Raw genomic sequence first — 57,344 nt, 5'->3', positions numbered from 1 at the left:
CGGAGACCGATTCCGTCGCAAGAACCTGTCTACCGATGGCTCCACGTCCTTATCAAAAGCTGTCCGCTATGGACGGTACGCCCGTGTCATCCCGAACCGCCCCCGGATCCTTGCTGAGATCACCTCAGTGCCTGCGGTCAGGGACAACGGCTCCCACGACGTGGAAATCTGGATCGGCGAGTCATCGGCCAGATATCGGTAGTCCGTCCGCATCACCGGCGCATCCGGTTCGATCTCGAGCCTGGCGGCGATCCGTTCCTCCGCCACGTCGTGCCGGGACTCGTGCTCCCAGGTGGGCCGCTGTCCGGCGGCGGTAGCGTCCCGCACGAACGGTGACGTCGAACCGGCGGCTGAACGTAGATCGCGACCGGCGGCGTTGCGGGTGATGCGTCGGCTCTGTCGTACGTAGTTGCCGGATCCGCGCCGACCCTCGACAAGGCCCTCGCTTTTCAAAATGGACAGTGCCCATTTCACAACGGTGGTGGAGACGCCGTAGCGCTCTCGGAGCTTCGCCTCGGTCGGGAGTTTGTCGCCAGGCGCCAGGTCGCCGGCTCTGATCTGGTCGCGTAGCTCCGCAACGATGCGCAGGTACGCAGGATTTTCGGGCATGGTGAACCTGCCCCTCTCTCCGGTCTGCACCTGCCAGTCGACCACAGAAGATTGATGCTTGCGTTCCTGCGCCGCCGATATGAAGGCGGCGGCCAAAGCCTGCCGAGGCTTCGACCGGGACTAAACTCCAGTTTCGATCTTGAGTAGGCCGGCATACGGCTGCGCCGGCCGTTCGAAGCAGGCCCCTGAGACCCGTGACTCGACGGTCCGGACATGTCGGAAGCCCTGTCGTACGTAGTAGGCGTGTAGGCGGGGGTTGGTGGTCCAGGCGTCGAGCCTGAGCCAGGTCAATCCCGCGTCGTACGCACGCCCACCAGCCCAGTCGAGCATCTCGCCACCGAGTCCGCTGCCGGCGTTCTTTAACGGGATCATCATCTTGGCGGCATACAGGGCGTCGGCGGGATCGTCCTCCGGGTACCAGAGCGCATCAGGGTCGCGGTCGGGCTTCCAGAGTGAGTCCACGTCGACGTAGGCGGTCAGCGTGATGGTCGCCAACGGCGTTGAACCGTCCCACACCATCCAGGTCTGCCCAGCCGAGACCGTGGCGGCGACGGCAGAGCGAGGCAGCGGAATCGACCACTGGTCCTCGCCACGCCCAGCGAGCCAGTCGACCCGTTCTCGCCGCCAAGCCATGATGATGTCGACATCGACCATCCGCGCCGGCGTGATGATCAACGGTCGCCACCCGCCCTGAACCTCGCGATCACGTCGGCATCTCCGAGCGTGTACACAATGCGGTTCCGGTCGGCGGCGAACGTCGATACCGACACCCGCACCGCGCGCTCGGTCGTGAAGCCGGTCCGTACGTACGTGAGCACCGGCGTTCCCGTCGGCAGGGCGAGCAGCGAAGCCTCGGCCGGACGAGGCATGGCCGCGACGATCTCGTCCTCGTACGCCGTCTGGACGTACCCACGCTCGGCGAGCAGCCTGGTCGTGCCTTGCGGGACGTCATGCGGGGAGAGCAATTCCGGAATCTCCTGGCAGAGATCCATCGGATAGTAGGTGTCCTGGACGGACGAGATATTGCCGTTTACGGACCGGACGCAGCGTCGGACTGCGGCGTGCGATCCGTTCTCGACGCCGAGGCGCCGGGCATGGTCCGGCGGCAACGCCTCGATCCGCAGCTCGAACGTCTGCGTCGGCTCGTAGCCCTGCGCCCGGACCTCGCTGAACCAGGCGTCCGACTCGCTGTACGGGCCGGGCATCTCCGCACGGCTCGCATGGAAGTCCAGCGTCACCCGCTCGCGGACGACCATGCCGCCGGCTCGACCGGGCACACTCGCCACCAGACCCTCGTTGACGAGCAGTCCGGTGGCCAGGCGGATGGTGTTCCGACTGACGGCGTACTGGTCCTGAAGCTGGGTTTCGGACGGCAGGCGATCGCCGGGACGCAGCTCGCCAGAGAGGACCTTCGCGCGTAGCTCGTCGGCGATCTTCCGGTACAGCGGCTGCACGGCTCCACCCTCCCAAATTTGGTACCAACCAATCTAGCGATTGGCCTTGACGTCCATCGACACCCCTGCAATGGTTGGTACCAATCCAACCTTACCTAGCGTTCGAATTTGATCACCTGGGGTTGACATGACGCAGGCTGGCGAGATGGCGCGGGAGATGGAACGCATCAACCGAGCGCTTGAGGTGGCCCGGGTCCACATCGCTGGCCTCGACCAGGCCGACGGAGCCCGACTGCTTTCCGGGCGCGTCGCCCACTCACCTCTGCGCACCCTGCTGGAGCAGGCAGAACAGGCCTCCCAGCGGGTGACGACGTACCTACGGGATCAATCCCGCTCCTGAACTGGACGCGGCGGACGCGAACTATCCAGCCTCCGGCCGCGCCTGCCGCGTCCGCCTCCGGTCGGGACCGGTGTACTTCCCCCCGTACACCGGTCCCGGCCACCCACCAGCCGGGTGCGGCGGTCGGTGCTGCCCGAGGCCCGGCCGCCGCACCCCCACCAGCACTGGAGGTCCTGGGGATGAAGCTGTGGACACGGTGGCGTACCCGCCGCCGGGATCGGGTCGCCGCCGAAGCCGAACGCGCCGCCCGCGAACACGACGCCGCCGAGGCCGAGGCCGCGCGGCAGCGGGTGCTGGACCTGGCCCGCCGCCAGCGGTACGACCGCGACAACGACTCCGGCCATCGCACCTGGAGCTGGAACGGCCCGACCCTGATCCTCGACCTGCCATTGCTGACGTACGGGCAACGGCGGCTCTACCGGGTCGGACCATGTTGACCCGGCTCCGTCGCTGGTGCAGCCGCCGCACCGCAGCAGCGCAGCCACCCGCACGACGCTGGAACAGTCGACGCTGGGACCGCTACGGGCAGTGGCGATGAGCGACGACGACCGGCCCCCGATCGTCACACCGGCGGTCGAAATGCCGGACGTCCCCGAGGGGGCCCTGCTCCGACTCGGCCCCGGCGACTGGTCACACGGGGCGACGCTGCCCGTCGGGACGTACCTGAATCTCAGCCTGACCCGGATCCACCGCAACGTGACCCGCCAGGACGAGCAGGGTCTCTGGGTCTGGGTCGTCGGCCACGAGCACCCGGCCTGCACCTGGCCACACGTCGAAGCACACCCGCCCTGCCTGCAACTGATGGTCCGCTTCGACGTGCTGACCGAGGCGGCGAACCAGTGAGAACTCCTGCGAGTGCCCCACCTGCCGGGTGGCCCGATCGCAGGAAGCGCCCCCAGGGTGCCGGCGGCAACCGGTGACCCGACAGGACGCGACCGGCCCCGCCAGCCCGCACACCGTGGCTGGCGGGGCCGGTGGTCGAGGCGCGGGCCACCCGAACCTACCCGACGTTCCTCGTGCGGTGCTGGAAGGCCACCCGCAGCACGACCAGGGTGTACGCGCAGAGCATCGCGAGCCCGGCCCACCAGGGCAGCGGGAAGTATCCGGCCGACGGTGCGTAATGGGCGGTGACCTGCGGGAACTCCTCCACTGTCTGCTGGACGGCAAAGCCGGCGGCCGGGGTGAGTCGCAGCAGCCAGTCGGAGACCGCGTCGGGCAGGAGCGGGAACGCCGTGACGGCGTAGGGGAAGGCGACCAGCGACAGCCCGGCGAGGATCGCCGCCCAGCCCCGGCGCAGCCACACCCCGAGCCCGTACGCGAGCACGGCACAGAGCGCGAGTGCCGCCGCGACGCCGACGATCACCCGGGCGCCGGTCAGGATCGACACCGGTTGCACCGCGACGCCGTTGCCGCTCAGGATCACGGCGCCGACCGGGATGACAAGACCGACGGCGACCAGACCGGTAACCAAGGTGGCTGCCCCGACGACGGTCGCCCGGGCGGCGATCACCGGCCGGGCGAGCGGCTCGCGAGCTGTGCGGGCACCGTAGCGGGCCGCGACGACGAGCAGGACGATCAGCCCGATCACCAGGCCGAACAGGAGCTTCTCGACGCTCCGTGCGCCCTCCTCGCCGAGCGGCCCGATGTCGCCGGTGCCGCTGACCGTGATGACGCCGTTGCCCTCGACCGCTCCCGACCGGTTGTGGTGCTTCTCCCAGTCGGTCTGGTTCATCTCGCCGACCGGCTCGCTGTTCCACGCGCCGGTGGCACCGCCCTCGACGACGACGTTGTCGAAAACGCCGACGGCCTGGGTGAACCGGACCTCCTCGGTCGCGCCGCCGAGGCCGACCCTGCGGAGCGTGAGGTCGCCGGGGGAGGTCGCGAAGAGGCCGACCTGCACGATGTCCGGCAGCCCGTCGAGTTTCGCCGCCCCGACGGTGCGCCACCGCACGCCGTCGGTCGACTCCGCGCCGGTGATGGTGTCGCCCGACCGGGTCAGGCGCAGCCAGCGCGGGGACTCCGCCGAGACGCCGCCCGCGCTTCCGGCGACGTCGTGTGTGTAGTCGTGCTGGAAGCGCACGCCGTGGCTGCCGGTCATCATGAGCGCCGCGTATCGCGACCCCGGTCGTACGCCGTCCTTGACGATGATCCCGGCCTTCGCCCAGGGGACCAGCCCGGACACGATCTGGTCGTGGTTCGGCGGCGGGTAGGTGATCGTCCCGGTCATCGCGGTCAGCCGGACCGTGATGCTGCCCTCGCGGCCCAGGTCGCGATGCAGGAACCAGAATCTGTCGCCGACAACGGCACCGTCGCTGGCGACCGGAGTGACCGGGCACGGCCCCGGGCAGGACGACCGGTTGCCGGAGGCGTACAACAGGCCCAGCGCGATGATCGCGAGGACCACGGCGGCCAGGGCGGCCAGGCGGCCAGGGCTGCGGAACGCGGTCCATTCCCGCCGGAGGAGTTCGGTGCGCGACATGCCGTCGGTTCTACGGGTCGGCAGGTAACCCGGCCCGAACCGGCGTTGTCATGCTGTTGTTAGGTCCTCCGGGTCATGCTGGGGGCATGATCAGGCTGCCCAGCGGCACCGTGCGGGTGAGGTTCACGATCCTCTACGCCGTGGTGTTCCTCGTCTCCAATGCCGGGCTGCTCGGCCTGACCTTCCTGCTCACCAACGGCAGCGTCAGCAACGTGGTCCCCGCCGAAAATCCCCCCATCCAGGGCAGCCCTGGCGGGGCGCAACTGCGCATCCGGCAGTTGGAGGACCAGCTGGCCGCCGTACACACCCAGCAGGCTCGCCAACTGTTGGCCGGCTCGTTGGTGGCGCTGGTCGTGATGGCGGTCTTGTCGCTGCTGCTCGGCCGGGTGCTGGCCAGGCGCGTACTGCGCCCGCTGCGGCTCATCACCGACGCCACGCGGTCCATCTCCGCCGACAGCCTGGGGCGGCGGCTGGCGGTCGACGGCCCGGCCGACGAGGTGAAGGATCTCGCGGACACCATCGACGAGCTGCTCGAACGGCTCGAGGCGTCGTTCGTCGCGCAGCGCCGATTTGTCGCCAACGCCTCCCACGAGCTGCGTACGCCGTTGGCGACGGTGCGGGCGTCACTGGACGTCGCGGTCGCCAAGCCCCAGCCGAGCCCTTCGACGGTGGCGCTCGCGAACCGGGTACGGCCACAGCTGGACCGGGTCGACCACCTGCTCGACGGACTCCTGGTGCTGGCCCGGGCACAGCACGGCGCGCTGCCCGACGCCGCCCCGGTCGACGTCGGTGACCTCGTCGCCGTGGCCCTGGGCGCCCGGTCCGGCGAGGTGGAGACGAAGGGGCTCCACCTGACCGTCGAGGTGCCGCCGGGAGCGGTGACCCGGGGCAGTCCGGCGCTGCTGGCGCGGCTGGTGGCCAACGTCGTCGACAACGCCGTGACCCACAACCAGAGCGGCGGCTGGATCCGGATCGCCGGGGACGCGGACGAGCGGCGGATCGTGCTGGTCGTCGAGACCGCCGGACCCGTCCTCGACCAGCGGGAGGTCGACCGGCTCGGGCGGCCGTTCGAGCGGCTGGGCGCCGAGCGGACCGGGTCCTCGGGACTCGGGCTGTCCATCGTGGCCGCTGTCGCCGCTGCCCACGGCGGCCGGCTCGCCCTGCTCGCCCGCCCGACGGGTGGGCTACGCGTGTCGATCACGCTGCCGGCAGCGCGGGCGTCGGTGCCGGCATGAGGATCCTCGTCGTCGAAGACGACCACGCCCTCGCCGAGGTGGTCGCGGAGGGGCTACGCGACCAGGGAATGGCCGTCGACCTCGCCCACGACGGGCTGACCGCCGCCGCCAAGCTCGACCTCACCGCGCACGACGTGGTGGTCCTGGACCGGGACCTGCCCGGACTCCACGGCGACACACTGTGCCGGATGATCACCGAGCGGGCGGACCGGCCGATGGTGCTGATGCTGACCGCGGCCAGCACGCCCGGCGACCGGGTCAGCGGGCTGACCCTGGGCGCGGACGACTATCTCGGCAAGCCCTTCCACTTCCCCGAACTGATTCTGCGCATCCGGGCACTGGCCCGGCGCAAGCCGGACGCGCGACCCCGGACACTGCGCGCGGCCGGAATCGAGCTGGATCCGGTACGCCGCACCGCCGTCCGCGATGGGCGTCAGCTCAACCTCTCGGTCAAGGAGTTCGCCGTGCTGGAGGCGCTGCTGCGGGCGAGCCCGGGTTTCCTGAGCAGCGAAAGCCTGCTCGAACAGGTCTGGGACGAGAACGCTGACCCGTTCACCAACACCGTCACCGTGACGGTGGGCCGACTGCGCCGCAAACTCGGCGAGCCGCCGGTCATCGCGACGACGCCCGGAATCGGCTACCGGGTCGCCGGTCCACCCAGCGACGGCGACCCAGGCGATTGATTCGAGTGTGCAGGTCCTCGCGACTCCTCCGGCCGCCGTCGTACCGCCACCGACAGGGTTGTGGCCAGAAGGGTTACCGCCAGCACGCCGACCGACTGGGCAAGGCGACCGATGCGCTGGCTGGTACAGCGTTCGTACGTACGCGCCCAGTAGTCGTCGGCGTAATCCTGTGGTCGTCCGATGTCGAGGGCGAAACTGTTGCCGCAGGACCTGTCCTCATGGTCGCCGGGCGCGGGTACGCGGATCGGCAGCAACAGCATCATCGCGACCACGACGGTACCCAGCAGCACGATCGGGAACGGGCTCAGCAGGGCGGCGTACCACGGCTTGGTCGTGGCGACTGCGGTAGTCATCTCGCCGAGGGTAGAACAGTCGCCTCCGGTACGGCGGAGCCCGACACGCCCGTCAGGTAATGGCCGAGTGGCGCCAGTCCCGGAATCGGCTCACCCCGCAACTGGAGTCGGCGTCAGAATGCGCCCCAGATGCCGAGTTGGAATCTTGGCGCCTGGTCGTCGCGCGTACAACGCTCAAATTCCAAGATCTCGGATCTTGTCGGAGGAAACCGGCAGCGGACGACGGCAGCACGCACCGGGCGGCCCGCCGGGACCTGCATCGCGGCAGTGGGGCGAAGGCAGCCCGACGAGTGCCGACAGCCAACCTGGCAGCAAAGACCGACATAGCCGCGCCATCCGGGCGGCGCACCCGAGCCGAACGGCCGCTTTTCGCCCACCGTACAGGCGAAACGACGCTGGTCACGGAACAGCACTGTCGAGATAGAGGACATAACGCAGCCCCACCCGAACTCGTTCGACGTTCGCCATTCGCCGTTTACCGGGTCGCCACGATTGATCCACTCCCATACGCTGTCGACCTCCCAACCAATCAGGAGGTCTGGTGCGGCGAAGCATTGCGGGGGTTTCGGCTCTGGCGTTTTTGGCCAGCCTGGGGCTCAGTGCTCCAGCCAGGGCGGCGGACGAGCCCCGAACCATCAAGCGGGACGGTCACAGCCTGCTCCACCAGCGGGTACCGCAGGAAAAGGCAGCCAAGAAGAAGTCGGCAAAGGCTGCTGCCGGTCTCACCCGGTCCGACTTCGACGGTGACGGGTACGACGACCTCGCGGCCAGCTCGAACGCCTACCAGTACACCGGGCCCGAGCAGCTCGACGGCATGGTCGTCATCCAGTACTCGACCGCACCGCAGGTCGACTACGTGTACGGGGTCGATCCGCCCGACGGTGACGGCGGCAACTTCGGCGACGCGTTGGCCACCGGCGACTTCAACGGCGACGGCTACGACGACCTGGCGGTCGGCGCCCCGAACGAGTTGGACTGGCTGAACGGGACCCAGGCCGGCGCGGTCTGGGTCGTCCCCGGCAGCAGCAACGGCCTCGCGTTCGAGCTGTCCACCTACTTCGACCAGAGCTCGCCCGGCGTTCCGGGCGGATCGGAGAACCGCGACTGGTTCGGGTCCGCGCTCGCGACCGGCGACCTCAACGGCGACGGCAATGACGACCTGGCGATCGGCGCGTACGGAGAGGCGATCGGCAGCAAGACGTCGGCCGGCTCGGTCACCCTCCTCTACGGCAGCGCCAGCGGCCTCACCGACAGCGGTGCCCAGGACCTCTACCAGGACCAGGGCCACGTTCCCGGCGGCAGCGAGACCAACGACAGCTTCGGCTACAGCCTGGCGATCGGCGACGTGACCGGCGACGGGTACGCCGACCTGGCCGTCGGCGCACCGCGGGAGAACGAGAACACGGGCGACCCCGGCAGCGGCACGGTCAACCTGATGCGGGGCTCGGCGAGCGGGATCTCCACCACCGGCGCCACCTCGGCCGACGGTTGGGCGATCAAGTCGGCGACCGGCACCGCGGACACCACCGCCCGGACGTTGGGTACCGCTCTGGCGATCGGCGACGTGAACGGCGACGGGCTCGGCGACGTCATCACCGGTGCCCCCGGTTCGCAGACCCCGCACACCAACGGCGGGCTGATCGCGGCCTTCACCGGCCGCACCAACGGCATCGCCAGCAGCGCCGTAGTGGTGATCGGCCAGCGTACCGCCGGGGTGTCGGGAGAGCCCGAGACCGGGGACCGGTTCGGCGCCACCCTCTCGACCGGTGACGTGACCGGTGACGGCCTGGCCGACGTACTGGTCGGCGCTCCGGGTGAGGCGATCGGCTCGGCGACCGGCGCCGGCGTGATCACCCTGCTCAAGGGCACCAGCGGCGGACTCACCGGCGACGGCTCGCAGTCGTTCGACCAGAACCACGAGGTCGTCCCGGGTGGCTCGGAGGCAGGTGACCGGTTCGGTGGTTCCCTCGCACTGCTGAACTGGGACGGCCTCGGCGGGCTGGACGCGGTCGTCGCGGCGGCCGGCGAGGCGGTCGGCGGCGACCCCTCCGGCCGGGCGTCCGGCTCCATCTCCGTGTTCCAGGACTCCAGCAGCGGGCTCGTACCGCAGGCCATCTCGGTCAACGGCCAGGACCTGCAGGCCGACTTCGTCTGGCCGCTGGACTACGGCTTCGAGATCGCCGGCCCGCAGGGCGGCGTACCGAGGGGCTGACGCCGGGTGGTGGCGACCGGGTGCATCCACCGATCACCCGGTCGCCACCGTCGGTCCACTTCCCTAACATCTCGGGTCGTCCACAGCGAGCGGGGGTTCTGGTGCGTCGGACAATCGCAGGCATGTCCGTGCTGGCCGTGCTGGCCGGACTGACCATCAGTGCCCCCGCCCGCGCGGCGGACGAGGTGCTGACCATCACCCGCGAGGGTGTGACTCTCCAGTTCCACCGGGTGCCGAAGGCCAGCACTCCGGTGACCGGGACCGGTGTCACCCGGTCGGACTTCGACGGCGACGGCGTGGACGACATCGCGGCCAGTGGCGTTCCCGAATACCACCACGGACTTCCGCACTTCCCGACCGGGGTGACCGTGGTCCGCTACTCGTCCGCGCCGCAGGTCGACTACCTCGCGGACGTTCTGACCGGAATCGGTGGCAACTACTTCGGGATCGCGCTCGCTGCCGGGGACTTCGACGGCGACGGCTACGACGATCTGGCGATCGGAGACTCCGGCGAGCGGCACCCCGACAAGCAGACCCACGCCAGCGGCGGTGTCTGGGTCATCCCGGGGAGCAGCACCGGGCTGGTTCCCGACTCCGCCAGCCACTTCAGCCAAAGCTCGCCGGGCATCCCCGGCGAGCCCGAGGAGTACGACTACTTCGGTGCGGCCCTCGCGACCGGTGACCTCAACGGCGACAACCGCGACGACCTGGCGATCGGCTCGTACGGCGAGGGGATCGGAAGCGCGGCGGGGGCCGGTTCGGTGGCCGTCCTCCTCGGCAGCGCGACCGGCCTCACCACCACCGGCGTCCAGGACATCTACCAGGACCAGGCGGCGGTACCCGGGGCGAGCGAGCCCAGGGACAGTTTCGGCTACGCGCTCGCGATCGGCAGGGTCAACAACGACCGGTACGCCGACCTGGTGATCGCCGGTCCGCACGAGAACGAGAACACCCGCGCCGACGGCAGTGGCACCGTCGTTCTGATGTGGGGCTCGGCCGCCGGGGTGTCCACCACCGGTGTCACCTCGGTCGACGGCTGGGGCATCCACGGGGCGCTGGACCGCACCGACAACTACGCCTGGTCCCTCGGCAACGACCTCGCGGTCGGCGACGTGAACGGTGACGGGCTCGGCGAGGTGATCGCCGGCGCGCCCCGCGCCCAGACCCCGCACATCGCTGGCGGCCTCGTCGCGGTCTTCACCGGCCGCACCTCCGGCATCTCCAACGGCGCGGTACGGGTCATCAACCAGCGCACCAGCGGCGTACCGGGCGAGCCCGAGGAGTTCGACCGCTTCGGAGAGACGGTCGCGGCCGGTGACGTGACCGGCGACGGCCGGGCCGACGTACTGGTCGGCACTCCCGGCGAGGGCCTCGGCTCGGCCACCTCCGCCGGCGTCGTCACCCTGCTCAAGGGCTCCGCCTCCGGCCTCACCGGCACCGGCGCCCAATCCTTCGACCAGAACCACCCGGACATCCCCGGCGGAGCCGAGAAGAGCGACTTCTTCGGCTCCTCTGTCGCGTTGCTGAACCTCGACGGCCGCGGCGGCCTCGACGCCCTGGTGGCGGCACCGTCCGAGGAGGTGGGTGGTGACGTCGCGGACCAACCATCCGGAGCCCTGTACCCCTTCTACGGCTCCACCAACGGACTCGTACCGCAGCCGACCTCGACGAACGGCCTGGACCTGCGCACCGACCGCGTCTGGCCACTCCGCTACGGCCTCGAGATCGGCGGACCGCAGGGCGGCTTCGCGGGTTACTGAACAACCGGGTGTGGCAACTGCCGACCCACCCATCCGGCCTGTCGTTGACCGACACCAAACGGGGGTTCCCCGGCGAGGAAAGATCGCCCGCTTCTCGGCCCTCGCCGTGTCGGCCTGCCTGGGGCGTTGAAATCGCCGGTCGGCATCCCCCGTTTACCTGGTCGCCACCGTCGGTCCACTCCCCTAACATGTCGGAGCGTTTACAACGAGCGGGGGATCTCCGGTGCGTCGAAGGATTGCGGGCATGTCGGTGCTGGCCGTGCTGGTCGGGCTGACAACCAGTGCCCCGGCACGGGCGGTGGAGGGCGCGCGGGCGGCGGAGGAGATCCGCAGCGTCACCCGGGACGGTTTTGTCCTCCAGCTCTACCGGGTGCCGGTGACGGCCAGCCCGATGACCGGGGCCGGCGCCACCCGATCCGACTTCGACGGTGACGGCGTCGACGACATCGCGGCCGCCGCAGTCCCGCACTACCGGATCGATCTGCCCGAGAGTTCGGCCGGGATCGTGGTCGTGCACTACTCGTCGGCGCCGCAGGTCGACTACCTCACCGGTTCCGCCCTCTCCGGCAGCGGCTGCTGCTTCGGTACCCCGGTGGTGGCCGGCGACTTCGACGGGGACGGCTACGACGACCTGGCGATCGGTGACCCGGACGAGGTGGATCGCGGCAACCGGGCCGAGGGCGGCGGGGTTTGGATCATCCCGGGCAGCCCGTCCGGCCTTGTGCTCGATTCGGCGAGCCACGTCAACCAGAGCTCGCCCGGCGTACCCGGCGAGTCGGAGACCAAGGACTGGTTCGGCGGAGCGCTCGCCGCCGGCGACCTCAACGGCGACGGCCGCGACGACCTGGCGATCGGCGCGTACGGAGAGGCGATCGGCAGCAAGACGGAGGCCGGCGCGGTCACCGTGCTGTTCGGCAGCCCGACCGGCATCACCACCACCGGCGCCCAGGACATCCACCAGGACCAGGCCGCCGTCCCCGGCGGCTCCGAGCGCAACGACATGTTCGGTTTCGGGCTCGCGATCGGCAGGGTCAACAACGACCGGTACGCCGACCTGGCCATCGCCTCGCCCAACGAGAACGACGAGCCGAACGGCAGCGGCGCGGTCGCCCTGATCTGGGGTTCGGCGGGCGGGATGTCGACCACCGGCGCCACCTCGGTCACCGGCGTGGACCTGTACCAGGGGATGCCGGAAGCCGGCACCACCGTCCGTCGCCTGGGCGAGGCACTGGCCATCGGTGACGTGAACGGCGACGGGCTCGGCGAGGTGATCGCCGGGGCACCCAGCTCCACGACCCCGAACGTCACCGGCGGTCTGGTCGTGGCCTTCACCGGCCGGTCCGGCGGCCTGTCCAGGGACGCGGTCCGGGTCGTCACCCAGCGCACGTCCGGTGTACCGGGCGAGCCCGAGGGCGGTGACTGGTTCGGCGCCCGGCTCGCGGTCGGCGACGTGACCGGCGACGGTCGGGCGGACGTCCTGGTCGGCACCCCCGGCGAGGCCCTCGGTTCGGCCACCGGCGCGGGTGTGGTCACCCTGCTCAAGGGTTCCGCCGCCGGCCTCACCGGCACCGGCGCCCAGTCCTTCGACCAGAACGACCCGATCGTCCCCGGCGGGGCCGAGGCCGGTGACAGGTTCGGCGGTTCGGTCGCCCTGCTCAACCTGGACGGTGTTGGCGGGCTGGACGCCCTGGTCGCGGCCCCCGGCGAAGAGGTGAACGGCGACGACGCCGGCTGGGGTTCCGGCTCCACGTACCGGTTCCACGGCTCCGGTGGCGGGCTCGTCCCGCAGCCGACCTCGACCAACGGCGCCGGTCTGCGTACCGACCGGATCTGGCCGCAGCAGTATGGCCTGCACCTGGTCGGCGCGCAGGGCGGGCACACCCCGTACTGAGTCGACGTGCCGATCAGCTCGATAGGCGACCGGGCAGTTGTTGATCCACTTATCCAGCCTGTCGGTCACCGGCAGCGAACAGGGGATGTCATGCGTCGACGAATCGCCGGCTTCTCGGCTCTGGCCGTCGCGGCCAGCCTGGGGTTGACCACCCCGGCGAGGGCTGCGGACGAGTTCCGGACGATCACCCGGGACGGGGTCATCCTGCAGTACCAGCGGGTGGCGAAGGCGACCAGTCCGGGCACCGGCAGCGGACCCACCCGTTCCGACTTCGACGGCGACGGCATCGACGACATCGCGGCGAGCAGCGACCCGGGCGACCCGAATCTGCCGCACCACCCGACCGGGGTGGTCGTGGTGCGTTACTCGTCCGCCCCACAGGTCGACTACTTCATGGGGGTACTGAACGAGAGCGGCTGTGGCTGCTTCGGCATCTCCCAGGTGGCCGGCGACTTCAACCACGACGGCTACGACGACCTGGCGATCGGTGACGCCGACGAGGTGGATCCGGGCAACCAGGCCCACGCCGGCGGGGTCTGGATCATCCCGGGCAGCAGCACCGGCCTGGTCGTCGACCTGGCCCGGCACGTCAACCAGAGCTCGCCCGGTGTCCCCGGCGACCCGGAGAACTACGACTGGTTCGGTGCCGCGCTCGCCGCCGGAGACCTCAACGGCGACGGTTACGACGACCTGGCCGTCGGCGCGTACCGGGAGTCGATCGGCAGCGCGTCCGAGGCGGGTTCGGTGACCGTGCTGTTCGGCGGGTCGACCGGCATCACCACCACCGGCGTACAGGACATCCACCAGGACCAGGCGGCGGTGCCCGGCGGCGCCGAGCGCAACGACCACTTCGGCTTCACGCTCGCGATCGGCAAGGTCAACACCGACGGGTACGCCGACCTGGCCATCGGCTCCCCGCACGAGAACGACGGATCGGGCGACGACGGCAGCGGCACCGTCGTCCTGATGTGGGGCTCGGCCGGTGGGGTGTCGACCAGCGGCGTCACGTCGGTGACCGGCTGGGGGATCTACCCGTCGACCGGTAGTCAGGAGACCATCGCCTGGTATCTGGGTGAGACCCTCGCGATCGGCGACGTGAACGGCGACGGGCTCGGCGAGGTGGTGGTCGGAGCCCCCGGGGCCCAGACCCCGCACCTCCGTGGTGGCCTGCTCGCGGTCTTCACCGGCCGCACCGCCGGAATCTCCAACAGCGCGGTACGGGTGATCACCCAGCGCACCTCGGGTGTGCCGGGTGACCCCGAGGACGGGGACAACTTCGCGGGCGCGCTGGCGGTCGGTGACGTGACCGGCGACGGCCGGGCGGACGTCCTGGTCGGCACGCATGGCGAGGCGATCGGTTCGGCGGTCCGGGCCGGCGTGATCACCCTGCTCAAGGGTTCCGCCTCCGGACTCACCGGCACCGGCGCCCAGTCGTTCGACCAGAACGACCCGGTCATCCCCGGTGGATCCGAACGCAACGACGTCTTCGGTGGCTCCGTTGCCCTGCTGAACCTGGACGGCACCGGCGGGCTGGACGCCGTCGTGTCGGCGGCCGGCGAGGAGGTCGGCGGCGACCCGGCCGGCTACCCGTCCGGCGCCCTGTATCCGTTCCACGGGTCGGGCACCGGGCTCGTACCGCAGGCCAGCTCGACGAACGGCCTGGACCTGCGTACCGACCGGATCTGGCCGCAGCGGTACGGCCTCAAGATCGCGGGACCGCAGAGCGGCGTCCCGCTGCCCTGACCGCGAAGCTCCACTGTGCAGCCACTTGCCGACGCGACGGTCGACCGTCAACGGAAACCGGAGGTTCTGATGCGAGCAAGGCTTGCCGGCGTCTCCGCGCTGGCCCTGGTGGCCAGCCTGGGGATCAGCACCCCGGTGCAGGCGGCGGACGACGTCCGGCTCGTCACCCGGGACGGTGTCGGCCTCCAGTACCACTGGGTGCCGAAGGCGACCACCCCGGTCACCGGGTCAGGTGCCACCCGGTCCGACTTCGACGGTGACGGCGTCGACGACATCGCGGCCACCTCCGACCTGTCGCTGCCCACCTGGAACAGCCTGCCGTACAACTCCACCGGTCTGGTCGTGGTGCGCTACTCGTCCACGCCGCGGGTCGACTACCTGACCGGTACCACCGAGGGCGGCGGCTGCGGTTGCTTCGGCCGCGCGGTCGCGACCGGGGACTTCAACGCCGACGGCTACGACGACCTGGTGATCGGCGACTCGGACGAGGTCGATCCGGGTAACCAGACCCGGGCCGGCGGGGTCTGGATCCTCCCGGGTAGCAGCACCGGGCTGGTGGTCGATGCCGCCGGGCACATCAACCAGCGTTCCCCCGGCATACCTGGCGAGCCGGAGAACCTCGACCGGTTCGGCGTGGCGCTCGCGGCCGGCGACATCAACGGCGACGGGTACGACGACCTCGCGATCGGCGCGGAGGGGGAGGCGATCGGCAGCAAGGTCGAGGCCGGCTCGGTGACCGTCGTCTTCGGCAGCGCGAGCGGTATCACCACGACCGGGGCCCAGGACCTCTACCAGGATCAGACCGCCGTGCCGGGCGCCTCCGAGCGGAACGACCGGTTCGGCTCCGGCCTGGCGATCGGCCGGGTCAACAACGACCGCTACGCCGACCTGGTGATCGGCGCTCCGCTCGAGAACGACATGGTGAGCCCGGAGGGCAGTGGCTCGGTCGCCCTGCTGTGGGGTTCGGCGGGCGGGGTGTCGACCAGCGGGGCCACCTCGGCCACCGGCTGGGGCATCTATCCGGCAACCGGCGACGCGAACACCGTGGCCTGGTACCTGGGCTCACCCTTGGCGATCGGCGACGTGAACGGTGACGGGCTCGGCGAGGTGGTCGTCGGGGTGCCCGACGCGCAGACCCCGGGCATCTACGGCGGTGTCCTCGCGGTCTTCACCGGTCGGACCGCCGGCCTCTCCGACAAGGCGGTACGGGTCATCAGCCAGCGCACGGCGGGAATCCCGGGCGAGCCCGAGCAGGACGACCGGTTCGGTGCGAGGGTCGCAACCGGTGACGTCACCGGCGACGGCCGGGCGGATGTGCTGGTCAGCGCACCGGGCGAGGCGCTCGGTTCGAACACCGGAGCCGGGGTGGTCACCCTGCTGAAGGGCTCGGCCGCTGGTCTCACCGGGACGGGTGCCCAGTCGTTCGACCAGAACGACCCGGTGATCCCGGGTGGCGCGGAACGCGACGACAGGTTCGGTGCCTCCATCGCCCTGCTGAACCTCGACGGCACCGGCGGGCTGGACGCGGTGGTCGCGGCGAGCGGGGAGGTGGTCAGTGGTTTCGACTGGCCGTCCGGCTCCACGTACGTCTTCCACGGCTCGGCTGGCGGTCTGGTGCCCCAGCCCACCTCGACGAACGGGATGGATCTGCGGACCGACCGGCTCTGGCCGCACCGGTACGGTCTCCGGCTCGCCGGTCCGCAGGGCGAGGGCGCGTACTACTGAACCCCCGCGACGGGTTCAGTCGAGGCAGCGGAGGGCGACCTCGGCGGACCGCGTCAGGGTCTCCCGGTCCGGGTTGATCGCTGCCATCACCCGGAGCCCCTGCAGGCTCGCGACCAGGAAGTGGGCCAGGTCGTTGGCGTTCCGGTCGACCGGGATCTGGCCCCGTAGCTGCGCCTCGGCGATGACGTCGAACAGTGCGAGTGCCAGTGCCTGGGTGGTCGACCGGAGCCGTTGGGCGACCTGGAGGTCGAGGTGCGCCCGTTCCATGGCCGCGCCGACGATCAGGCAGGCCTGGCGACGGCCGTCCTGGACGATCTCGTCGACGGTGCCGACGAACATCTCCCGGATCACGTCGCGGGCGTTGGTGCCGGAGCGGAGCAGTTCGGCCAGGGGTGCCGCGTACTGCCGCCGGTAGAGGTCGAGGACGGCCAGGTAGATGCCCTCCTTGCTGCCGAAGGCCGCGTAGAGGGAGCCGCTGCCGAGGCCGGTCGCCTCGGTCAGGTCGCGCATCGACGTACCCTCGTAGCCCTTGCGGCAGAAGACCTCCAGGGCGGCGCCGACCGCGACGTCAAGGTCGAATTCTCGGGTCCGTGCCATCATCCCAGGGTACGTCGATCTGGAACGACCAACAAACTATCGTGCCGCTCGGCTCGGCCGGCTCCCCCGGTCTGCGTTCGGGGGCCGCGATCGTCCCTGTCACCCTCCCCCTGTGCCCTCCTCGCCGGGCTGCCGACAACCCGCAGGCTGTCGCCGCCCTGCAGCGTCGGAGACGCGGAGTCCAGGCTCTGCCGGCGCGCTGGCGCCCCAGGCTGAGCCAAACCATCGCCGGTGACCCGACTCACGATTATTGGTCGATCGCTCCAGATACCGTACGGTTGCCTGCGCCGCCCTGTAAGCCAATCCCCATCCAGGGCGACATTTCGGATACGAGCCTCATTCCACGACAGATCACGCAACCATTGATCCATGATCGGCAGAGGAGCAGCATGACCCCGGTAGGCGTAGGCATCATCGGCCCCGGTGCGTGGGCCTCGAACTCACACATCCCGGTGATCGCGGCGTCGCCGTCGTTCGAACTGCGTGCGGTCAGCACCTCCCGACGCAGCTCGGCCGAGGCCGCCGCGGCCAAGCACGGCGTACCCGGCTACGACAACCACCAGGAGCTGATCAACCACCCCGGTGTCGACCTGGTGGTCGTCACCACGCGGGTCGCCCAGCACTTCGAGCTGATCTCCGCAGCGCTCCGGGCCGGCAAGATGGTCTACAGCGAGTGGCCACTCGCCAACGGACTGGCCGAGGCCGACCAGCTCGCCGAGCTGGCCCGGACGACCGGCGTCCGTACCATGGTCGGACTCCAGGGCCGGTACGCCCCCGAGGTCCAGCACGCCCGGGACCTGATCCAGGGCGGATATCTCGGCAGGGTCCTCGGCACCACCATGGTCGGCTCCGGCATGGTCTGGGGTGGCGAGGTGGCCAGCCACGGTCAGGCGTACTGGTTCGACAAGAGCCAGGGCGCCACCGCGCTCACCTCCGCCGCGCTGCACGCCCTCGACCCGTTCCACTTCGTACTCGGCGAGTTCGACTCGGTGGCGGCGAACCTCGTCGTCGGCCGTACCGAGGCGACCGTTCTCGAGGACGGCAGCCGCATCCCCGTCACCGCACCCGACCAGGTCGCCATCATCGGCACCCTGACCTCCGGCGCGGCCGCCTCGGTCTTCTACCGGGGCGGCACGTCCCGGGGCGACAACTTCCGTTGGAAGATCAACGGCACCGAGGGTGACCTCGTCCTGACCGCTGACTGGGGAAACGTGCAGGTCGCCCAGCTCACCCTGGCCGGCGGCCGGGGCACCGACAGCACCGTCGCGCCGATCGAGGTGCCGGCCTCGTACACCGAGGGTGTGCCCGCCGGACTGACCGGCATGCCGACCGGCAGCATCGCGAAGCTCTACGCGCAGCTGGCCCGGGACCTGGCCGAGGGCACCCGGACCGTACCCGACTTCGCACACGCCCTGACCCGGCACCGGTTCGTCGACGCCGTCGAGCGCTCGTCGGCCACCGGCACCACCCAGTCCCTGCGGTGAACAACTCACCGGACGAGCGGAGCGACACCATGAAGAACGACGACACCATGAAGGTGGTAGGTCTGCGCCGGCACGGCGGGCCGGAGGTGCTTGAGGTCCTCGACCGGCCCACCCCGCACGCCGGCCCGGGCGAGGTGCGGATCCGGGTACGCGCCACAGTCGTCAACCCGGGCGACACCCTGATCCGGGCCGGCCTGACACCGATCCGGCAACAGGGTGCCGACCCCGTCATCCCCGGTCACGAGATCGCCGGCACCATCGACGAGATCGGTCCCGGCGCCGCCACCGAACTCTCGATCGGCGACCAGGTGATGGCCATGGTCAACCCCATGCGCCCCGCCGGGGGAAGCTACGCCGGTTGGGTTGTACTCCCCGAACCCGCGGTGGTGCCGGTACCCACCGGGGCGAGCCTCGCCGAGGCGGCCACCCTGCCGATGAACGGACTGACCGCCCTGCACGCCCTCGATAACCTGAACCTCGCCCCACGCGGCACAGTCGCGGTCACCGGTGCGGCCGGGGCGGTCGGCGGTTACGCCGTGCAGCTGGCCAGGGCCGCCGGTCACCGGGTGCTGGCCGACGCCGCACCGCGCGACGTCGACCTGGTCACCGCCCTCGGTGCCGATGTCGTCGTCGCCCGGGGGGCGGATGTCGCCGACCGGTTCCGCGAACACGCCCCGGACGGCGTCGACGCGGTCGTCGACGCCGCGATCATCGGCGCCCCGCTGCTGCCGGCGATCCGCCACGGCGGCCGACTGGCGTACGTCCGCGGCATGCCGGACCAGGCGGAGTTCGAGCAGGCGGCGGAGCGCCACGGCGTCACCCCCGTCCACGCGTACGTCTACCAGTACGAGAACCGGCGCGACAAGCTCGAACTGCTCCGCCAGCTCGCCACCGAAGGACGGCTCAGCCTGCGGGTCGCCGAGACGTTCCCCCCGGAGCAGGCGTACCGGGCGCACCGGCTCCTCGAAGCGGGTGGGATCCGGGGTCGACTCGTCATCGAGTTCTAGGCGGACCGGACACGGCCGGGCCGGGCGCCCGACCCGGCGCCCGTCGACCGCAGGGCAGCGGAAGGAGAGCTGAAGGAAACCGTAAGGGGATCCCGGCAGGCTGTGGTCATCGCCGAAGACGGCAACAGACCGCAGATCAGAGGGAGCAGAGCCATGCGCAAGCTCATCGAGTCGACGTTCGTCTCGCTGGACGGCGTCATCGACGACACCCGCCCGTCCACCGCATCCCGGGCCGAGCCGCAGCACTGGGGGCAGCCGTACTGGGACGAGGACCACGCCAACTACGCCACCAAGCTGTCGACGGAGGCGGACGCGATGCTGCTCGGCCGGGTGACCTACGAGGGTTTCGCGGCGGCCTGGTCCGGGCGGGCCGGTGACCCGGCCGCCGACCAGATGAACGCGATGCCGAAGTACGTCGCCTCCCGGACCCTGACCGAGACGACCTGGAACGCCACCCTGCTCACCGGGGACGTCGCCGAGGAGGTCGCCAAGCTCAAGGAACAGCCGGGCGGGAACATCGTCAAGTGGGGTACCGGCGAGCTGGACCGTACCCTCGTCGAACACGGCCTGGTCGACGAGTTCCACTTCTGGTACTTCCCGGTCATCGTCGGTGCCGGCAAGCACCTGTTCGAGGGGGCCGGGTTCGACACCACCCACCTGAAGCTGGCCGACGTCAACCGGTTCGGTTCCGGCATCGTCGTACACATCTACGTGCCGAAGTGACGTCCGCTCAGGCCCGGTCGCCGTCCAGCAGTGACCGGGCCTGGGTCGGGGTCAGCCCGGCACCGCGCGCGTACCAGACCGCGAATTCGGGATCGGCGGCCTCGACCGCCGCCCGGATCCGGTCCAGCTCGGCCCGGTCGGCGACGGAGCGCGGCTGGCCGTGGCGCCGCCAGGCGGCGTCGGCCGCGCCGAGCAGTCGCGCGGCCAGCCCGGCCGGTTCGGCCGGTTCGACGACGGCATCCGCGCCCGCCCGCCGGACCAGCGCGTCGGCCATTCCGGTCAGCGCCCACGCCAGCTCCGGCAGCGAATCCTGCTCGTGGGCGATCTCGAAGCCCTCCCGGTGCCAGCCCAGCGCGGCGACCGGGTCACCCCGGTCGGCGGCGGACAGCCCCAGCTCGACCAGCACCATTCCCAGGTACGGCGGATGTCCCTCCCCGATTCGCTGGTTGCGGGCCGAGACCAGCAGCCACCGCAGGTGCTCCTCCGCGAGATCGGGACGGCCGCCCCGGCGGACGGCGATCGCCAGGCTGAGGGTGGCGAAGACGGCCAGCGCCTCCAGCCCCTGCTCGGCGGCCAACCTCCGGGCCCGCTCCGCGTGCTCCCGGGCCTGCGGATAGTCCCCGGTCTGCACGAAGATCCAGGCCAGCCAGCCCAGCCGACCCGCCACATCGGACCAGAGCCCGAGTTCCTCGGCGATCCGCAGGCCGACCCGGCTCAGTCGGAGCGCCTCCGTCTGGTCGCCGGTCAGGTCCGCCAGGCCGATCAGCCAGTCGGTGGCCTGCAGTACCCCCCAGTCGTCGCCCAGTTCGCCGAAGATCGCGGCGCCGCGTCGGGCGTCCCGCTCCAGGGCGGCAGGATCGTGCCGCACGTGCGCGAGCATGGCCCGGGTGCTGAGTACCGCCGCCTCACCCCACCGGTCACCGGCCGCCCGGAACGTCTCCAACGCCCGGTCCAGCAGCTCTCCGGTGGCGGCCTCGTCCCCGGAGTTGATGATCGCGCCGCCCAGCCACCATTCGAGCCGGGCCAGTCCGACCAGGTCACCGACCTTCTCGTAGGCCCGCAGCACCTCTGTCACCCGCCCGACCCTGGCCGGACCCGCGTTGGATGGACCGCCGTCGGACAAGCCGGCGTCGGACAGACCGGCGTCCGCCCGTTCCGGGGTTCTCCCGCCGATGCCGGGTTCCGTCCCCGAGTGGTCGCCCTGCCGGATCGCCAGACCGACGTACCAGGCCTCGGCCTCGACCCGCAGCTCGGCGGGTGCCTCGCCGGGTACGGCCAACGCCATGGCCAGGGCGCGGCGCGCCTCGGTAAGCCGGCCACGCAGGAAGCGGTACCAGGTCAGCGCCCGGGCCAGCCGCAACGCCGGCCCGGCCGCGCCCTCCCGCCGGTACGTCTCCAGGGCCGCCCGGAGGTTCGCCGCCTCGGCGTCCAGCCGGCCCAGCCACTCCCGCTGCCCCGGACCACGCAGCAGCGGATCGGCCCGCGCGGCGAACGCCAGGTAGTGGTCGGCGTGCCGACGCCGCAGCACCGTTTCCTCCCCGGCCCGCCGCAACTGGTCCAGGCAGTACGCGGACACCGACTCCAACAGCCGGAACCGCGCCCCGTCACCGCGTACCACAAGTGACCGGTCGACCAGGCCGGCCAGCAGGTCCAGCACCTCACCGGCGGCGACCCCGTCCCCGGCGCAGACCGTCTCGGCCGCGTCGAGGGTGCATCCGCCGGAATGCACCGCCAACCGGCGCAGCACCATCCGTTCGGGTCCGGTCAGCAGCCGCCAACTCCAGTCGATCACCGCGGCCAGGGTGCGTTGCCGGGCCGGCGCGTCCCGCGGCCCACTGCCGAGCAGCCCGAACCGGTCCTGCGGTACCTCCAGCCGGGCCGCCAGTTCGGAGACCCCGAGCGCCGGGACCCGGGTCGCCGCCAGTTCCAGCGCCAGCGGGATGCCGTCCAGCCGCCGGCACACCTCGGCGACCTCCACCACCGGGGCCGCCCCGGCGGGCACCGCCGGTTCGGCCGTCGGCCCGCTCTCCGACGGCAGTCCGGCGCGGGCGAGGAACAGCCGCACGGCGGAGGACCGGGCCAGCCGGGCCGGGTCGTCGGTGTCCGGGACCTCCAACGGCGGCAGGTCCCAACGGGCCTCGGCCCGCAGCCGCAGTGGTTCCCGACTGGTCGCCAGCACCCGCAGCTCGGGCGCGGCCGGCAGCAACGCCCCGACCAGCTCCGCCGCCGACTCGATCACGTGCTCGCAGTTGTCCAGCACGAGCAGCGTCCGCGTCCCGCGCAGTGCGGCCGTCAGCCGCCCACCCGCCGGCCCGCCGTCACCCGGTACGTCGGCGATGCCGAGGGTGGCGAGTATCAACTCGGCCAGCTCGCCCGAGCCGTCCCAGGCGGTCAGGTCGACCAGCCACACCCCGTCCGGGTACGCCTCGACCACGCCCCGGGCCACCGCCAGCGCCACACTGGTCTTGCCCACCCCGCCCGGGCCGGTCAACGTGACGAGCCGGCTGGTCGACAGGAGTTCGCGTACCCGTCGTAGTGCGTGTTCCCGGCCGATCAGGTCGGTCACCGGCGCCGGCAGGTTGCTGGTCGGCCGAACCGGACGCGGGGTCGGCGTCGGCGGTTCCTCGACCGGGTCACCGGCGAGGATCGCCCGGTGCAGGGCGGCCAACTCCGGCCCCGGATCCAGGCCCAGTTCGTCGGCGAGCTGATGCCGCAGTTCCTGGAAGCTGTCGAGTGCCTCGCCGGTACGACCAGCCCGGTGCAGAGCCCGCATCAGGGCCGCCCGCAGCCGCTCCCGGTACGGATGCCGGGTCACCAGTTCACCCAGCTCCCCGACGAGTTCCCGGTGCTCGCCCAGCTCCAGCCGCGCTTCCGCGTACGCCTCCACGGCGGTCAGCCGCTGCTCCTCCCAGCGGGCCACGGCGGCGCGGGCGAACTCCTCGTCGGCGAAGTCGGCCAACGCCGGTCCACGCCACAGGTCCAGCGCCTCGGCCAGCAGCCCGGCCCGCAGCCGCGGGTCCCCGGCCGCCTGGGACCGCTCGACCAGGCTGGAGAACCGGGTCGCGTCGACCGCGTCGGAGCCGGCCCGCAGCACGTACCCGGGGGCCTGGGACACCACCAGGTCCCGGCCGTCGGGCTCGGCACCGGCCAGGGCACGACGGAGCTGCGAGACCCGTACGTGCAGCGCGGCGGTGGGGTCGGCGGGCGCCGCCTCACCCCACAGGTCCGCGACCAGCCGGTCCGCCGACACCGTCCGTCCCTGGTGGACCAGCAGGTCGGCCAGGAGCGCCCGGACCTTGCGACCGGGGACGGTGACCGCCTCGCCATGGTCGGTCCAGACGGTCAGCGGCCCCAGCACCCCGAATCGCACCGCTCCAGGCTACGGGCGCGGGCTGTGCTCGTCCGGTCAGGTCAGCACGAGCCACTGTCGGCCGTCGATGAGTTCCCGGGCCGCGTCAAGGTGACCCGCGTGGCAGGCGGTCTCGGTGATCACGTGCAGCAGCACCTCCTGATGGGTGTCCAGCCGCCAGCCGCCGAACATGCCTTCGGGCCACCACGCCGGCGCGGCGTCCAGCGGGGTGGCGGCGATGACAGCGTCCGCCAGTCCGATCTGCTGACGGTAGCGATCGACCACCAGCTCGGCGGGCACGTCCGGGTCGACGACCCAGGCGTCCGGGGCGCCCGCCAACTCGTCGATCACGACCCGCTGGCCGCCGACCACCGCCCGGAACCAGCCCCGCTCCACGTCCAACGCCAGGTGGTTGACCAGGCCGAGACAGGACCAGCCCGAGGGCAGCACCGGTCGGCGCAGTTCCTCCCCGGTCAGGCCGTCGACGATACCCAGCACGTGACGGCGCTGGTCGTCGAGCGCGGCGCGCAGTTGTTTCAGCACAGAGGTCCCTCCTGGAGTTCGTCGGCGCGGTCGAGCAGCGCGCGCCGCTCGGCCGCGCCGGGGGTACGCGACGCCGCCGTCCGGAACAGCGTCGCCGCCCGTTCGCGGTGGCCGGACCGGGCGACGAGGTCCGCCTCGACGGCGACCGCCAGTGGATAGTCGTCGAGCCGTCCTCCGGCCCGGGCCTCGGCGAGCAGGGTGAGCCCGGCCGCCGGCCCGTACGCGTAGCTGTGCGCCACGGCACGGTTCAGCGCGGTGACCGGGGCCGGCGCCAGGCGCAGCAGCTGGTCGTAGCAGTCGGCGATCCGCCGCCAGTCCGTCTCCTCCGCCGACGCGGCGGTGGCGTGGCAGGCGGCGATCCGGGCCTGCCACCCGTACGGCCCGGGCTGGCGCGACCCGGCGAGCAGGCGTACGCCCTCGTCGATCGCGGCGTGGTCCCAGCGCGACCGGTCCTGCCGGTCGAGCGGCACCAGCCGGCCGTCGGCGTCCCGCCGTGCGGCCCGCCGGGAGTGCTGCAGCAGGAAGAGTGCGAGCAGCGCCGACACCTCGGGCTGCTCCGGCATGAGTTCGGCCAGCAGCCGGGCCAGCCGGATCGCCTCGTCGGCGAACGCGGGTTCTCCGTCGGGGTTGTAGCCCTGGGTGAAGAGCAGGTAGAGCACGGCGAGTACGCCGGGCAGCCGTTCGGTGAGCGCCCTGCCGTCGGGCACCCGGTACGGGATCCCTGCCTCGGCGATCCTCGTCTTGGCCCGGGTCAGCCGGCGGGTCATCGTCGACTCGCTGACCAGGAAGACCCGGGCGATGTCCGCGGTCGGGACCGCGCAGATCGTCCGCAGGGTCAGCGCGACCCGGGCCTGGAGGGCGAGAGCCGGATGGCAGCAGGTGAAGATCAGCCGTAGCCGGTCGTCCACGACCTCCTCCCGTCTGTCGTCCCCGGTCCCGGTCGCGGCGGTCAGCGCCAGCACCGCCAGTTCACGCAGCTTGCGCCGCTCGACGGTGGCCCGGCGCACGACGTCGAGCATCCGGTTCCGGGCCACCGTCATCAGCCAACCGCCCGGACTGTCCGGTACGCCGTCGTCGGGCCACCGGGCCAGCGCCTGGGCCAGCGCCTCCTGGGCGCAGTCCTCGGCGAGCGTCCAGTCACCGGTGATCCGGATCAGCGCGGCGACGATCCGCGGGTACGCCTCGACCGCCGCCTCCGCGACCGCCCGGGCCACCTGGGCCTGGGCCGGAACCGCCTGGGCAGCCACTGTCGCCCGGGCCGGCGGTGCCACCGGAACCGTCCGCACCGCCGGGGCAGGCTCGGAACCCGTCACGGCTCCAGGTCGGCGAGCGGCCGGAGCTCGATCCGCCCGGCCCACGCCATCGGGTGGGTACGCGCCACCTCGATCGCCTCGTCCAGGTCCGCGCACTCCAGCAGGTCGAAGCCGACGATGACCTCCTTGGTCTCGGCGAACGGTCCGTCCGAGACCAGCAGTTCACCGTTACGGACCCGGACCGTGGTCGCGCTCGAGGTCGGGCCCAGCACCGAACCGTCCAGCCGCCGGCCGGCGGCGTCGTTCTCCGCCACCCACTTCTCGACGTCGGGATAGTTCGCGGTGTCCGGGTCCGGCTCCGGGTCGCTGCAGACGAACATCATGTACTTCATGGTCAGGGCCTCCTTGAGCTGACTTCCACCGTAGTGACGAACGGCCGCCCCGGTTCCGGACAGCTGCCCGGAAAAGATTCCGCTGTCGACGCGGGGGCGTACCGTCACGGCGTGCAGAAGACCGCCAGCGGTGGTGCAGCGGATCACCGGCCGACCCTCACCCCGCGTCGGCTCAACCGGGCCACCCTGGCCCGTCAACTGCTGCTGCGGCGCGAGCCGATGACCGTGCCCGACGCGGTACGCCGGATCGTGGCGGTGCAGGCGCAGGAGCCGGCGTCGCCGTACCTCGCCCTGTGGAACCGGCTCGTCGGCTTCGATCCGGCCGATCTCGACACCGCGTTCGCGGACCGGGTGGTGGTCCGGTCGACGCTGCTGCGCGGCACCCTGCACGCGGTGCACGCCGGGGACTGGCCGGCGTTCCACACCGCGATGGCCCCTTTCCTGCGGTCCGCCCGGTTGGACGACCTCCGGTTCGCCGCCGCCGGGCTCACCGTGGCGGACGCCGACGCGCTGCTCCCGCACCTGGCGACGTTCCTGGCCCGTCCGCGAACGGGTGTCGAGATCCAGGAGATGCTGGCGTCCCGGCTCGCCGACCGGTCGGACCCGACCGACCAGTCGCAGCCCGGAGGCGAGTCGCCGCCTGGAGACCAGTCGCAGCCCGGGGGCCGGCCGGTCCCTGGAGACCGGCACAAATGGCTGTGGTGGGCGCTGCGGACGTACGCGCCGATGCACCACGTCCCGACCGGCGGCCCGTGGTCGTACCGGATTCCGGCGTCGTTCGTCGCCGCCCCGGACCCCCTGGACGCGCCGGCGCACGCCGACTCGGTGCGGTCGCTGGTGCTGCGCTACCTGGCGGGGTTCGGGCCCGCCTCGGCACGCGACATCGCGCAGTTCAGTCTGCTCCGGACCCCGGTGCTGCGGCAGGCCGTCGACGCCCTCGGTGACCGGGTCGTCCGGCTGACGGGCCCGGACGGGGCACCCCTGTTCGACGTACCCGGGGCGCCGCTGCCGCCGGAGGAGACGCCGGCGCCGCCCCGGCTGCTGCCGATGTGGGACAGCGTGCTGCTCGGGTACGCCGACCGCAGCCGCGTCGTTCCGCCGGAGTACCGCACGGTGATCACCCGCCGTAACGGCGACGTCCTGCCGACGCTGCTGGTCGACGGCCGGGTGGCGGGCGTGTGGCGGCCGACCCCGGCCGGCGTCGAGGCGACCGCCTTCCACCGGCTGGACGAGGCGACCTGGGAGGGGCTGGCCGCCGAGGCCCGCGCGATGGTCGGCTTCCTGGCCGGCCGCGACCCCGCCGCCTACCGCCGGTACGGCCACTGGTGGGACAAGGGTCTGCCGGGAGTCGAGGTCCGGGTCCTGCCGGGCTGATCGCGAACCCCACCGGCACCACCGGACCGGCGATAATGGCCGGGATGATCGAGGCGATTGCGCTCAGCAAGACGTACGGTCGGGTCCGCGCCGTGGACGACGTCACCTTCACCGCCGCACCGGGCCGGGTGACCGGGTTCCTCGGCCTCAACGGCTCCGGCAAGACGACCACCCTGCGGATGCTGCTCGGCCTGACCCGCCCCACCTCCGGCCGGGCCCTGGTCAACCGCCGACCCTTCGCCGACCTGCCCGACCCGCTCCGGCAGGTCGGCGCCGTACTCGAACAGGGCATCAGCCACCCGGGCCAGACCGGCCGGGCCCACCTGGCCGCCCAGGCGATCCTGGCCGGCGCGGGCCGCGCCCGGGTCGACCACCTGCTCCGGTACGTCGGCCTCGGGCACGCCGCCGACCAGCGCACCGGCGGCTACTCGCTCGGCATGCGGCAACGCCTCGCGGTGGCGACCGCGCTGCTGGGCGACCCGGCCGTGCTGATCCTCGACGAGCCGGCGAACGGCCTCGACCCGGAGGGCATGGCCTGGCTGCGGGAACTGCTGCGCGAGCACGCCCGCAAGGGCGGGACGGTACTCATCTCCAGTCACCTGCTCGCCGAGTTGGCGCAGCTCATCGACGACGTGGTCGTCATCGCCGACGGCCGGGTGCGCTGGGTGTCCCCGCTCGCCGAGCTGTACGGCACCACCGCCCGGCGGCTGCGGGTCCGGGGGCGTGACCCGCGCCGGCTCTGGTCGGCGTTCGAACGGGCCGGGGCGCGGGTCAGCGCCGACGGGCAGGCCCTGGCGGTGGTCGGCCTCTCCCCCGAGGACGCCGGTGAGATCGCTTTCGGTGTCCAGGTGCCGGTCTACGAGCTGACGGTCGACACCCCGAACCTCGAACAGATCTTCCTCGACCTGGCAGGCGCCTCATGATCGCCCTGGTCCGCAGCGAGCTCTACCGGGTGGTGACGATCCGGTCGAGCCTGTTCTCCCTCGTCGTCCTCGGCGGGCTCGGCCTGCTGATCGGCTGGTTCAACATGGACGCCTGGGAACTGCTCGCCGGGATCGGCGCGTTCGGCCTCGGTGTCATGCAGGTCGCCCAGCACCACCAGCACCGTACGGCGGTCCTGCTCCACCTCGCCCGGCCCAGGCGACTGACCGTACTGGCCGGTCAACTCGTCACCACCGTGCTCGTGGCCGTCGGGTTCGCCGTACTGAGTGGTGTCAGCGTCCTCGGCCGGGGTGAGGTGACCCAGTTCCGGGACACGCTCACCGTCGTACCGCTGATGGCCGTGTTCGGGGCCGCGAACGCGGCCGTCCTCCGGCGTCCGACCTGGGTTTTTCTGGGCTGGACCGGTTGGTTCCTCTTCGTCGAGGGTCTGCTCGGCCGGCTGACCGCGCCGCTGCCGTTCTCCGCGTTCCTCGCCGCCGGCGCGGGCGACCGGCAGAGCCTGCTGGTCCTGGCCTGCTGGACAGGGCTGGCGGTCGTCGGCGCGGTCGTCGCCGTCCGCCGGGATCTGACCGGCGACTGAACCGACACCGGTCAGCCCCAGTTCGCCGCCGCGGCGAGCCGGTCGGCACCCGTCGCGGACGACTCCGGCCGGGCCACCCGTGGGTGGCCCGGCCCGAGTTCCGGTGTCGACGCTCAGCGGACGCCGGCGTCAACCCGTGGATTCAGCGACGAATCGGCAACCGGTAGACGCCACCGGCGGCCGTGCCGGCGTAGAGCCAGCGGCCGTCGGGGCTGACCGCCAGCGAGCGTACCGAGGGATCCGGCAGCCCGGCGGCGATGTTGCTCCAGGTACGGCCGCCGTCGGTGCTGCGCAGCACCCCACGCCCGTTGATGGTCAGACCCGCCGTCCGGAAGTTGCCGGTGCCGGCGTACAGGACACCGTCGGACTCGACGATCTGACTGACCCGCATCCGCAGCGTGTACGGCCCGCTTCCGGTGCTCCGGGCCTCGGTGAAGGTACGTCCACCGTCCGTGCTGACCCGGATCGTGGCCCCGGCGGCGACGATCCGTCGACCGTCGACGTGCAGGGCGGACACCGGACCGTCCAGCACCTTGACCCGGGTGGCGCCGCCGTCGTCGGACCGCCAGAGGCCACCCTCGGCGGCGAGCCAGATCCGCTGCGGATCCCGGGGGTCTCCGGCGACCGCCGCGTACTCGGTGCGGTGGTCGATCCTGCGCCAGGAGGTCCCGCCGTCCCGGCTGACCAGCAGCCCGGCCCCGGAGAGGTCCTTGTACGGCAGGTAGATCCAGCGCGGATCCGCCGGATGCAGCAGCAGCCCGAGCGGGGTGACCGGATCGGTGTAGACGTCGGTGAAGGTGACCCCGCCGTCCACGCTGCGCTGCAGCCGGGTGCTGAAGAAGCCGGTCATCAGCAGCTTCCACACGGTACGCGGCTGGCCCGGTTGGACCGCCAGTCCCCGTACCGTGAAACCGATCATGCCCTCGCCCGCCGACGCTCCCCAGTCCAGCCGACCCGGGTCACCGGGCAGCGGGGTGCGGTACACGTCGACCGGGGTGCCGACCAGCAGCTCCCCGCCGGTCACCAGCAGTTCGTCGGCGGATGGGCCCGGGGTGCCGATCCGGGTGTGGTGCACCGCGTCGGTGGTGCTGAAGACGCCCGCGCTCTCCATCCCGACCAGCAGGGTACGGTCGTCGCCCGGCCACTGCGCCAGACTGTTGACCACCGCCGTCCCCACCTTGGCCGCCGGCCGCCAGGTCCGACCCTCGTCGGTGCTGACCTGGTTCTGCCCGTGCGCGTCGACGAGCAGGGTCCGGCCGGCGGCGGTTAGGCTGAGGATGTCCTCGGTGGCGAGCAGCTGTCGCCAGCTGCCACCCCGGTCGCTGCTTCCCCAGACGGTGCCGTTCCAGAGCGCGACCGCGACCGTCCCACCGGCGACCGCCAGGTCGTACGGCTGGGTGAAGAAGTCGTCCGCCGCCCGGACCAGGGTCGGGGTGCCGGTCAGTCCCGACCATCGCCAGACGCCGTCGTCGCCGGCCAGGAAGAGGTCGTCGCCGAGCAGCTCCAGCCCGACCGCCCGACCGGTCCAGAACGCCGGGGTCGACGTCCAACTGTCCCCGCCGTCCCGGCTGACCTCGACCGTCGAGGTGGTCGCCACCGCCAGCGTCCGGCCGTCCGTACCGGCCGCGAAGCCGAGGATCTCGGCGTCCGGGAACGGCAGGGTACGCCAACTGCGGCCGGCGTCGTCGGTGCGCAGCATCCGGCCCTGGAAGGTCGGATCCCCCGTCGAGGCGACCGCGACCCACATCCGGTCGGCCCGCGTCGGGTCGAGCTGGACCGTCGGCCGGCCCGCCGGTACGGCGGCGAGCCCCTCGTACCGCCAGGTCCGGGCCCGGTCGGTGGTGATCCAGAGTCCGGCGCTGTTCTCCGAGGTGACCACCAGCCGGTTCGGGTCGGCCGGGGTGGTGGCGAGGAACCCGCCGGTCCCGTACGGCCCGATCAGGCTCCACGGTGTGCTCGCCGGGTCCTCGGCGACCTCGAAGTGGGAGCGGCCGAGCATCGTCGTGCCGGCGTCGTTGCGGACGGTGGCGGTGACGGTGTAGACACCGGGCCGGTCACCGCGGACCGGCGCGTGCCACCAGACACCGCCGTCGGCGACCGCCACGGGTCGGCTGCGCCGTCCGTCGGGACCGGTCACCTCCACCGTCGGTGGCGTCGACACCGGCAGCAGCGTGTCGACGTAGACGGTGCTGTCTCCGGCACTCGGGTCCGGCGTGACGTACAGCCACGGGGTACGGGTCGCCAGCAGGTACGGCACCCGCAGGTCGGTGCCGTCCTTCGGTGCGTCCACGGTCAGCCAGCCGGAGACGTCGGCGGTGCCCTGGTCCGGGACCGGTACGTCGACCCGTACCGTGACGGTGGCCTGACCGCCGGCCGGCACGGTGACCCGGTCCGGGCTGACCCGTACCGTGCCGGGGCTGCCGGCCGCCGGGGTGGCCCCGAGCTTCACCGTGGTGGCCCGCCGGCCGGTGTTGCGCAGGGTCACCGTGCCGGTGGCCCGGGCCCGGTCGCCGGTGTGGTCGGCGAGTCCGAGTGACATCGCGGGTGGGTCGGTGGACAGGTCGGCGTCGAGCGCTGCCGTCACGTCCAGCCGTCCGGCGCCGGCCGATGCCGGTCCGGCGTCGATCGGTGCCGCCGAGCCGGCCAGGGTCGAGGTCAACCGGGCCGGTGAGGCCTCCGGGTGGAGTTGCCGCAGCAGCGCGGCGGCTCCGGCGACGTGCGGGGAGGCCATGCTGGTGCCGCTGTACCGGAGCACCCCGGCCGGCCAGAGCGCGGCCGGGATCGACGAACGGATCTCCACGCCGGGGGCGGCGATCTCCGGCTTCAGCTGCCAGCGCAGGTTCGGTCCCCGGGAGGAGAAGCTGGCGACCTGGTCGGTGACGTCCTCACCGGAGATGTCGACCCGGACCCGGCCGGCGTCGAGCAGGTGCCGCAACTGGGCGTACTGGCCGGGGTCGATGATGCCGAGCACCACGAGGCGGGTGAAGCGCAGTTCGGCGCGCGGGTCCGGACTCTTGGTCACGGTCGCGGTGAACTCGCCGGTGGCGGGCGGCCCGGCGCCGGTGCTGGCCGGCCCGCCGGAGGTGGCCGACGCGCCGACGGCGGAGCCGGCCGACACCCCGATGCCGGAGCCGTCACCGATGGCGCTGCCGAGGTAGCCGATCGCGGCCAGCGCGCCGCGCGATTCCGCCTCGGCGAACCGGTCCACGTCCTCCGGGTTGGCGTCGCTGCCCGGCGGACCGCTGACCAGCACGACCTTTCCGCGTACGTCGCCGACCCGGGCCCAGTCGGCCGGGGTGCCGGCGCCGACGTCCACCAGGTCGCCGGTGGTCCGCCGGCTCGGCGGGTTGGCCGAGACCCCGGCCCGGTACGTGATCAGCCGTTCCCGGCGCGGGCTGCGCAGGTTGGCGACCGGCAGCCGGATGCCGCTGGTCGTGGCGCCGACCGCGAGGACGCCGTCGGCGGCGGCCGGGGTGCCGATGGTGAACTCGCCCGGTCCCTCGTTGCCGGCGGCGGCGACCACCGTCACCCCGGCCCGGACCGCCGCGCTGGCGGCCCGGCCGACCGGGTCGGTGCCGTCACCGCCGGCACCGAGGCTGAGATTGACCAGGTCGGCCCGGTACGGGTTGGCCGGGTCGACGGCGGCCTCCAGCGCGGCGACGATGTCGTCGGTCTCGCCCCAGCCGCTCGCGTCGAGCACCTTGTACGCGGTCAGTGTGGCGTCCGGGGCCACCCCGGTCACGCCCATCGCCCCGCCCACGCCGGTCCCGGCGATGATGCCGGCCACGTGGGTGCCGTGGCTGTGGTCGTCCATCGGATCGTCGTCGTCGTTGACGAAGTCGTGCCCGCCGACGACCTTGTGTCCGGGGCCGAAGCCGCCACCGAGGCTGGGGTGGGTGTAGTCGATGCCGGTGTCGATGACGGCGACGTTGACTCCGGCGCCCCGCAGCGGCCGTCCGGTGGAGTCCTCGCGCTGCCACGCCTCGGGTGCCCCGATCAGCGACAGGTTCGGCTCGACGCTGCCGGACGAGCCGCCCGCACCGCCAGCCACAGCGGCGGTGTCGGGCGCGCCGGCCAGGGCGGCGGCTTCGGCGACCCCGGTGCCCCGGATCTGGAACCGGGCCACCTCGTGCACCGCCCGCACACCGGGCAGCCGGCGCAGCACGTCGAGCTGTCCCTCGGGCACCCGTACCGCCATGCCGGGCAACAGGACCTGGAACGAGCGGCGGCGGTCGAGGCTGATCCGGGACCGTCGGGCCGCCTCGGTCACCTCCTGCTCGACGGCGGCGACCGCCGCCCGCGCCTGACGCAGCCGGTCGTCGGCCTGGGCGTCGACGGTGCCGGTCGGCGGTGCGGCGCTGATCGTCGGCGCGGCGTCGAACTCGACGATCACCGTACGGTCCGGGCCGGTGGCCGGGGCGGCGGTGGCCGACCCCGGCGTGAGGACCCCGGCGGCGAGCAGGACGGCAGTGGTCGCCGCCATGCCCCGCCAGGGTGGGAAGGAAGTCGTGATCATGGCTGATAGGGGAGCCCGGGACCGGGGCCAGCGGCAATGGTTGGCAACGTCATGTTGGTGCCGATGGCACCTGCCGGCCACAATCGGCCGTGTCCTCCGAACGGAACGCCCTCGCCGGGGCCGGTATCCCGGCCGCCGACGAACAGGTGCTGCGGGTCCTGCTCAGCCGGGGCCGGGCGAGTGTGGAGGAACTGGCGGCCAGCACCGGCCAACCCGCCGCCCGGGTCGCGGCCGGGCTCGACCAACTGCGCCGGCAGGGCCTGGTGGCCCGGCTCGCCAGTCAACCGGACCGGTACGCCGCCGCCGAGCCCCGGGTCGCGCTCGACGCCCTGCTGCACCCGGCCGAGCAGGCACTGCGCCGAGCCCGGGACGCCGCCACCGAACTCGCCGCGATCTTCGAGAGCGTCCGCTCCGGCGAGCACGCCGCCGGCCCGGTCGAGGTGGTCGTCGGCGAGGAGATCAGCCGTACCTTCCTGCGGCTGCAGCAGAGCGCGGTCCGGGAGGTACGCGCCTTCGACCGGCCGCCGTACGTGCACGCGGCCGGTAACCCGGTCGAGCCGGCGGTGCTCGCCCGGGGCGTCCGGTGGCGGGCGATCTACCATCCGGAGTCGCTGGAGCAGCCCGGTGCCCTCGCCGAGATCCGGCACCTGGGCACCCTCGGCGAGCAGGCCCGGGTCGCGGTCGACGTACCGTTCAAGATGCACCTGGTCGACGACCGGGCCGCGCTGGTGCCGACGGAGCCCGGCCCGGACGGCGCCCGCAGCCTGCTGGTGTACGCGTCGGTGCTGCTCGACGCGCTGACCTTCGTCTTCGACATCTGCTGGGAACGGGCCGTGCCACTGGACTCCGGCGTCGGTGTCGACGAACTCTCCGACGAGGACCGGCAACTGCTCGCCCTGCTCGCGGCCGGGGTGAAGGACGAGACGATCAGCCGGCAGCTCGGCCTCTCGGTACGTACCATGCGCCGGCGGGTACGGCGGCTGCTCGACCTGCTCGGCGCGCAGACCCGGTTCCAGGCCGGGATGGAGGCGATCCGGCGCGGCTGGATCCCCGGCCCCGGCGACCCGGCGACGGGTTGATCCCCGGCGCCGTCGACGCCGGGGATCGGGGGGTGCGGTGGCGGTCAGGCACAGATCGCGTACGCGATCTGTGCCGGACCGCCCAGAGGTTGCCGTAGCCGTCCTCGTCCTCGCTCGCGCTGACCCGGACCTGGGTGTCCGAGATCGGCTCGATCGCGGTCATCCGGACCTGGCCGGCACCCTGGTCGATCTCACCGCCGACACCGTGCACCCGCTTGCCGTCCGGGCAGGTCGCGGTGGCGCTCTTCGTACGCTCCGAGTCGAGGATGCCGAGCGGGCTGCTGACCCGGGCCAGACCGGCGATCGGCGACACGCAGATCGCCTCGCCCCGGATCTGCCAGTCGTCGGCGTACCCGTTGCCGTCCTCGATGCCGGTGATGGTGACACTGCTCAGGTCGGCGGCTGGCCGCAGCTCGTCGACGACCACCTGTCCCATGCCGCCGTTCATCTCCACCCCGAAGCCGAGGATCTGCTTGCCGGGCGGGCAGAAGACGGTGTGGCCCTTGCTGTTCGAGTTCCAGGGCCCGGCCGACTCGGTCTGCTCCCAGCCGACCGGCGGTCGGGCGCAGAGCGCGGTCGCGGTGATCGACCAGTCGCCGGAGTACGCGTTGTCGTCCTCCCGCCCGGTCACCGAGTACACGTCGGTCGCGCCGAAGACCGGCGTCATGGTGTCCATGGTGACCTGGCCGTCGGACCGGTTCACCCGACCGCCGCCGCCGATCAGCATGGTGTCCGACGGGCAGGCCGCCTGCCAGGTCTTCCAGTTGCTGTCCGGCTGGCCGGTGCTGACCACCCGGGTCAGCCCGGGCAGTGCCGCACCGGCCGGCGCGACCAGGGTCAACTGGGTCGCCATCAGGGCGGCGGACGCCAGGCCGAGCGTCGCGGCGATCCGGCGGGTCCGGGCGGCGCCAGTGACTCGTGCGTTCATCGGGGGACCTCTCCTCATGTGTGTCGTGTCGCATTCGGGTCAGTCGTACTGTCAATTCGGCGACAGTTCCCCGAGGTGGTGGTTTCGGGGTTTGACTCAACCTCTGACCTGGGGTTTTCCCGGTCGAGAAAGACACTACGGAAAGACGTCCACAGTCGACTCACCAGATCGTGCCACGCTCGGGACAAGGCACCGGATCAACGGCTCGGCGAATCCGGGCGAGCCGGCGAGAATCGACGTACCAGTTCCAGCAGCAGCCCGGCGGCCAGGGCGAGGCCGACCGCGACCGTCGGTGCGGTCGTACCCACCAGGCTCACCTGGAAGAAGTCCTGGAGGAACGGCACCACCAGGACCACGGCGAACGCCGCCGCCAGGGCCAGCACCAGCAGCAGCCGCCACCAGGTGTACGGCCGGGCGATGATCGCCACCGCCCAGAGCCCGACCAGGAACAGGGTCAGCGTGGCGGCCGACGTCTCGGCGGCCAGGTCGCCGGCGTAGACCCCCCGGGCGAACAGGTACGACGCCACCGTCGCCGCCATCGCCACCACCCCGGCCGGTACGGCGAACCGCAGCACCCGGCCCACGAAACCCGTCCGGGCCTGCTCGGTGTTCGGGGCGAGTGCCAGGAAGAACGCCGGGATGCCGATGGTCAGCGACGAGATGATGGTCAGGTGCCGGGGCAGGAACGGGTACGGCAGCCCGCTCAGCACCACCGCCATGGCGAGCAGCACCGAGTAGACGGTCTTGGTGAGGAACAGGTTCGCGACCCGTTCGATGTTGCCGATCACCCGCCGCCCCTCGGCGACCACGGCAGGCAGGGCGGCGAAGCTGTTGTCCAGCAGGACGATCTGCGCCACCGCCCGGCTCGCCGGGCTGCCGGAACCCATCGCCACCCCGATGTCGGCGTCCTTCAACGCGAGTACGTCGTTGACCCCGTCCCCGGTCATCGCCACCGTGTGCCCCCGGGCCCGCAACGCCGCCACCATGTCCCGCTTCTGCTGCGGCCCGACCCGCCCGAACACGGTGTGCCGCTCGACCAGGTCGCCGAGCGCGGCCGGCTCGGACGGCAGCTCCCGGGCGTCGACCGGCTGCTCGGCACCGGGAAGTCCCAGCCCACCGGCCACCGCCCCGACCGAGACCGCGCTGTCCCCGGAGAGCACCTTGACCGCCACCCCCTGCTCGGCGAAGTAGCGCAGCGTCGCCGCCGCCTCCGGCCGGACCCGCTGGGCCAGCACCACCAACCCGACCGGCTCGACGCCTGCCACCCCACCATGGGAGGCGGCGGGCGCCATCCGGGCCAGCAGCAGCACCCGGAGTCCGCGTTCGCCGTACGTGTCGGCCTCGGCGAGCACCGGGTGTCCGGCCGGCAGCAGGACGTCCGGGGCGCCGAGCCGCCACTCGGCGCGCCGCCCGTCCGGGTCGGTCAGCACCGCGCCGCCCCACTTCCGGGCCGAGGAGAAGGCTGTCCGCGCCCCGATCGTCCAGCCCTCCGGTGCCGGGTACGCCTCGACGACCGCCCGTAGACTGGCGTTCGGCCGCTCGTCGGCGGCACCGAGCAGCCCGAGGACCGCCGCGACCGGTGCGTCGGCGGCGCCGGCTCCGGTGGCCTCGACGGTGTCCGGGCCGGCTTCGGCGGCGGCCGGGCCGAGGTGACGCATCTCGGCGACCCGCATCTCGGCGTCGGTGAGGGTGCCGGTCTTGTCCAGGCAGACCACGTCGACCCGGGCCAGCCCCTCGATCGCCGGCAGTTCCTGCACCAGGCAGCGTCGCCGGCCGAGCCGGATCACCCCGACCGCGAACGCGACCGAGGTGAGCAGGACCAGCCCCTCCGGCACCATCGGGACCAGCCCGGCGACCATTCGGCGCAGCGCCTCCGGCAGGTCGTCCGAGTTGACCAGGTACTGCCCGACGATCAGGCCGATTCCGGTGGGAATGATCAGCCAGGTCACGAACCGCAGGATGGTGTTCAACCCGGTCCGCAGCTGCGAGTTCACCAGGGTGAACCGGCTCGCCTCCTCGGCCAGCCGGGCCGCGTACGCCTGACGGCCGACCCGGGTCGCGGTGAACACGCCGGTGCCGGCGGTGACGAAGCTGCCGGAGAGCAACGGGTCGCCGGCCCGCTTCAGCACCGGGTCCGCCTCACCGGTAAGCAGCGACTCGTCGACCTCCAACTGGTCGGCCGTGGCCACCACCCCGTCGACCACGATCTGGTCGCCCGGGCCCAGTTCGATGAGGTCGTCCCGCACGATGTCGGCGGCGGCCATCTCGACCGCGCGACCGTCCCGGCGGACGACCGGCCGGGCGGCGCCGACGATCGCCAGCCGGTCGAGCGTACGTTTGGCCCGGAGTTCCTGGACGACGCCGATCACCGTGTTGGCGATGATCACGCCGCCGAAGAGCGCGTCCTGGATCGGGCCGACCGCGAGGATCACCCCGAACAGCACGCCCATGATGGCGTTGATCCGGGTGAAGAGGTTGGCCCGGACGATCTCCGGGACGGTCCGGCCGGACCGCACCGGTACGTCGTTGACCTGGCCTGCGGCGATCCTTTCCGCGACGTCGGCCGTGGTCAGTCCGGCTTGTGCTGTCAGCATGCGCCGACGCTACGAATCCGGCCGGCCGTGCGGCTGCGCCCGATCGTCAACCACCGACCCTGAGCTTTCTCAGGGTCGGCGGCGACCCGTTGTCCGGGTACGACGGCCGGGTTTCCCGGAGCCCCGCCGCCGCCCGTCGCCCTAACCTGAGCCGGGTGAGGCGACATCTCGGCAGTTCCTGGGACGTCCTGCTCTGGTTGCCGTTCGCGCTACTGGTGGTCTCCGGATGGAGCGGGCACCGGGCGTACCCGGTGGGGTTGCTTGTCGCGGGCCTGACGCTCTGGGGCGGCGCGGTGTGGCTCAGCCGCCGCCTGCCGCTGGTCTCGCTCTTCGTCGTGGTCGGGCTCTGCGCGCTGGACGGGAACTACTCGTTCGCGCTGCCGGTGGTGAGCTACCTGCTCGGCCGTCGGATGGCGCCGATCTGGCCGGCGGCCGTCGGCTACCCGGTGCTGGCCGCGCTCGGCACCGTGGTCGTGCTGTCCCGGTACGACTTCGTCACCTGGGCGATCCAGGCCGGGGCGCTGATCTACGCCGGGCTGTTCCCGTGGCTGCTGGGACGGTACCGGCGTCAGCAGGCTGAGCTGACCGCCGCCGGGTGGGAGCAGGCGGAGCAGCTGGAGCGGGCGCAGCGCAGCCTCGTCGCCGAGGTACGACTGCGCGAGCGGGCGCGGATCGCCGAGGAGATGCACGACTCGCTCGGTCACGAGCTGAGTCTGCTCGCGCTCCGGGCCGGCGCGTTGGAGCTGGACGCCGGGCTGGACGAGCGGAGCCGGGCGTCGGCCGGACAGCTCCGGCTCGGCGCGGCCGCCGCGACCGCCCAGCTCCGCGACATCATCACCGTTCTGCGGGACGACGACACTTCCGGCCGGACCGACGACGGCACGACGCAGGACGGCCCGACGGACAACGGCCCGACGCAGGATGCCGCCGGCCGGGCCGACGGGGAGAGCATCGAGGCGCTCGTCCGCCGGGCCGGCGCCGCGGGTACGCCGGTCCGGCTGCGCGCTCCGGCGGGGCCGGCACCGTTGCCGGGGTTGGTACGCCGGACCGCGTACCGGATCGTGCGGGAGGCACTGACCAACGCCAACAAGCACGCGCCGGGGGCGCCGGTGGAGGTCCGGCTCGACCGGGCCGACAACACCGGGATGTTGCTGGTCAGCGTGGTGAACGAGCGGCCGTCGCCGGGGTCCGTCGGGCACCGCCCCGGTGGCGGGCGCGGCCTGGTCGGGCTTCGCGAGCGGGTACGTCTGATCGGCGGCACCCTGCACACGGACGAGCGGGACGGCGGTTTCGCGGTTGTCGCGCGGCTGCCCCTCGCGCCGACCTGGTCTCCGGATCCGGCCCGGTCCGACGGCCCGACCACCCCGGCGGCGGACCGGCGGCGGCTGGCACACCGGGAGGCGCGACGCGGTCTGGTCGTCGCATCCCTGGTGCTGACCACCCTCGCGGTGAGCCTCGGCGGCCCGGCGCTCGGCTACTACCTCTACGTGACCGGTGGTTCGGTGCTCAGCCCACAGCGGTACGCCGTCCTGGTGGTGGGGCAGGAGTGGGCGTCGGTGGAGCCGCTGCTGCCCCGCCGGGAGACGCTCGACCGTCCCGATCCCGATCCGCTGCCCACGCCGCCCGGGGCCGGGTGCCGGTACTACCGCGCGCACGGGGACGTGCTGCAGCCCCGGGTGGACGTCTACCGGCTCTGTACGGCGGACGGCCGGCTGGTGGCGAAGGACGTCCTGCCCGACTCCGAACCGTCGGCGCGCCCGATGCCGGAATAGCCGTGGCCCCCGGTCCGGAGCGGGCCGACCGTCGTCGTACACATGTTCTATCCACAGGCTGTGGATCCGGATGGGGGGCCCGACCATCCGCGTCAATCGGGCATAACCTACTCTTTGTTGCCGGAGGGTGACATGGAGGCACGAAACGTCGTACGGATCGTGGCGGTGCTCGTGGCGGGCACCGTCGCCGTCTGTCATGCGTACCGCACGTTCTCGGACGACAACCCGGCGACCACCCCGGGGTACGGGCCGGACGTCCTCCACCTGCAGGGTGTCCACAATGTGGAGTTCGGCGACAGTGAGCAGGAGCTGATCAGCCGGGGCGTCCTCGATCCGGCCCAGGACCTGGGCTGCGGCCCGGGGTTGACCAGCCCGGGCACGGTCAGCCCGATCTTCGCCGACCACCGGCTCGTCCTGCTCTGGGCCAGTCCACCGGTCCGCACCCCGGAGGGGATCACCGCCGGCACCCCCGTCGAGCAGGTACGGCATGCGCACCCGGAGGCGACCGCGTTGACCGCCCCACCCGGCACCCACCGGTACGACGGACTGCTGGCGGAGCAGGGCGACCGGGCGTACCTCTTCCTGCACGACGGTCGGACGGTCCGCAAGACGATCGCCGGGTACGCCGACTACGCGCGCCGCGTCTTCGACGAGGGCTTCGGCACCTGCTAAGCGGACCGCCGAATCCAGCGCCGGGTACGCCGAGAAGCGCCCCACCAACCACTTGGTTGATCGATCGCCTCCGAGGTGCTACCGTCCACCAACCAGTTGGTTGAGGTTTGAGGTGCGTGGAATGGCTGACCAGACCGACCGTCGACAGGCACTGATCCGTGCGGCGTTCGCGGCGATCGCAGACCAGGGTTTCGAGGGTTTCCGGTTGCGGCCGATAGCCGCGGCCGCCGGCATCGACCACTCCACGCTGCACCACTACTTCCGGACCAAGGAGGACCTGATCGCGGCGGTGCTTGAGCACGTCACCAGCCAACTCGAGGGGACCATGCAACCCGACCTGGCGCCCCCCGAGCGACTGCGTCGCCACCTGGGTGCGGTCGCCACGGCGATCGTGGAACGGCCCGAGCTCTTCATCGTGCTCGACGAGCTTGACCTGCGCGCCCGCCGCGACGCGGCGATGGCCGCCAACATCAGACATGACGAGAAGGGCTGGCGGGCCGCGCTCGCGGCGCTCTTCGAAGCAGGCATCGAACAAGGGACCTGGTCGCTCGACCTCGACGTCGACGCCAGTGTGGAGCTGGTCATCGCCACCCTCAAGGGCCTTCGCCTACGTCCCGACACGGCCGAGGTCGTCGTCAGGCAGCTGTGCGACCTCTACTCACGGGGAGCCTCAGAATGATCAACGTTGTCATCATCGGTGCCGGCATCGGCGGTCTCGCGCTCGCTCAGGGCCTGCGCGGACACGGCATCGAGGTCGTGGTGTACGAGCGCGACGCGCATCGGGACGACCGCCTGGACCGCTACCGGCTCGCGATCAACCCGGCCGGCAGCCGGTCGTTGCGCGCCTGCCTGCCCGACCAGCAGTGGCAGATGTTCCTGGACACCGCGGGCCGCCCTGGTGGCGGCTTCGGCTTCCTCGACAGCGATCTTCGCGAACTGGTGGTCGTCGAGGACCCGATCATGTACCCGCAGGTCACCGACCCCGCCGAGCGGTCGTACCCCGTCGACCGCCACACGTTGCGCGGCATCCTCCTCGACGGGCTCGGCGACGCCGTCCGCTACGGCAAGACCTTCGACCGCTACGAACTTGCCGCCGACGGCCGCCCCACCGCCCACTTCGCCGACGGCACCTCGGCAACGGGCGACATCCTCGTCGGCGCCGACGGGATCAACTCCCGGCTGCGCGCGCAGTACCTGCCCGCCGCGACCCTCCGCGACACCCACGCGATCGGGGTCGGACTCAAGCTGCCGCTCGACACCGACACCCGAACCTGGCTGCCCACACGGCTCGGTCAGGGCATGAACCTCATCATGGCGGCCGCACCGTACTTCCTGTTCACCTCGGCGTTCGAACGTCAACAGCCAGCCGGGGACGACTACCTCCTGTGCGCCTTTGTCGCCCGCGACGACCAGCTCCCCACACATCCGGAACGCCTCGACGGCACCCGACTCAAGGCCCACATCGCGAGCCTGACCACCGACTGGCATCCGGCGCTACGTCAGCTCATCGACCGGTGCCCACCGGACAACGTGAGCGCGTTTCCGTTCCGGGCGTCCGACCGCCCAGCACCCTGGACACCCTCTCGGGTCACTGTTCTCGGCGACGCCCTGCACGGCATGCCGCCAACCGGCGGCAACGGCGCCAACACCGCCCTGCGCGACGCCGCCCTCCTCACTCGCCAACTCTCGCAGGTCGCCCGGGGCCAGCTACCCCTACTCGACGCGATCGGCGACTACGAGGCCGAAATGCGCGAATACGGCTTCCAGGCCGTCGACGTAGCCATGGAAACCCTGCGACAGGGGCTGACAAGCAACCCGGTCGACATGTTCTTCAGTCGTACGTGGTTCCGTTTCTGCAACCTGGCGGCGCCGCTTCGCCGCGTCACGTTCGGCAACAGCTGGGCAAAGGTCAGCGCCCCCCGCGAATGGGAGCGGGCGGTCACCACTCCGATCCACACGCGGTAAGCGACCGCTCGCCATCCATCCGTGCACAGACAGGACATCGGGCGCACCACCGGCGTAGGGCCGCGTCGATCAGGCACGGGGCACGCCGGAGCGTCGGCTCTTGACCGTGCGCATCGACGGCCCTACCTTTCAGGCTTACATCGGAAAGTTTCCTAACTGTTGTGCCGTCGCTCCATCCTCCAGTCAGGAGTGCACATGCGCGGATCCGTCCTTCGCCGGCTCGGCACCGTCACCGCCCTGGCCACCACCACCGTCCTGCTCGCCGCGGTGGCCGTACCCCCGGCATCGGCCGCCCCCGGCGGACCGTCCCAGACCACCGGAAAGACCGGCGGCCACCGGGACGGCTACGTCAAGGTCGGCTACTTCACCCAGTGGGGCATCTACGGTCGGGCCTTCACCGTCAAGAAGCTGCACGACTCGGGTGCCGCCGGCCGGCTCACCCACCTCAACTACGCGTTCGGCAACGTCAGCCCGGACGGCCGCTGCTACGTCGACGGCGGCCCGGGCGAGGGCGATGCCTGGGCCGACTACCAGCGGCCGGTGCCGGCCGAGGAGAGCGTCGACGGCGTCGCCGACACCTGGGGCGAACCGCTGAACGGCAACTTCGGGCAGCTGCAGAAGCTCAAGAAACTGCACCCCGACCTGAAGGTGCTGATCTCGCTCGGCGGCTGGAGCTGGTCGACGCACTTCTCCGACGCCGCGCTGACCCCCGAGTCGCGCCGGAAGTTCGTCACCTCCTGCATCGACCTCTACCTCCGGGGCAACCTGCCGAACCCGGACGGCAGCGCCGGCGGCCCCGGCTCGCTCGCCGGGGTCTTCGACGGCATCGACCTCGACTGGGAGTGGCCAGGCTCGGTCGGCGACGTCGACACCGTCTACCGCCCGGAGGACAAGCAGAACTTCACCGCCCTGGTCGCCGAGTTCCGCCGCCAGCTCGACGCGCTCGGCCGGCCGACCCGCAAGCACTACGCGCTGACCGCGTTCGTACCGGCGAACACCGGTGCGATCGACGCCGGCTTCGAGGTGAAGAAGGTCTTCCGGAACCTCGACTTCGCCACCGTCCAGGGATACGACTTCCACGGCGGCTGGGACCCGGTCGCCAACCAGCAGTCCGCGCTGCGGGTGCCGGCCGGGGCCACCGAGCCGGACTACGCGCTCGACCGCGTGGTCGACGCCTGGATCGACCGGGGCGCCGAACGCCGCAAACTGGTGATCGGCATCCCGTACTACGGCCGAGGCTGGACCGGGGTGACCGGCGGACGCAACGGGCTGTTCGGCGCCGCCACCGGCCCGGCCCCGGCGACGTACGAACCCGGTTACGAGGACTACAAGATCCTCAAGGACAAGGTCGGCCGGGACGGCTTCCGGCTCTACCGGGACGTCCGGGCCGGCACCGCCTGGCTCTACGACGGCACCACCTTCTGGACGTACGACGACCCGGCGGTGATCCTGCAGAAGATGTTCTTCATCCGGACCGAGCGACTCGGCGGGGCGATGGTCTGGTCGCTGGACGGCGACGACGACCAGGCGACCTTGACCAGGACGATCGACCTGGGACTCTGGACGCCGTAACCACAAGTTGACCCGGCGTGGCCGGTGGTCGTCTCCCCGACGGCCACCGGCCACGTCTGCTCTCGCCCAGCACACCTGGCGTTTTATCCCGGTATGGACTGCTGATTGGGCATCAGGTGGGGCTCGCCCACCCCACAGTCGAGGCTCCGGCAGGTCACCATCTGGTCGGCGTCGTTATGGCGAGCCGGGCGGTCGTCGCGGTGAGCCATACCAGGCCCAGGGCCGCTCCCATGAAGAAGACCAGGACGCTCGCCGAAGAGCCGACGAAGCCGGCGATGACGACCACCGGGACGATCCGGGAGGCCAGCGCCCAGCGACGCCGACCCTGGGCGGAAAAGCGCCGCGCGAACACGATGAATGCCGCGCACAGCGCCAGGTAGCCGATCATGCCCCCGAACATGTGGACGGCGCCGTGGGTGCTGAGAGTGGGGGTGGTCGGGTCTTCGGGGGTGTCGACAGGGAAACCGGCACCGGGATCGGCCGCGAACACCGCGCTGACCAGGAATGAGATGCCGAACGCGGTGACCAGCCGGGGTACCCAGGTGGCGCCTGGCCCGCCGTGCAGTGCTCGCCGCAGGCCGATCGCGCCGGCGATGATCAGTGTTCCGGCAATGACGAAGTTGATTACCTGTATCCAGCCCAGGTCGCCGAGGCTGAGTTGGCTGATGGCGTTGCGGGTGAAATCGAAGCCTTCGCGGGTCAGACCCTGGACCACGCCTACCGCAAGGAATAGCGGGCCGGCAGTGACACCGCAGTTCAGCAGGAGCCGGGTTACCCCGTCGGCCTTGGTTTGATCGGTGGAGACGCCCGGCCCGCGAATGCCGTCGAACAGCTCGGACACCATCTCCCGCGCAGCATGCATCGAAACTCCTTGCACAGTGAGGTCATGGTTTCCCTCGCCCGTAGGGCCTCTGCTGGCTACTGGTGAGGAGGGGTGAAATCAACGATCCCCCCAAGCCCCTGGAAGGATCAACGCGGGATGACGCCACGATCGTTTAGCCAGGGGCAACGATAATTGCGGCTTTTACCTGCACTTCCTGCTCGGGGTGGACCGCCGCCCCCGACCGGTCCGACAGACGACGTGCACCACCGGGACGACAACTCACGAAGGCCGCCGACCGCCCGTACGGGGTACAGCGCCGACATCCGGGATGCAACGGGTGCCGGGCCCACTAGCGTCCTTACTGAGGACAGGACACCAGCGACGCACATCAAGATCCATTGATGCGCACCCGCTGGTCAGAGCGGATCTGGTCACTGACTACGGTGAGTGGGACAGCCGCCGTGCGCCCCGCGAAGGTACGGCTTCGGCCGTACGTGAGGAGACGCCCATGCCCGCCCGCCACGCCGGCACGCCGCGGCCGTCCGCCACCCGACGACTCTTCCTGCCCGCGCTGGCGGTGGTGGTGGTCGGCCTGGTGGTCGGGGTCGTCGGGGTCGTCGAGGCGATCGGCAATCCTCACCCGGACACCGGTGGCGGCCAGGTCGCGGCCCTGCCGCCCGCCCCGCACCCCGGCGAGCCGGCTCCCGGGCGGGTCCCGCCGAGCCCGACCCGGTCCCCCGAACCGCCTCCGATCAGGTACCCGGAGTCCGGGCCGCAGTCCTGGCGGACCGTCGCCGGACGCAGCCCGGTCCTCGGCGAGGAGGGGCAGTTGATGCGGTTCCGGGTCGCGGTCGAGAAGGGCATCACCGGCATCACCCCGGAGGACTTCGCGGACGCGGCGGTGGCCACCCTCGGCGACCCGCGCAGCTGGACCGGGAGCGGCGACTGGCGCCTGCAGCGGGTCGGGCCGAAGGACACCGCCGACTTCACCCTCTATCTCGCCACCCCGGCGACCCGCGACAAGCTCTGCGCCGACGGGTACGACCGCTACACCTCCTGCCGCAACGGCGCCAGTGTGGTGATCAACGTGGCCCGCTGGGCGCACGGCGTCCCGAACTACGGTGCCCCGCTGGCGGCGTACCGGCAGTACGTGATCAACCACGAGGTCGGGCACCGGCTCGGCCACGGCCACGAACTGTGCCCGGGACGCGGCAAGGTGGCCCCGGTGATGCAGCAGCAGACGCTCGGCATGCACGGCTGCAAGCCGAACTCCTGGCCGCTGCGCGACGGCAAGCCGTACGCCGGGCGTCCCGGCCAGTACGACGACCCGATCCCGCGCGACGACCACTGAACTGTCCGGGCCTGATCGACGGGCCGCCGGCCTTCACAGCTGGAGTTGGTACTCGATCGCCCGGTGGGTCGGTACGTAGCCCAGTGTGTCGTTGATCGACCGCATGTGCCGGTTCTCGTCGGCGGTGTCGGTGAGCAGCCCACCGAGCTCCGGATACCGGGTCCGGGCCTGCCGGACCGCCTCGGCCTTCATCCACCGGCCGAGCCCGTGACCCCGGTGTTCGGGCAGCACCCCGGTGCCGTAGTGCTGGCCGTCGCCCCGGCCGTCACCCGGGACGACCAGTTCGGTGAAGCCGACGATCACGTCGTGTGCGGTGTCGACGGCGGCCACCGTGTGCAGCAGGTCGCCACGGTCGGCGATGGCCCGGGCGGCGGCCCGGACCCGTGCCACGTCCCAGACGGCGGTGCCGTGGTCGACCTCCCCCATCGGCATGTCGTCCATCGCCCGACGGGACGCGGCGAACGTCCCGGCCAGCTCGTCCGGCACGACACCGTCCCAGGAGATCAGCCGGTAACCGGGATGTGGTCGGCCGGCGAGGTCGGCGATGGTGGCCAGGTCCGCGTCGGCCAGGGCGAGCCGGGCGTACGTCAACGCCAGGACCGGCCGGAAGCCGGCGGCGGCCAGGAACGCGTCGCCGGGCGAACCTGCCTCGACCTGGGCGACGACCGCTCGGCGGTGCTCGGCCCGGGCGGCCTGCACGGTGGTGGCCAGCAGCCGTGACCCGGTGCCCCGCCGCCGCGACGCCGGATGGACGTGCAGCTCGAGTTCGGCCAGGTGGTCCTGACCGGGCCGGGTGAAGAGCCGGAGGAAGGCCGAGCCGACCGGAACACCGTCCGGCCCGGAGGCCAGCCAGGCCAGACGGCGACTCGACGGATAGTTTTCCGGGTCGACCAGTGCGGTGACGCGCTCGGACAAGTCAGCTCCAGCGGGGAGGGCGGGAGGTGCTCCGCAATCCGGTCACGACCCTCGTACGGCCCGACGACGCTAACCGGACCGTCGTACGGCCGCAACCGGATTGCTCGCCGCCCCGGGCCGGGTCAGCAGCCGCAGGAGACTCCGACAGCGGTCAGCGCGTCCACCGGGCCGCGTCGCGTGCCGCCGCCGGTCTGCACCGGGAAGCCCTCCCGGACCCAGTACTCGTAGCCGCCGAGCATCTCCTTGACCTGGTAACCGAGCTTGGCGAACTCGAGTGCGGCCCGGGTGGCGCCGTTGCAGCCGGGCCCCCAGCAGTACGTCACCACCGTCGCACCGGCGGGGACGAGCCGCCCGGCCCCGGTCGCGACCTCCCGGGTCGGCAGGTGGACGGCGCCGGGCAGATGCCCCTGCTCCCAGCCGTCGAGGCTGCGGGTGTCGACGACGACAAGTCCGGGGACGCCGGCCTCCAGATCCGCGTGGACGTCACTGACGTCGGTTTCGAAGGTCAGTCGGGCGGCGAAGTGGGCGATGGCGTGCTCCGCCGGCGCGGGCGGCGTGGACAGTACGGAAGACATGGGAAGAGCGTCGTCCAGCTCACCGGCGCCGACCAGTGGCGCCAGCGACGCCCTCCGCTAACATTCCGCCATGTCACAGGTCACCGGCCGCAGGCCGACCGTCTCGGTGCTCGCCTACGACGGCATGTCGGTCTTCGAGATCGGCATCGTCACCGAGGTCTTCGGCCTCCCGCGTCCCGAGTTCCCCGTCCCGTGGTACGAGCTGACCGTCTGCGCTGAGACCCCCGGACCGGTACGCGTCGTCGGCGGCGCGACCCTGCACACGCCGTACGGGCTGGACGCCTTCGCCGCCGCCGAAACGGTGATCGTGCCCGGCGTACCCGACGTCGGCGCCGACCCGTCACCGGAACTGGTCGCCGCGCTACGGCTGGCGTACGCCCGCGGGGCGCGGATCATGTCGATCTGCTCCGGCGCGTTCGCGCTGGCCGCCGCCGGGCTGCTCGACGGCCGACCGGCGACCACCCACTGGCGGTACGCCGAGCGGTTCCGGCAGCGGCATCCCCTGGTCGACCTCGACCCGGACGTGCTCTACATCGACGACGGAGCGGTGCTGACCAGTGCCGGCAGCGCGGCCGGGCTCGACCTGTGCCTGCACGTCGTCCGGCGGGACCACGGTGCGGCGATCGCCAACGCGGTCGCCCGCCGGTTGGTGATCCCGCCGCACCGCGACGGTGGACAGGCCCAGTTCGTCGAGGCTCCGGTCAGCGCCGACCCGACCGACGACCGGGTCGCCGGGAGCATGGCCTGGGCGTCGGCGAACCTGGCCGGACGGATCACCGTGGAGACGCTGGCCCGGCGGGCGCACATGTCCACCCGTACCTACCTGCGTCACTTCACCAGGGCCACCGGCACCACCCCGATCCGCTGGCTGATCAACCAGCGGGTACAGGCCAGTCTCGCCCTGCTCGAAACCACCGGCACCCCGATCGAGCAGGTCGCCGAGGCCGTCGGGTTCGACACCGCCGTCACCTACCGCCACCACTTCGGTCAGCTGATGCGGACCTCACCGTCGGCGTACCGCCGGGCCTTCCAGACCGCCGGGGCGGCCGGACGGCGTGGGCCGGAGCCGGCCGGTGCACCTCCGACGGTCGGGGCACCCACCGCCGACGCGACCGCCTAGCGCGGCGGGCGGGCGGGACGGCCGACGGCCCGGCACGCCGGGTGGCGGGCCGGGCCGACGGTCAGGTGCGGTCAGTGCCGGTTGCGGTACGTCTTGATCGCACTGTCGACGGCGTCCCAGCCGGTGATCAGGATCGTGACGACCACGGCGACGGTCGCGGCCCTGTCCAGGTTGTCGCCCCGGCCGAGCCACTCGAACCGGGCGACGAACTCGGGGTTGAGCAGCCGGTCGGTCAGCAGCAGCCAGATCACCGGCACCGCGAACGCGAGGTCGAGGAGCACGTTCGCCCCGAACAACGGCCAGGTCCACTGGCCGGCACGGTGCTTGGCGATCTCCAGGCCGATGGTGGCGACCAGGACCGCGATCAGGTACGGCAGCCAGAAGCTCCACAGTGCCGGGTCGAGGATCGGCAGGTTGCCGCCGGTGCCGTCGGTGACGAACGACCGGAACTGCTGGATCGGCAGGTACGCGATGACCAGGGCCAGAAAGCCGATCGCGGCGGCCGTGTCGGTGATGGTGATCTGCCGGTGGGAGTGGTTCTCGGGAAGCTGGTCGACGGTCCAGTCGGGCAGGTTCAGTGGGATGTTGGTCCGTTCGAGGATCGCGAAGACCAGGGTGACCCAGAAGGCGATCTGGACCGCGACCTGGAGGGCGGTGGTGATGCCGGCGCCGACCGCCCCACCGACCTGGTCGCCGTCGGTCGCCTCCAACAGGCCGACCAGGATCCCGACGGTGGCCGGTACGAAGCTGAGCAGCAGCATGAGCAGGCGTTGCCAGGCCAGGTAGTAGGTGGGCCCGATGAGCTGGAGTCGGCGGTCGGCGTAGCGGGCGGCGAGCTGTGCGGGGTTGCCCAGTTCGGTGAGCACCTCACGTTCGGCGGTGGTGGTGTCCTGCCCGCCTGCCGTCCGGTCCTCGATCATGTCCTCGATCGAGGCGCGGAGCTCGGTGGCGATCTCCGCGCGGCGGGGTGCCGGGACGGACCGCAGGGTCGCGGCGAGATAGCGGTCGGTCAGGGAGGTCATCGGTCCACTCCTTCGATGAGGCCGGTCAGGGAGGTCTGTACGGCGGCGAGGTCGTCGAGGAGGCGGCGCAGCATCGACTCGCCCTGGTCGCTGGTCCGGTAGAACTTGCGCGGTCGGCTCTCCTCGGTGTTCCACTCGCTGGTCAGCAGCCCCTGTTCCTCGAGGCGGCGCAGCAGCGGGTAGAGCGTGTTGGCGTCCACCGGGAAGCCGTGGCCGGTGAGCCGTTGCAGCAGTGCGTAGCCGTAGTCGGGCCGCCGCAGGGCGATCAGGCTCGCCACCACGACGGTGCCCCGCCTCAGCTCCTGGAGGTGGGTCCGAAGGATGTCGTCGCTGCCCATGCATCACACGATAGTGTGTGACACACACTGTTGTCCAGTCATGCATCACCGCGTCTCGCACGATGAGTTGTTACGACAGGGCGTCCCGCCCGAGTCTCACTCCACGCCGGCCGGCGGCCGGTCGTCGTCGGACAGCGGAACCTGCGGGGCGAGACGCCGGATCGCGTCCCGGACATCGTCGTGGATTCCCTCGATCCGGAAGCCGGCAAAAACGTGCTCGACCTGCCCACCCTCGGCTAGGTGCAGGACGAGCGCCCGGCTCGGGGCGACCGCGCCGCCACCACCGACCCACCCGTAGCCCACCCAGGACACCGCACTCCACGGCAGCATCGAAGCGCCATCGACCACCCGGATGCCCTCGGTGGTGATCTCGACGAGCAGCCGGCCGCTGCTCCTGGCCCGGATGACCCAGTTGAGGACGCCGACCCCGACCACCAGTGGACCGCCGACCACCACCGCGCCGGTGATCCCCTTGACCAGCCCGGTGATCAACAGGGCGACGAAGGGGGACCCGTAGAAGAGGGTGCCGCCCAGCCACCACACCTTGTCGAACCAGTCGCCCCAGACGTCACGTCGGATGAACGCGTCCCCGTCGCCGGACACCGGACCTCCCAGCCCACCGCATGGTCGATGCCATCGACGGTAGGCATCTTCCGCCACCCGACCTGCCCGCGCCCCACCGGCTGGGGCATCAGCCGACTCCCCGCAAACGCTCCACCTCCGGGCTGAGGCCGACCGGATTCCCCGGATCCGGCACCGCCCGGAAGTACTGTCGGAGGGGCGTCGTAGGGTCCCGTCGTGCACACCACACCGCCCGGCCCGATCGACGTACCCACGGTCTTCCCGCCGGTCGCACGGTTCGCCCGGACGACGGTCCGGCTGCACCCCCGCCGCGGTACGCCGACCGTCGACCAGAGCTCGATGGGCGGCCTGCTGTGGTGGCCGGCGGACGAGCCGTGGCCGACCTGCGACGGACCGGACGACTTCGACCACCTCGACCATGGGCCGGCCGAACCCGAGGTGCCGCTGGTGCCGGTGCTGCAACTGCTGGCCGACGACGTTCCCGAGTTGCCGTTCCCGACCGGCACCGACGTCCTGCAGGTGCTGTGGTGCCCGTTCGACCATGACCCGTTCAGTGCGCCCCGCCCGGAGCTGCGCTGGCGCCGACGCGCCGACATCGGTGCCCGCCGGCAGGAGATGCCGAAGCCCGACGGCGAGGCGGACCCCGAGCACATCCCGGATCCGTGTGTCCTCGACCCGGAGCGGGTGATCGAATACCCCGGCTACGACCTGCCGGAAGCCGTGTGGCCGCAGATCCGGGACACGATCACGCAGGTGGAGCGGGACACCGGCTGGGAGTACGAGACCGATCTGGCGGTCGCCTCGGGGACGAAGGTCGGTGGCTATCCCGGTTGGACCCAGCTGCCGCAGTGGCCGGTGTGCCGGTGCGGCTCGACCATGCAGCACCTGCTCACCGTGGCGAGCTGGGAGTTCAGCCGTGGCGACGAGAAGCGGTGGATCCCCCTGGAGGACCGCCCGGCGATGGCCGGTTGGGACTTCGACAGCCCCGACGACCACCCGTGGCGGGCGCTGCAGAGCCCGGCCGGCCTGATGCTCGGCGATGCCGGCGGCATCTACCTCTTCGTCTGCACAAAATGCCCCGACCGGCCGTACGACTACCGGTTCGACTGCGCCTGACGTCTCCGGCCCCCTCCGTGGGTTACGACCACAGGCGTGGGACGCCCACGCCCGACACCTCGTCGCACCGTTCACCGCCGGACGGCGACCCGGCCCGCCGACGCGCCGCGACAACCACCGCGACGGCCGCCACGAGGGTGGAGCCCACCACCACCGTGGCGGCGACCAGGGTCTGCCGGTCGAGCCGGATCACCGGTATGCCACGCTTCGCCTGCCAGGTCACCACCGCGAACACACCGGTGTAGCCGAGGGCGGCGACGCCGACCAGCCGGGCCCGGACCCGCTCGTCGCGCAGCCAGCCGTGCCGGCTCGCGAGCGCCCCCAGGAACGCGGTGACGAGCAGCAGCACCTGGATGGCGTGCAGCCCGACGAAGTGCGGCACCCGGAGGTCACCGCCGGTGGTACTCCAGTGGGTGAGGAACATTCCGTTGCCGTCGGGGTCGCCGATGCCGTGGCCGCCGGTCATCAACACCGCGTCGCCGTTCGCGTCGGTCACCGTACGGGGTGTCGACCCGGCGGAGCCGGCGAGCCAGAGGGCCACGACCATGCCGGCGGCGGCAAGTCCGAGTCCGGCGCCCAGCGCGCGGCGCACGGCGCGGTCACCGGTGCGGTCAATCAGGACCAGGATCGCGATAACCAGTGTGACCACCAGGAGCGGCCCGACGCCGACGGAGAAGACCGTCCGTACGGTCTGCGCGACCGGTTCGTTGTTGTTGTTGAAATGGCTGAAGGTGCCGTTCGTTGCGGCGTAGGCGACGGCGCCGACGTCCAGCAGGCCGGCGACCGCGAAGACCGTGCCGAACCACCAACCGGTACGTCTGCCCCTGTTCAACTTGCTGAGCAGCCACGCCAACGTCAGGCCGTACACCCCCATGGCGAAGCCGAACTTCATCGGCTTCACCCAGACCGACTCGCCCAGCAGCAGACGGTCGTCGACGACCAGGCCGACGCCGGAGGCCAGCGTCAGCGTGAACATGAGGATCGCGTGCACCACCAACGGCCGATGCCAGCCGCGGATCGCACGAAGAGCTGTGCTGAGGTTGGTCAAGGGACACTCCCACCGGAGGATCAGCCGGTCGTGGCTGGATGGACGAGCCGGCGTCGGACGATGCCGATCTGTTCACCAGCCTCGGGGGAGGCGCCGCGCGAAACCATCCGATACGCCCCCGTACGGGTACGCCGGACAGCCCTCCGGGCAGACGTGGGGTTAACCCCCGGCGGTCGCCGCCGGGCTGACCGGAACGATGGTGAATCCGGCCTACGATCGAGACATCGACACACGACACCTGAAGGGAATCCTCGCCGGTACGGGCCTGGCGGGGTTCAAGCCGAACTCTCCGGAAGGTCTGCCGCCCACCCGACAACCGAGCAACACCAGAGAGGAACCTGTCATGTCTCAGGCACACCGGCGTCTGCTCACGCGTACCGGACTGGCTCTGGGCCTCGTCCTCGCCGCCATCACATCCGTGGCCTCACCCGCCTCGGCCCACAGCCTGGGTGAAGCCGTCGCGTCGGCGCAGGGCTGCGGCTGGCCGAACGGCGGCTACACGGTGCTCACCAGGGAGGATCTCTGGGACGACCGGAACAACATGCCCCTGGGCGAGGTCTACGTGCTGTGGAGCCGCACCTACCAGGAGAACTGCGTGCTCACCCTCAGGGTCGGCCGGGCCGACGGCGTCGCCAGCTACACCGAGGCGGTCCTGGAGCGCCAGGGCATGAGCACCATCCGGGACGAGGGGAACTACGCCCACTACGCGGCGGCCAGCGGCTACGCCGCCGGCACGTGCATCAGGTGGACGGGCTCCATCGGGGCGATCTACGGCGGAGGGATCTACGCCACCACGACCACCTCGTGGAGATACTGCGACTGACCCGGCGGTGGCGGTCAGCCGTCCGGTGACGTTTCGGAGCGGGTGGCGATCGCGACGTGACAGGTCGCTGCCTGGCACCGGGACTCCAAGCAGAACGGCCGGGCGGGCCGCGCCGGGGCGGCCCGCCCGGGTGGTACGACCGGTCAGCTGGTCCGGCCGACCTCGTCGACGACGGCGAGCGCCAGTACGGCCGAATATCCGGAGGTGCCGAGGAGCCTGTACGTCTCGGCGTCGAAGACGAGGACCTGCTCCGTCGGGCCGTTTGCGGTCGTTGACGGCCAGGCGATGCCGATACCTGGCCGGCCGGCGCCGTCCGTCACGTTCTCGACGGCACGCAGACCCGGCACCGCCGCCGCGGCCTGGTACAGCGCCGCCCGCGACTCCGGGCGCAGATAGCCTCCGGCGAGGTAGTAGACGTCCTTGCCGGCGGAGTTGACCGAGCCGGGCTCGCCGCTGCGGTGCTTCGCCAGGTAGGCCCCCATGGCGGCCGCCTCGGTGGGCAGGTCGGGGCGGTACGCGGGCTCCGGGGTGCACGGTTCGGTCCGACCCGGCAGCGCCTGGCCGCCCTTCACCACGGCGGCCTGCCCGTCCCGACAGCCCGGGACGAGGGTCTGGGTGCTCTCGCCGCCCGTGACCTCCTTCACGAGGCCGTCCCGGGTTCCGTCCACCGACAGCCAGCTCTCGTAGGTCGACGGGCCGTCCTGGATCCGACGGTAGATGAACTGGTCGGCCCGCGGGGTGGCGTCGGGCAGCCGGAGCGCCGCCGCCGCCGCGTTGTGCAACACCTGGGTGGCGTCGGCCCTGGCCGCCGGTACCTCACCGCCCACCTGATCGGGGGCGAGCACGAGTACGGAGGTGACGGCCGCCGCGACACCCGCCGCCGCCAACCCGCTGAACACCAGCCGCCAGTTCCGTCGGGTGGAGCGTCGGATGGTGGTAAGCCCGGGGGACGTCTTGGTCATCTCGGTCACCAACCGGTTGCGGGCCGAGGCCAGCCGTTCGGGGGTCGTCGGTGGGATCTCCTGGCCGAGTTCCCGGAGTAGGCGAAGGTCATCCATTGCTCGATATCTCCTCGATAATCTCGGTGGGATCGCTGCCCAGTTCCTCGCGGAGCAGCTTGCGGGCCCGGTGGAGTCGCGACCGCACGGTGCCGACCGGGATCTCCAACGCGGCGGCCACCTCGTCGTAGGTCAGTTCTTCCCAGGCGATCAGCAGCAGTACGTCGCGATCGCCGGAGGAGAGCCTGGCCAGCGCGCTGAGCAGGATGTGACGCAGCGACTGCGCGGTGACCACGGTGGTGACCCGGTCGGCGTGCGACGGTGCACTCGTCGTGGGGACGTACGCCTGCCGCCCCCGGTACTCACGCTCCTCCTCGCGCCGGTGTTGGCTGACGGTGTTGGTGGCGATCCCGTACAGCCATGGCCGGGCGTCCGGGTGAGCGGTGTCGAACCGCTCCCGGCGTCGGAACGCCGCCAGGAACGTCTCGGCGAGCAGGTCGTCCGCGATCCCGGCACCGACCCGCCGCGCCAGATAGCGATGGATGTACGGCGCGTGCCGGTCGAAGATCATTGCGAAGCTCTCGGGATCCCGGATCGACCGCTCGATGACCGCCGCGTCCGTCAGTGTGCTGACGTCGACAGCCTTGACCCGTCTTGAACGATTCATGCACGACCTTTCGCGGAGCCGGGAGTCGTCACCTGTTATCCGCATGCGGTCGGAAAATGGTTCACGGGCCAACATCACCCACACCCGGCGGCGGAACGCCGGCCGCCCCTCGCCGACGATCACGCGCGAGCCCGTACCCGGTGAAGGTCGACGGCACCCGGCACCACTGCCTGCTCGCCAGCCCGGTGTCGCGTGGCACATTCCAGCTCGGGGTCAACCGGCGGCCGGTCAGCCGAGGGCGACGACGAAGGCTTGGCGGGGGTCCGGGCGCCGGTCAGGTGAGCAGATGAGACCGCTCGCGTCTTCGTTCCGAACGAACGATCATGGGCCCTGAGCTGATCCCGGAGGCCACTGGAAGCTGCGACAACGGCCTTCAAGATCCGTACGCGTCCGCTGGCGTCCGGGCCGATCGTTACTCAGCGGGACCGACTGGCCGCCACCGACGCCTGGTACTCCGGAAAACACCGCCACTTCGGCGCGAACATTCAAGCAGTCATGCGCCCGGACGGGCTACCGATCTGGACATCGGCGGCGATGCCCGGGCACCTCCACGACGCCAGCTGCGCCCGCGAACTCGGCGTCACCGCCGCGCTGAACTGGTCCGCCGCCGAACTCGACCTGCCCGCCCTGGCCGACTCCGGCTACGAAGGCACTGGTCAAGGCATCAAGACCCCGGTCAAGCAGCCGGCCGACGGCAAACCACTCGTCCCCGACAACCGCGCCTACAACCGACTCCTGCGCGGTCTGCGCCGGCAGGGCGAACGCGGCTTCGCGATCCTGGTCGGCCATTGGAAAGCCCTGCATCACACCACGATCAGCCCACGCCGGATCGGCGACATCGTCGCCGCAGCCCTGCACCTGACCCATTTCGAATACAAGTATCTACCCGGACCTTGTTGAGATCAGTTCACTGCAACCCACCGACGAGCACGCACTACAGGCTTAGCGCCGGATCCGGCGCCATTGGTCCTCGCGGGCCATCTATGAGCCCGATGCTATTGGCATCTTCGTCGTTTGCCGAAGGAGATGCAGCGTGGCATTGGCGGTCGCCGGCGCTGTCCGGGTCGAGGACGTCCTCATACACCCCGACCTTGAACCTGATCAGGTCCAGGCACTCGGCGAGTCTGCCGATCTGGGCGGTGACGTGGGCTTGGTGCTCGCGCATGAGCGTAAGTCGTTCCTCCTCATTTCCGGCTCCTTGCCGGACGAGGTCGGCGTATCGGCGTAGCGCGGGCAGGGGCATGCCGGAGGCGCGCAAGATGATGCAGACGGTGAGCCAGTCCACGTCATCCTGGCTGTAGACGCGGCGCCCGCCAGGTCCGCGTCGCACAGGGTTGACGAAGAGGCCCTCGTGCTCGTAGAAGCGCAGCGCGTGGACGCTCAAGCCGGTGCGTTCGGCGACCTGCCCGATGCTCAGATTTGTGGTGACCTCAGCCATACCGTTCAGGGTAGCGGCTTGACCTAGAGCCGACTCTAGATCCTAGGGTTCCCGTGCGGTCGACGCTTCTGTCGCTCTGTGATCACGGCTGAATCAGTAAGGGTAGTATCACCATGCGCTATCGCACCCTCGGTGGAACTGGTATTCAAGTCAGTGCCTACTGCCTCGGGACCATGATGTTCCAGGATGGCTGCAACTCCGACCACGACGATTGTGTCCGTATCATCCATGCCGCCCTGGATCAGGGGATCAACTTCGTCGATACCGCCGACATGTACGGACAGGGAGAGTCCGAGGAGATCGTGGGCAAGGCGCTGCGGGGGCGTCGTGATGACGTTGTATTGGCCACCAAGGTGCACTTTCAGATGGGTGAGGGCCGCAATCGCAGTGGCAACTCGCGCCGTTGGATCCTCAAGGCGGTTGAGGACAGCCTCAGGCGCCTGAACACCGACTGGATCGACCTCTACCAGGTCCACCGCCCCGACGACTCGACCGACGTCGAGGAGACGCTCTCCGTGCTCACCGACCTCGTGCGCCAGGGGAAGATCCGCGCTTTCGGCTGCTCGACGTTCCCGGCTGAGCCTCGATCCACCGATGAAGATCGGCCCGGCAGGACCCCGGAGATAGAAAGTGCCCTCTGAACTGGAAGGATAGGAGTGCTTCAGGCTTCTATCGCTCGGTTCGAGAGGGCACCTCGCAGGT

49 protein-coding genes and 1 pseudogene are annotated in these 57,344 nt (G+C 71.5%); 28 read left to right on the top strand and 22 right to left on the bottom strand.

Features of this window, described 5'->3' with window-relative positions:
• Nucleotides 1-66 precede the first annotated feature (66 nt).
• The 3 genes from ABGB21_RS33680 to ABGB21_RS33670 all read right to left on the bottom strand — a co-directional run bounded on the left by ABGB21_RS33680 (nt 67) and on the right by ABGB21_RS33670 (nt 2,063).
• Nucleotides 67-654: a GntR family transcriptional regulator gene (locus ABGB21_RS33680; RefSeq protein ID WP_347681228.1), complete on the bottom strand. Its 588-nt coding sequence runs from the start codon at nt 652-654 to the stop codon at nt 67-69.
• A gap of 75 nt (nt 655-729) precedes the next feature.
• Nucleotides 730-1,284, bottom strand: a complete 555-nt coding sequence (locus ABGB21_RS33675; protein ID WP_347651405.1) for a GCN5 family acetyltransferase — start codon at nt 1,282-1,284, stop codon at nt 730-732.
• A complete protein-coding gene (locus ABGB21_RS33670; protein ID WP_347651404.1) occupies nt 1,281-2,063 on the bottom strand; it encodes a GntR family transcriptional regulator in 783 nt (260 codons plus the stop codon). Before ABGB21_RS33670 ends, ABGB21_RS33675 begins: the two co-directional genes overlap by 4 nt.
• 157 nt (nt 2,064-2,220) lie before the next feature.
• Here ABGB21_RS33670 and ABGB21_RS33665 point away from each other — a divergent pair, with 157 nt between their 5' ends.
• The 3 genes from ABGB21_RS33665 (at nt 2,221) to ABGB21_RS33655 (ending at nt 3,246) form a co-directional block, all read left to right on the top strand.
• Nucleotides 2,221-2,403, top strand: coding sequence for a hypothetical protein (locus tag ABGB21_RS33665; RefSeq protein ID WP_347681226.1), 183 nt, complete (start codon nt 2,221-2,223; stop codon nt 2,401-2,403).
• A gap of 179 nt (nt 2,404-2,582) precedes the next feature.
• Complete coding sequence (locus ABGB21_RS33660) at nt 2,583-2,840, top strand: hypothetical protein (protein ID WP_347651402.1); 258 nt, start codon at nt 2,583-2,585, stop codon at nt 2,838-2,840.
• Between the two features lie 97 nt (nt 2,841-2,937).
• Nucleotides 2,938-3,246 carry a hypothetical protein gene (locus ABGB21_RS33655; RefSeq protein ID WP_347681224.1) on the top strand — a complete coding sequence of 103 codons (309 nt, stop codon included), beginning with the start codon at nt 2,938-2,940 and terminating at the stop codon, nt 3,244-3,246.
• 157 nt (nt 3,247-3,403) lie between these two features.
• On the opposite strand, the gene ABGB21_RS33650 is transcribed toward ABGB21_RS33655, so the two are convergent.
• Complete coding sequence (locus ABGB21_RS33650; protein ID WP_347681222.1) at nt 3,404-4,882, bottom strand: hypothetical protein; 1,479 nt, start codon at nt 4,880-4,882, stop codon at nt 3,404-3,406.
• Nucleotides 4,883-4,968: 86 nt separating this feature from the next.
• Between ABGB21_RS33650 and ABGB21_RS33645 the strand changes: the two genes are divergently transcribed.
• Both ABGB21_RS33645 and ABGB21_RS33640 read left to right on the top strand, forming a co-directional pair.
• Nucleotides 4,969-6,117 (top strand): HAMP domain-containing sensor histidine kinase, encoded by a 1,149-nt coding sequence (locus ABGB21_RS33645; protein WP_347651399.1) that lies wholly within the window; start codon nt 4,969-4,971, stop codon nt 6,115-6,117.
• Nucleotides 6,114-6,800, top strand: a complete 687-nt coding sequence (locus tag ABGB21_RS33640; RefSeq protein WP_347651398.1) for a response regulator transcription factor — start codon at nt 6,114-6,116, stop codon at nt 6,798-6,800. Before ABGB21_RS33645 ends, ABGB21_RS33640 begins: the two co-directional genes overlap by 4 nt.
• Here ABGB21_RS33640 and ABGB21_RS33635 read toward each other — a convergent pair.
• Nucleotides 6,755-7,153 (bottom strand): hypothetical protein, encoded by a 399-nt coding sequence (locus tag ABGB21_RS33635; RefSeq protein ID WP_347651397.1) that lies wholly within the window; start codon nt 7,151-7,153, stop codon nt 6,755-6,757. The genes ABGB21_RS33640 and ABGB21_RS33635 overlap by 46 nt on opposite strands.
• 541 nt (nt 7,154-7,694) lie before the next feature.
• Here ABGB21_RS33635 and ABGB21_RS33630 point away from each other — a divergent pair.
• The 5 genes from ABGB21_RS33630 (at nt 7,695) to ABGB21_RS33610 (ending at nt 16,484) form a co-directional block, all read left to right on the top strand.
• Entirely contained in the window at nt 7,695-9,365 is a 1,671-nt protein-coding gene (locus tag ABGB21_RS33630) for an FG-GAP repeat protein (RefSeq protein ID WP_347681220.1), read from the top strand.
• A 122-nt stretch (nt 9,366-9,487) separates the two neighbouring features.
• Entirely contained in the window at nt 9,488-11,125 is a 1,638-nt protein-coding gene (locus tag ABGB21_RS33625; RefSeq protein ID WP_347651395.1) for an FG-GAP repeat protein, read from the top strand.
• Between the two features lie 244 nt (nt 11,126-11,369).
• Complete coding sequence (locus tag ABGB21_RS33620; protein WP_347651394.1) at nt 11,370-13,016, top strand: hypothetical protein; 1,647 nt, start codon at nt 11,370-11,372, stop codon at nt 13,014-13,016.
• Nucleotides 13,017-13,106: 90 nt separating this feature from the next.
• Complete coding sequence (locus tag ABGB21_RS33615; RefSeq protein ID WP_347681218.1) at nt 13,107-14,759, top strand: hypothetical protein; 1,653 nt, start codon at nt 13,107-13,109, stop codon at nt 14,757-14,759.
• Nucleotides 14,760-14,828: 69 nt separating this feature from the next.
• Nucleotides 14,829-16,484, top strand: coding sequence for a hypothetical protein (locus ABGB21_RS33610; protein WP_347651392.1), 1,656 nt, complete (start codon nt 14,829-14,831; stop codon nt 16,482-16,484).
• Between the two features lie 15 nt (nt 16,485-16,499).
• Here ABGB21_RS33610 and ABGB21_RS33605 read toward each other — a convergent pair whose 3' ends face one another.
• Nucleotides 16,500-17,081, bottom strand: coding sequence for a TetR/AcrR family transcriptional regulator (locus tag ABGB21_RS33605; RefSeq protein WP_347651391.1), 582 nt, complete (start codon nt 17,079-17,081; stop codon nt 16,500-16,502).
• A 389-nt stretch (nt 17,082-17,470) separates the two neighbouring features.
• Here ABGB21_RS33605 and ABGB21_RS33600 point away from each other — a divergent pair, with 389 nt between their 5' ends.
• The 3 genes from ABGB21_RS33600 (at nt 17,471) to ABGB21_RS33590 (ending at nt 20,295) form a co-directional block, all read left to right on the top strand.
• Nucleotides 17,471-18,565: a Gfo/Idh/MocA family oxidoreductase gene (locus tag ABGB21_RS33600; RefSeq protein ID WP_347681216.1), complete on the top strand. Its 1,095-nt coding sequence runs from the start codon at nt 17,471-17,473 to the stop codon at nt 18,563-18,565.
• Nucleotides 18,566-18,594: 29 nt separating this feature from the next.
• Nucleotides 18,595-19,572, top strand: coding sequence for an NADP-dependent oxidoreductase (locus tag ABGB21_RS33595; RefSeq protein ID WP_347681214.1), 978 nt, complete (start codon nt 18,595-18,597; stop codon nt 19,570-19,572).
• 153 nt (nt 19,573-19,725) lie between these two features.
• Complete coding sequence (locus ABGB21_RS33590; protein ID WP_347651388.1) at nt 19,726-20,295, top strand: dihydrofolate reductase family protein; 570 nt, start codon at nt 19,726-19,728, stop codon at nt 20,293-20,295.
• 7 nt (nt 20,296-20,302) lie between these two features.
• Here the strand turns inward: ABGB21_RS33590 and ABGB21_RS33585 are convergent, their stop codons facing one another.
• From ABGB21_RS33585 to ABGB21_RS33570, 4 genes are read right to left on the bottom strand one after another with little or no spacing between them, the layout of a single operon-like run.
• Nucleotides 20,303-23,665 (bottom strand): BTAD domain-containing putative transcriptional regulator, encoded by a 3,363-nt coding sequence (locus ABGB21_RS33585; RefSeq protein WP_347681212.1) that lies wholly within the window; start codon nt 23,663-23,665, stop codon nt 20,303-20,305.
• 36 nt (nt 23,666-23,701) lie between these two features.
• On the bottom strand, nt 23,702-24,187 hold the full coding sequence (locus ABGB21_RS33580; protein ID WP_347651386.1) for a DinB family protein: 486 nt from the start codon (nt 24,185-24,187) through the stop codon (nt 23,702-23,704).
• A complete protein-coding gene (locus tag ABGB21_RS33575) occupies nt 24,181-25,473 on the bottom strand; it encodes a sigma-70 family RNA polymerase sigma factor (RefSeq protein ID WP_347651385.1) in 1,293 nt (430 codons plus the stop codon). The genes ABGB21_RS33580 and ABGB21_RS33575 overlap by 7 nt, the downstream gene beginning before the upstream one ends.
• 23 nt (nt 25,474-25,496) lie before the next feature.
• Nucleotides 25,497-25,832: a YciI family protein gene (locus ABGB21_RS33570; RefSeq protein ID WP_347651384.1), complete on the bottom strand. Its 336-nt coding sequence runs from the start codon at nt 25,830-25,832 to the stop codon at nt 25,497-25,499.
• A 111-nt stretch (nt 25,833-25,943) separates the two neighbouring features.
• Here ABGB21_RS33570 and ABGB21_RS33565 point away from each other — a divergent pair, with 111 nt between their 5' ends.
• From ABGB21_RS33565 to ABGB21_RS33555, 3 genes are read left to right on the top strand one after another with little or no spacing between them, the layout of a single operon-like run.
• A complete protein-coding gene (locus ABGB21_RS33565) occupies nt 25,944-27,206 on the top strand; it encodes a winged helix DNA-binding domain-containing protein (protein WP_347651383.1) in 1,263 nt (420 codons plus the stop codon).
• Between the two features lie 44 nt (nt 27,207-27,250).
• Complete coding sequence (locus ABGB21_RS33560) at nt 27,251-28,129, top strand: ATP-binding cassette domain-containing protein (protein ID WP_347651382.1); 879 nt, start codon at nt 27,251-27,253, stop codon at nt 28,127-28,129.
• Nucleotides 28,126-28,728 (top strand): hypothetical protein, encoded by a 603-nt coding sequence (locus ABGB21_RS33555; protein WP_347651381.1) that lies wholly within the window; start codon nt 28,126-28,128, stop codon nt 28,726-28,728. Before ABGB21_RS33560 ends, ABGB21_RS33555 begins: the two co-directional genes overlap by 4 nt.
• A gap of 142 nt (nt 28,729-28,870) precedes the next feature.
• Here ABGB21_RS33555 and ABGB21_RS33550 read toward each other — a convergent pair whose 3' ends face one another.
• Nucleotides 28,871-33,244, bottom strand: a complete 4,374-nt coding sequence (locus ABGB21_RS33550; protein WP_347651380.1) for a S8 family serine peptidase — start codon at nt 33,242-33,244, stop codon at nt 28,871-28,873.
• Between the two features lie 89 nt (nt 33,245-33,333).
• Here ABGB21_RS33550 and ABGB21_RS33545 point away from each other — a divergent pair, with 89 nt between their 5' ends.
• Nucleotides 33,334-34,323, top strand: coding sequence for a helix-turn-helix domain-containing protein (locus ABGB21_RS33545; RefSeq protein WP_347651379.1), 990 nt, complete (start codon nt 33,334-33,336; stop codon nt 34,321-34,323).
• Between the two features lie 1,125 nt (nt 34,324-35,448).
• Here the strand turns inward: ABGB21_RS33545 and ABGB21_RS33540 are convergent.
• The gene (locus ABGB21_RS33540) at nt 35,449-37,845 is read right to left on the bottom strand and encodes an HAD-IC family P-type ATPase (RefSeq protein WP_347681210.1); all 2,397 of its coding nucleotides are present in this window, start codon (nt 37,843-37,845) and stop codon (nt 35,449-35,451) included.
• Between the two features lie 155 nt (nt 37,846-38,000).
• Here ABGB21_RS33540 and ABGB21_RS33535 point away from each other — a divergent pair, with 155 nt between their 5' ends.
• The 5 genes from ABGB21_RS33535 to ABGB21_RS33515 all read left to right on the top strand — a co-directional run bounded on the left by ABGB21_RS33535 (nt 38,001) and on the right by ABGB21_RS33515 (nt 43,826).
• Nucleotides 38,001-39,617 carry a histidine kinase gene (locus ABGB21_RS33535; RefSeq protein ID WP_347681208.1) on the top strand — a complete coding sequence of 539 codons (1,617 nt, stop codon included), beginning with the start codon at nt 38,001-38,003 and terminating at the stop codon, nt 39,615-39,617.
• 132 nt (nt 39,618-39,749) lie between these two features.
• Nucleotides 39,750-40,289 carry a hypothetical protein gene (locus tag ABGB21_RS33530; RefSeq protein WP_347651375.1) on the top strand — a complete coding sequence of 180 codons (540 nt, stop codon included), beginning with the start codon at nt 39,750-39,752 and terminating at the stop codon, nt 40,287-40,289.
• A gap of 121 nt (nt 40,290-40,410) precedes the next feature.
• Nucleotides 40,411-40,968: a TetR/AcrR family transcriptional regulator gene (locus ABGB21_RS33525; protein ID WP_347651374.1), complete on the top strand. Its 558-nt coding sequence runs from the start codon at nt 40,411-40,413 to the stop codon at nt 40,966-40,968.
• Nucleotides 40,965-42,254 (top strand): NAD(P)/FAD-dependent oxidoreductase, encoded by a 1,290-nt coding sequence (locus ABGB21_RS33520; RefSeq protein ID WP_347681206.1) that lies wholly within the window; start codon nt 40,965-40,967, stop codon nt 42,252-42,254. Before ABGB21_RS33525 ends, ABGB21_RS33520 begins: the two co-directional genes overlap by 4 nt.
• Before the next feature lie 195 nt (nt 42,255-42,449).
• The gene (locus ABGB21_RS33515; protein WP_347651372.1) at nt 42,450-43,826 is read left to right on the top strand and encodes a glycoside hydrolase family 18 protein; all 1,377 of its coding nucleotides are present in this window, start codon (nt 42,450-42,452) and stop codon (nt 43,824-43,826) included.
• Between the two features lie 154 nt (nt 43,827-43,980).
• On the opposite strand, the gene ABGB21_RS33510 is transcribed toward ABGB21_RS33515, so the two are convergent.
• Nucleotides 43,981-44,688 (bottom strand): DUF998 domain-containing protein, encoded by a 708-nt coding sequence (locus ABGB21_RS33510; RefSeq protein ID WP_347681204.1) that lies wholly within the window; start codon nt 44,686-44,688, stop codon nt 43,981-43,983.
• A 469-nt stretch (nt 44,689-45,157) separates the two neighbouring features.
• On the opposite strand from ABGB21_RS33510, the gene ABGB21_RS33505 reads away from it, so the two are divergent.
• Nucleotides 45,158-46,000 (top strand): DUF3152 domain-containing protein, encoded by an 843-nt coding sequence (locus tag ABGB21_RS33505; protein WP_347651370.1) that lies wholly within the window; start codon nt 45,158-45,160, stop codon nt 45,998-46,000.
• A 33-nt stretch (nt 46,001-46,033) separates the two neighbouring features.
• On the opposite strand, the gene ABGB21_RS33500 is transcribed toward ABGB21_RS33505, so the two are convergent.
• Nucleotides 46,034-46,915 (bottom strand): GNAT family N-acetyltransferase, encoded by an 882-nt coding sequence (locus tag ABGB21_RS33500; protein ID WP_347651369.1) that lies wholly within the window; start codon nt 46,913-46,915, stop codon nt 46,034-46,036.
• Between the two features lie 122 nt (nt 46,916-47,037).
• Nucleotides 47,038-47,490: a rhodanese-like domain-containing protein gene (locus tag ABGB21_RS33495; protein WP_347651368.1), complete on the bottom strand. Its 453-nt coding sequence runs from the start codon at nt 47,488-47,490 to the stop codon at nt 47,038-47,040.
• Between the two features lie 70 nt (nt 47,491-47,560).
• On the opposite strand from ABGB21_RS33495, the gene ftrA reads away from it, so the two are divergent.
• The gene (ftrA, locus tag ABGB21_RS33490; protein WP_347651367.1) at nt 47,561-48,610 is read left to right on the top strand and encodes a transcriptional regulator FtrA; all 1,050 of its coding nucleotides are present in this window, start codon (nt 47,561-47,563) and stop codon (nt 48,608-48,610) included.
• A 71-nt stretch (nt 48,611-48,681) separates the two neighbouring features.
• On the opposite strand, the gene ABGB21_RS33485 is transcribed toward ftrA, so the two are convergent.
• The 3 genes from ABGB21_RS33485 to ABGB21_RS33475 form a co-directional block, all read right to left on the bottom strand.
• A complete protein-coding gene (locus ABGB21_RS33485; RefSeq protein ID WP_347651366.1) occupies nt 48,682-49,632 on the bottom strand; it encodes a permease prefix domain 1-containing protein in 951 nt (316 codons plus the stop codon).
• The gene (locus ABGB21_RS33480; protein ID WP_347651365.1) at nt 49,629-49,970 is read right to left on the bottom strand and encodes a PadR family transcriptional regulator; all 342 of its coding nucleotides are present in this window, start codon (nt 49,968-49,970) and stop codon (nt 49,629-49,631) included. The genes ABGB21_RS33485 and ABGB21_RS33480 overlap by 4 nt, the downstream gene beginning before the upstream one ends.
• Before the next feature lie 96 nt (nt 49,971-50,066).
• Complete coding sequence (locus tag ABGB21_RS33475) at nt 50,067-50,573, bottom strand: hypothetical protein (protein WP_347651364.1); 507 nt, start codon at nt 50,571-50,573, stop codon at nt 50,067-50,069.
• A gap of 195 nt (nt 50,574-50,768) precedes the next feature.
• On the opposite strand from ABGB21_RS33475, the gene ABGB21_RS33470 reads away from it, so the two are divergent.
• Nucleotides 50,769-51,668 (top strand): hypothetical protein, encoded by a 900-nt coding sequence (locus tag ABGB21_RS33470; protein ID WP_347681202.1) that lies wholly within the window; start codon nt 50,769-50,771, stop codon nt 51,666-51,668.
• 22 nt (nt 51,669-51,690) lie between these two features.
• Here ABGB21_RS33470 and ABGB21_RS33465 read toward each other — a convergent pair whose 3' ends face one another.
• Complete coding sequence (locus tag ABGB21_RS33465; protein ID WP_347681200.1) at nt 51,691-52,716, bottom strand: hypothetical protein; 1,026 nt, start codon at nt 52,714-52,716, stop codon at nt 51,691-51,693.
• 343 nt (nt 52,717-53,059) lie between these two features.
• On the opposite strand from ABGB21_RS33465, the gene ABGB21_RS33460 reads away from it, so the two are divergent.
• On the top strand, nt 53,060-53,539 hold the full coding sequence (locus tag ABGB21_RS33460; RefSeq protein WP_347651361.1) for a hypothetical protein: 480 nt from the start codon (nt 53,060-53,062) through the stop codon (nt 53,537-53,539).
• A gap of 143 nt (nt 53,540-53,682) precedes the next feature.
• Here the strand turns inward: ABGB21_RS33460 and ABGB21_RS33455 are convergent, their stop codons facing one another.
• Both ABGB21_RS33455 and ABGB21_RS33450 read right to left on the bottom strand, forming a co-directional pair.
• Nucleotides 53,683-54,597, bottom strand: coding sequence for a CU044_5270 family protein (locus ABGB21_RS33455; RefSeq protein ID WP_347681198.1), 915 nt, complete (start codon nt 54,595-54,597; stop codon nt 53,683-53,685).
• Nucleotides 54,590-55,204, bottom strand: coding sequence for an RNA polymerase sigma factor (locus ABGB21_RS33450; RefSeq protein ID WP_347651359.1), 615 nt, complete (start codon nt 55,202-55,204; stop codon nt 54,590-54,592). Before ABGB21_RS33450 ends, ABGB21_RS33455 begins: the two co-directional genes overlap by 8 nt.
• 351 nt (nt 55,205-55,555) lie before the next feature.
• Here ABGB21_RS33450 and ABGB21_RS33445 point away from each other — a divergent pair, with 351 nt between their 5' ends.
• Nucleotides 55,556-56,104 (top strand): transposase family protein, encoded by a 549-nt coding sequence (locus ABGB21_RS33445; RefSeq protein ID WP_347681230.1) that lies wholly within the window; start codon nt 55,556-55,558, stop codon nt 56,102-56,104.
• 34 nt (nt 56,105-56,138) lie between these two features.
• Here the strand turns inward: ABGB21_RS33445 and ABGB21_RS33440 are convergent, their stop codons facing one another.
• Nucleotides 56,139-56,642, bottom strand: coding sequence for a MerR family transcriptional regulator (locus ABGB21_RS33440; RefSeq protein WP_347651358.1), 504 nt, complete (start codon nt 56,640-56,642; stop codon nt 56,139-56,141).
• 113 nt (nt 56,643-56,755) lie between these two features.
• Here ABGB21_RS33440 and ABGB21_RS33435 point away from each other — a divergent pair.
• Nucleotides 56,756-57,220, top strand: a pseudogene (locus ABGB21_RS33435) (aldo/keto reductase); the annotation flags it as partial.
• Nucleotides 57,221-57,344: the final 124 nt, after the last annotated feature.

Source organism: Plantactinospora sp. B24E8, from assembly GCF_039871735.1.
Classification (GTDB): Bacteria; Actinomycetota; Actinomycetes; order Mycobacteriales; family Micromonosporaceae; genus Plantactinospora.
This window is presented reverse-complemented; position numbering and strand designations above follow the sequence as displayed.

Excerpts from the sequence above, each read along its gene's own strand:
- ABGB21_RS33520 (WP_347681206.1), top strand. The coding sequence starts at position 40,965 with ATGATCAACGTTGTCATCATCGGTGCCGGCATCGGCGGTCTCGCGCTC.
- ABGB21_RS33655 (WP_347681224.1), top strand. The coding sequence starts at position 2,938 with ATGAGCGACGACGACCGGCCCCCGATCGTCACACCGGCGGTCGAAATG.
- ABGB21_RS33635 (WP_347651397.1), bottom strand. The coding sequence starts at position 7,153 with ATGACTACCGCAGTCGCCACGACCAAGCCGTGGTACGCCGCCCTGCTG.
- ABGB21_RS33455 (WP_347681198.1), bottom strand. The coding sequence starts at position 54,597 with ATGGATGACCTTCGCCTACTCCGGGAACTCGGCCAGGAGATCCCACCG.
- ABGB21_RS33495 (WP_347651368.1), bottom strand. The coding sequence starts at position 47,490 with ATGTCTTCCGTACTGTCCACGCCGCCCGCGCCGGCGGAGCACGCCATC.
- ABGB21_RS33570 (WP_347651384.1), bottom strand. The coding sequence starts at position 25,832 with ATGAAGTACATGATGTTCGTCTGCAGCGACCCGGAGCCGGACCCGGAC.
- ABGB21_RS33610 (WP_347651392.1), top strand. The coding sequence starts at position 14,829 with ATGCGAGCAAGGCTTGCCGGCGTCTCCGCGCTGGCCCTGGTGGCCAGC.
- ABGB21_RS33450 (WP_347651359.1), bottom strand. The coding sequence starts at position 55,204 with ATGAATCGTTCAAGACGGGTCAAGGCTGTCGACGTCAGCACACTGACG.
- ftrA (WP_347651367.1), top strand. The coding sequence starts at position 47,561 with ATGTCACAGGTCACCGGCCGCAGGCCGACCGTCTCGGTGCTCGCCTAC.
- ABGB21_RS33605 (WP_347651391.1), bottom strand. The coding sequence starts at position 17,081 with ATGGCACGGACCCGAGAATTCGACCTTGACGTCGCGGTCGGCGCCGCC.
- ABGB21_RS33600 (WP_347681216.1), top strand. The coding sequence starts at position 17,471 with ATGACCCCGGTAGGCGTAGGCATCATCGGCCCCGGTGCGTGGGCCTCG.
- ABGB21_RS33460 (WP_347651361.1), top strand. The coding sequence starts at position 53,060 with ATGTCTCAGGCACACCGGCGTCTGCTCACGCGTACCGGACTGGCTCTG.
- ABGB21_RS33615 (WP_347681218.1), top strand. The coding sequence starts at position 13,107 with ATGCGTCGACGAATCGCCGGCTTCTCGGCTCTGGCCGTCGCGGCCAGC.
- ABGB21_RS33560 (WP_347651382.1), top strand. The coding sequence starts at position 27,251 with ATGATCGAGGCGATTGCGCTCAGCAAGACGTACGGTCGGGTCCGCGCC.
- ABGB21_RS33595 (WP_347681214.1), top strand. The coding sequence starts at position 18,595 with ATGAAGAACGACGACACCATGAAGGTGGTAGGTCTGCGCCGGCACGGC.
- ABGB21_RS33590 (WP_347651388.1), top strand. The coding sequence starts at position 19,726 with ATGCGCAAGCTCATCGAGTCGACGTTCGTCTCGCTGGACGGCGTCATC.
- ABGB21_RS33650 (WP_347681222.1), bottom strand. The coding sequence starts at position 4,882 with ATGTCGCGCACCGAACTCCTCCGGCGGGAATGGACCGCGTTCCGCAGC.
- ABGB21_RS33515 (WP_347651372.1), top strand. The coding sequence starts at position 42,450 with ATGCGCGGATCCGTCCTTCGCCGGCTCGGCACCGTCACCGCCCTGGCC.
- ABGB21_RS33555 (WP_347651381.1), top strand. The coding sequence starts at position 28,126 with ATGATCGCCCTGGTCCGCAGCGAGCTCTACCGGGTGGTGACGATCCGG.
- ABGB21_RS33530 (WP_347651375.1), top strand. The coding sequence starts at position 39,750 with ATGGAGGCACGAAACGTCGTACGGATCGTGGCGGTGCTCGTGGCGGGC.
- ABGB21_RS33620 (WP_347651394.1), top strand. The coding sequence starts at position 11,370 with ATGTCGGTGCTGGCCGTGCTGGTCGGGCTGACAACCAGTGCCCCGGCA.
- ABGB21_RS33540 (WP_347681210.1), bottom strand. The coding sequence starts at position 37,845 with ATGCTGACAGCACAAGCCGGACTGACCACGGCCGACGTCGCGGAAAGG.
- ABGB21_RS33625 (WP_347651395.1), top strand. The coding sequence starts at position 9,488 with ATGTCCGTGCTGGCCGTGCTGGCCGGACTGACCATCAGTGCCCCCGCC.
- ABGB21_RS33480 (WP_347651365.1), bottom strand. The coding sequence starts at position 49,970 with ATGGGCAGCGACGACATCCTTCGGACCCACCTCCAGGAGCTGAGGCGG.
- ABGB21_RS33510 (WP_347681204.1), bottom strand. The coding sequence starts at position 44,688 with ATGCATGCTGCGCGGGAGATGGTGTCCGAGCTGTTCGACGGCATTCGC.
- ABGB21_RS33640 (WP_347651398.1), top strand. The coding sequence starts at position 6,114 with ATGAGGATCCTCGTCGTCGAAGACGACCACGCCCTCGCCGAGGTGGTC.
- ABGB21_RS33550 (WP_347651380.1), bottom strand. The coding sequence starts at position 33,244 with ATGATCACGACTTCCTTCCCACCCTGGCGGGGCATGGCGGCGACCACT.
- ABGB21_RS33665 (WP_347681226.1), top strand. The coding sequence starts at position 2,221 with ATGGAACGCATCAACCGAGCGCTTGAGGTGGCCCGGGTCCACATCGCT.
- ABGB21_RS33505 (WP_347651370.1), top strand. The coding sequence starts at position 45,158 with ATGCCCGCCCGCCACGCCGGCACGCCGCGGCCGTCCGCCACCCGACGA.
- ABGB21_RS33440 (WP_347651358.1), bottom strand. The coding sequence starts at position 56,642 with ATGGCTGAGGTCACCACAAATCTGAGCATCGGGCAGGTCGCCGAACGC.
- ABGB21_RS33525 (WP_347651374.1), top strand. The coding sequence starts at position 40,411 with ATGGCTGACCAGACCGACCGTCGACAGGCACTGATCCGTGCGGCGTTC.
- ABGB21_RS33645 (WP_347651399.1), top strand. The coding sequence starts at position 4,969 with ATGATCAGGCTGCCCAGCGGCACCGTGCGGGTGAGGTTCACGATCCTC.
- ABGB21_RS33485 (WP_347651366.1), bottom strand. The coding sequence starts at position 49,632 with ATGACCTCCCTGACCGACCGCTATCTCGCCGCGACCCTGCGGTCCGTC.
- ABGB21_RS33660 (WP_347651402.1), top strand. The coding sequence starts at position 2,583 with ATGAAGCTGTGGACACGGTGGCGTACCCGCCGCCGGGATCGGGTCGCC.